Genomic DNA, 55,621 nt, shown 5'->3' with positions numbered 1-55,621 from the left:
CATCGGCAGGTTGACCATGTTCGGCGCCTGGTGATCGACGCCGGAGAACGGGTACAGCGGATGCTGGAAGAAGCTGCACATCAGCACGCGCTCGTCGTTCGCGAATGCGGCCTCGGTGCCGTTGCCATGGTGCACGTCGAAGTCGATGATCGCGACACGCTCGAGACCGTGTACGTCGAGCGCATGCCGCGCGGCGATCGCGACGTTGTTGAAGAAGCAGAAACCCATCGCACGCGCGGGCTCCGCATGGTGGCCGGGCGGACGGACGCCGCAGAACGCATTCGCATAGCGGCCTTCGATCACCGCGTCGGTCGCCGCGATCGCGGCACCGGCCGCGCGCAGCGCCGCGCGCCACGTATCGCGGTTCATCAGTGTATCGGGATCGATCTCGACGTAGCCGTCGACCGGCGTCATGCTCCGGATATAGTCGATGTGCGCCTGCGTATGCACCCGGCCCAGCGCCACCTCGCTCGCGAACGGTGCGGTTTCGTGCACGATCAGGTCGTCGATGCGGCTCGCGATCAGTTGATCCTGGATCGCCGACAGGCGGGCCGGGCATTCCGGATGCCATTCCCCCATCTCGTGCAGCATGCAGTCGGGGTGCGTATAGAAAGCGGTTGCCATAAGCTGTCATCCACGGCGCACGGTGCGCCGCAGGTCTCCATCAATGATGTCCATCGTCTGCCGCGAATTCGCCGCTAACTTACCACAACGGGGGCCCGCCACGCCCCGGCGCGCCGGATCCGTCGGGTATACTGCGCCGAACCCAATCGCCCTGTCCGCCCGCTTCGACATGAATTCCAGCAAGCCTGCCGCCCTTCTCTCCGCGCTGTTCCGTGTGCGCGTCCCGCTCGTTGCGGCCGCGGTGGTCGCGGCCCTCGGCACCGCACCTGCCGGCGCGCAGACGCAGCCCGCGAAGTCCGCGGGCAAGCTCGTCGCACAGGCCCAGCCGCAGCAGCCGACGCCGCAAGGCCAGACCTTCGAAGAGGAAATCGTTCCGCAGCGTTACGCGAACAACGCGAAGGTCGACGCATTCATCGACGAGATGGTGAGCCGCAACGGCTTCGACTCCACCAGCCTGCACGCGCTGTTCTCGCGCATCAGCTATTCGGCGACGGCCGTCAAGCTGGTGAGGCCGGCCCCGTCGCCGACGGTCAAGAACTGGCGCGTCTATCGCTCGCGCTTCATCGAGCCGATCCGCATCAACGCGGGCGTGAAATTCTGGAAGGCGAACCAGGCAACGCTGCAGCGTGCATCCGAGCAGTTCGGCGTGCCGCCCGAGGTGGTCGTCGGCATCATCGGCGTCGAGACGATCTACGGCCGCTACATGGGCAATTTCCGCGTGCTCGACGCGCTGACGACGCTCACGTTCGACTACCCGGACACGCCGAATCGCGACAGCCGCCAGGCGACGTTCCGCAAGAACCTCGAGGACTTCCTGGTCTGGACTCGCGACAACCAGCTCGACCCGACCACCGTGCTCGGCTCGTATACGGGCGCGATCGGGATCCCGCAGTTCCTGCCGAGCAGCATCCGCGAATACGCGGTCGACTTCGACGGCACGGGCCATGTCGACCTGCGCAGCAGTCCTGTCGATGCGATCGGCAGCGTCGCGAACTACCTGAAGCAGCACGGCTGGGAAACCGACCGCCCGGTGGTCTGGCAGATCACGCCCGATACGGGCAGCCTGGGAATCGCACAGGCCGCCGCCGACGGCCAGCCCGAACCGCACTGGGCGCTGTCGCAACTGATGCGCGCGGGCATGACGCTGAACGAGCCGACGGTCAACATCACCACCGAAGCCGGTACGCCCGTGACGGTAGTCGACCTGCCGTCGCCGGGTCGCGCGACCGAATACATGCTCGGGCTCAAGAATTTTTACGTGCTGACGCGCTACAACCGCAGCTTCTTCTACGCACTCACCGTGTACCAGCTCGGCGAGGCCGTGAAAGCACAGATGGAAGCGAGCGGCGCGCTTCAGCCGGCCACCACCGACACCGAATCGCAGTAAGCACCGACTGCCCAAAGAAAAAGCGCCGCACAAGCGGCGCTTTTTTTTCGCACGCGCTCGACGCGCGCCTGCCCGCGTTCAGGCGGGAAACACGCCCGTGGACAGGTAGCGGTCGCCGCGATCGCAGACGATGAACACGATCGTCGCATTCTCGACCTGACGCGCGATGCGCATCGCGACTTCGCATGCGCCGCCCGACGAAATGCCCGCGAAGATGCCTTCGACCGACGCGAGCCGGCGCGCCATCGTTTCCGCCGCGGCCTGGCTCACATTCTCGACACGGTCGACGCGGCTGCGATCGAAGATGGTCGGCATGTACGCTTCCGGCCACTTGCGGATGCCCGGAATGCGCGAACCTTCCTCCGGCTGCGCACCGACGATCTCGATCGCCGGATTCTGCTCCTTCAGATAGTGCGACGTGCCCATGATCGTGCCCGTCGTACCCATTGCCGACACGAAATGCGTGATGCGCCCTTCGGTATCGCGCCAGATTTCCGGGCCCGTCGCTTCGTAGTGTGCAATCGGATTGTCGGGGTTCGCGAACTGGTCGAGGATCACGCCCTTGCCTTCGCGCTGCATCTCGTCCGCGAGATCACGCGCCAGCTCCATCCCGCCCTTCACCGGCGTCAGGATGATTTCGGCGCCGTAGGCGGCCATGCTCTGGCGGCGCTCGACCGACAGGTCCTCCGGCATGATCAGCACCATCTTGTAGCCGCGGATCGCCGCTGCCATCGCGAGTGCGATACCCGTGTTGCCGCTCGTCGCCTCGATCAGCGTGTCGCCCGGCTTGATGCGCCCGCGCGCCTCGGCCTTGCTGATCATCGACAGTGCGGGACGATCCTTCACGGAACCGGCCGGATTGTTGCCTTCGAGCTTCGCGAGCACGACGTTGTTGCGCGCGCGAATCTCGTCGTCCGGCAAGCGGACCAGTTGGACGAGCGGCGTATTGCCGATCGTGTCTTCGATAGTTTTGTAAGCCATGGATATACCGTAAGTACGAGGCCGATCAATCAATCGATTGTAAACCAGCACCGCTGCTCGCGCCGGCAACCCCATTGCGACGATGGAATACGCGTGCCGTGCAACGCGTGGCCGCCACATACGCCGTGCCCACGCAAAAAACCCGCGGCATGCCGCGGGAAGCCGTCGCAACGACGGCGACTGAAGGAGCTCGTTGTCGGCCGCGCGCGGCGCGCTACTTCTGTGCGGTGCGAGCGGGTGCGGCGGCAGGCTTGGCTGCCGTCGGCTTGCCCGCGGCCGGCAACGTGCCGGCCGCACCTATCGTCAGCCCTTCCTGCTGAAGCCGCTCGACGGTATGACCGCCCATGCCTTTCACGCGTGATGCGAGATCTTCCGCATTCCTGAACGGACCGCGTGCGCCGCGCTCGTCGAGAATTGCCTTCGCCCGTGCCGGGCCGATGCCCTTGATGCCGACGAGCGCATCCTCGTTCGCGGTGTTGACGTCGACGGCCGCCCAGGCCGACGCGATCGTGCCGAGCATTGCCGCTGCGGCCAACCATTTCCTGATCATGTGCTGGATCTCCGATGAATACGGCCGGCGGCTGCCGACCGTGAGACCCAGTCTATCGATGCAACGCTTCCGCTTAAACCTGGCCGGATAGCCAACGCACGTAGCGGTCGACACCTTCCTGCACGGTCAGGAACGGCGCGTCGTAACCGGCCGCGCGCAGCTTCGACTGGTCGGCCTGCGTGAAGCACTGGTACTTGCCGCGCAATGCATCGGGGAACGGCACGTATTCGATCAGCCCCTGCTCGACCTGCTGCGCGAGCGTCAGCGGCGGCAGGTTGTCGAGCGCGCGCAGCGTATTCACGACCGTCGACGCGATATCGTTGAACGGCTGCGCACGGCCCGTGCCGAGGTTGAAGATGCCCGACTTCTCCGGATGATCGAAGAAGAACAGGTTCACCTTCGTCACGTCCTCGACCGACACGAAGTCACGCGTCTGCTCGCCCGGTGCATAGCCGTTGTATTCGCCGAACAGCTTCACCTTGCCTTCCGCGCGGAACTGGTTGAAGTTGTGGAACGCGACCGACGCCATGCGCCCCTTGTGCGTCTCGCGCGGGCCGTACACGTTGAAATAGCGGAAGCCGGCGATCTGGCTCTTCGCGGTCGGCAGCACGCGACGGATCACCTGGTCGAACAGGAACTTCGAATAACCGTAGACATTGAGCGGCGCCTCGACGTCACGCTCCTCGACGAAACGCGTCGAGCCGCCGTAGATCGCCGCCGACGACGCGTACAGGAACTGCGTACCCTGCGCGAGGCAGGTGTCGAGCACCGCGCGGCTGTAGCGGAAGTTGTTGTCCATCATGTAGCGGCCGTCGGTTTCCATCGTGTCCGAACAGGCGCCTTCGTGGAACACCGCGCGTACCTTGCCGAAATCGCCGCGTGCGAAGCGTTCGACGAATTCCGTCTTGTCCAGATAGTCGTCGATCTCGCAATCGACGAGATTCCGGAACTTGTCCGCGCGCGTCAGGTTGTCGACCGCGATGATGCGCGTCTCGCCGCGCTCGTTGAGCGCCTTGACGATGTTCGCGCCGATAAAACCGGCTGCGCCGGTGACGATGAGGGTCATGATCGTCCTGCCTGAAAAGTGCGAGCCATGCGTGCGGCGCGCTCGTCGCGCCGCACGCATGCGCTCAGTGAAACAGTTCGTCGTAGTCCACCGTGGCCGTGCCGAGCTTGCCGACCACGATGCCCGCCGCGCGATTCGCGAGCACGACGGCGTCGACGAGCGGCACGCCTGCGCCGAGCATCGTCGCGACCGTCGCGATCACGGTATCGCCCGCGCCCGACACGTCGAACACCTCGCGCGCGAGCGCCGGTGCGTGCAATTCGCCGTTGGCGGAAAAGAGCGTCATCCCTTCTTCCGAACGCGTGAGCAGCAGCGCGTCGATGTTGAGTTCCGCGCGCAGCTGCGCGACACGCGCACGCAGATCATCTTCCGATTTCCACTGCCCGACCACTTCACGCAATTCCGCGCGATTCGGCGTAATCAGCGACGCGCCGCGATAGCGCGCCCAGTCGTCGCCCTTCGGGTCGACGAGGACGGACTTGCCGGCCGCGCGCGCCTTCTCGATCATCGTCGTGACGTGCGTCAGGCCGCCTTTCGCGTAATCCGACATCAGCACGACGTCGTGCTGCGGCAGCAGCGCGTCGAAGCGCGCAAGCCCCGCGAGCAGCACCTCGTGCGTCGGCGTGGCCTCGAAATCGACGCGCAGCAGTTGCTGCTGGCGCGCGAGCACGCGCAGCTTGATCGTGGTCGGCAACGCCGGGTCGCGCTCGAGATGCGGCGTCACGCCGCTGCTGCCGAGCAACTCGACGATCCGCTCGCCGGGTTCGTCGCAACCGACGACGCACAGCAACCCGGCCTGGCCGCCGAGCGTCACGGCGTTGCGCGCGACGTTGGCTGCGCCGCCGAGGCGCTCTTCCTGGCGCTGCACGTGCACGACCGGCACCGGCGCTTCAGGCGAAATGCGATCGACGTTGCCGAACCAGTAGCGGTCGAGCATCACGTCGCCGACGACAAGCACGCGCGAGCGCGCGAGCTGCTCGCGCGGCACCGGAACGACTTCGCGGAGAGTATTCATCGTGTGGTCAGCCACGGGTGGACGACTTGGGATCGACATACGGCCGGCCGATCGCGTAGTAATCGATGCCCAGTTCGGCCATCGCGTCCGGCTCGTACAGGTTGCGACCGTCGAAGATCACCGGTGCCTTCAATTCGGCCTTCAGGCGCGTGAAATCGGGGCTCCGGAATTCCTTCCACTCGGTCACGATCACGAGCGCATCCGCGCCCGTCACGGCGATGTCCTGCGTCTCGACGAGATGCAGCCGCGCCAGCGTGTCCGGATCCGTGCCGAAATCGAGCGCAAACACCCGCCGTGCCTCGTCGACCGCGACCGGATCGTACGCACGCACGGTCGCGCCGCGTTCGAGCAGCGCGGCGATCAGGCGGCGGCTCGGCGCCTCGCGCATGTCGTCGGTGTTCGGCTTGAACGCCAGGCCCCAGACCGCGAACTCGCGGCCGGTCAGGTCGGCACCGAAGCGCTGCTCGATCTTGCCGATCAGCACGTCCTTCTGCGCATGGTTGGCCGCCTCGACCGCTTCCAGGATGCGCAGCGGCTGGCCGTTCTCGCCGGCCGTGCGAATCAGCGCCTGGACGTCCTTCGGGAAGCACGAGCCGCCGTAGCCGACGCCGGCGTACAGGAAGTGATAGCCGATGCGCGGATCGGAGCCGATCCCGCGGCGCACGGCCTCGATGTCCGCGCCGACCTTGTCGGCGAGATTCGACATCTCGTTCATGAACGAGATGCGCGTTGCAAGCATCGCGTTCGCCGCATATTTGGCAAACTCGGCCGATCGCACGTCCATGTAGATCGTGCGCTCGTGGTTGCGGTTGAACGGCGCGTACAGCTTCTTCATCTTCTCGCGCGCGATCGTGCCCGTCTCGTCGTCGTCGACGCCGATGATGATCCGGTCCGGACGCATGAAGTCTTCGACCGCGGCGCCTTCCTTCAGGAACTCCGGGTTCGACACGACCGAGAAGCGATGCGCGACGCTGCCTGCCAGCCCGCGGGCGGCAAGCGCCTCGTCGACCACGCCGTGCACACGCTGCGCGGTGCCGACCGGCACCGTCGACTTGTCGACGATCACCTTGAAGCCCGTCATGTGGCGGCCGATGTTGCGCGCGGCTTCGAGCACGTACTGCAGGTCGGCCGAGCCGTCCTCGTCGGGCGGTGTGCCGACGGCGATGAACTGGATCTCGCCGTGCGCGACGCTCGCCTCGATATCGGTCGAGAAGCGCAGGCGCCCGGCCGCGCGGTTGCGCGCGATGATGTCCAGCAGCCCCGGTTCGTGAATCGGCATCCCGCCGTTGTTCAGGATGTCGATCTTGCGCTGATCGACGTCGAGACAGAAGACGTCGTGACCGATCTCCGCGAGGCAGGCGCCCGTGACGAGACCGACATAGCCGGTGCCGATGATGGTGATTTTCATAGATGTTCCGGTACTTCCCGGTAATTGACTAACTTGGCCGCCGGGACGAACCCGGCGGCAACCGCAGCGCGTTGGCTCCGCGTGCCGGGATCAGCCCGGCATCGCAGGTTCGACGCGGCGCGGCGCATAGGTTTCCCAGCCGCTGCATCCGGGGCACTGCCAATAGAAAAGCCGTGCCCGGAAACCGCAATTCTGGCACGTATACCGTGGCAGATTCTTCGTGCGCTGCTTGATCAGCGCACGCATCATTTCAAGTTCCTTACGACGCGGTTCGTCGGCCGCGGCGATTTGCGCATCGAGCAGATGCAGCATCCCCGACAGGTTCGGCGACTTCTCCATCTGCGTGCGCGCGAGCGTGTGCGCCGCGTCCTGACCACGCAACCCCGCGATGTGCTGGTACGCGATGTCGAGCAGGTCGTTCGACGGATAGCGGTCGATGTACCCCATCAGCAGCTCGGCGCCTTCGGCGTTCTTGCCCAGCGCGACATACGCCTTCATCAGCTTGTCGGCGACGAGCGGCAGATACGCCGGATTCTGCGCTTCAACGCGCTTCCAGTGCTCGATCGCGGCTGCGTGGTTGCCCTCCGCTTCCGCCGCATCGCCGGACAGGACCGTCGCGCGAACGTTCTGCGGGTTCACGGTCAGCGCCAGGCGCAGCTGTTCGGCTGCCGCTGCCGCGTTCTTGCGCTGCAGCGCGTCCTGCGCGAGTTCGCAGTGAAACTGGGCAATTTCTACGCCGAGCGGTTTGTCGCTCATCGACTCGATGCGCTTCGCCGTATCGATCGACTTGTTCCAGTCCTTCTCGATCTCGTAGATCGTCAGCAGCGCCCGCTGCGCGCCGAGCGCGTAATCGCCATCGGCGAGCTTGTGAAACGCTTCCTCGGCACGATCGAGCAGGCCGGCTTTCAGGAAATCCTGGCCAAGCTCGTAGAGCGCGTGATCGCGCTCGTTGACCGGCAGGTCCGTGCGGCTCAGCAGGTTCTGGTGCACGCGGATCGCGCGGTCGGTCTCGCCGCGGCGGCGAAACAGGTTGCCGAGCGCAAAGTGCAGCTCGACCGTCTCGGGATCGAGCTTGGCGACCTCGATGAATGCGTCGATCGCCTTGTCGGGTTGTTCGTTCAACAGAAAATTCAGGCCGCGAAAATACGATCGCGGCAGGTTGGCACTCTCCGACAGGAGATTCTTCAGGTCATAGCGTGACGCCGCCCAACCAAGCGCGAACGCGACCGGAATCGCGAGCAACCACCAGAAATCCAGATCCATGCGAAATATCGAAGCAGAGACGAAAACCGCGCGATGATCGCGCGGCGTCCGTGTTAAATGACGGGCGGCATCGGCGGTTGGTCGATGACGGCCGGCGTTTCGCGCGCCGCGCGCAGGTCGCGCTTCAGGCGCCCGTTCTCGAGACGCAGGCGGAAGATCGAAGGCAGCGCAGACAGCAAGCCTGCCAGCAGCCCCACGGCGAAGAACGCCAAGCCGATCAGGATCAGCGGCGCTTGCCATGAATAGCCGGCAACGAAATTCAGCGTCGCGGTTTGCGTATTGGCCAGCGCAAGCACCAGCAGCAGCACGAACACCAATACCCGGATCAGCCAGACGATAAACTTCATGAAGCCCTCTCTTTGTTGAGGTTTGCCGCGGCGCGCGACTCCCCTTCGTCGCGCCGAATCGACCCGTATTGTAAAGGATGCGTTTCCGCGGCTGCGCAGATCCTGCGCGTGCCCGTTGCGCGGCGATCGCCGGAAATGAAAAAAGCGCCCGCAAGGGGCGCTTTTCTTTTCAGCCTTCGCCGGATGGGTTCCGGGCAAACCGGATGACGCTCAACGCTCGTCGTCCGGATCGTCAGCCTTCAGCGGTTCACCCGCGCGGCCGTCGACGCGTTCACGCAATTCCTTGCCGGGCTTGAAGTGCGGCACGAACTTCTCGGGCACCTGCACTTTCTCCCCCGACTTCGGGTTGCGTCCGACGCGCGCCGGGCGACGGTTGAGGCCAAAGCTGCCGAAACCCCGAATTTCAATGCGATGCCCTTTCGCCAGGGCGTCAGACATCGCATCGAGCATCGTTTTCACCGCGAAATCCGCATCCTTGAGGACAAGTTGCGGAAATCGCGATGCCAGCTGCGCGACCAACTCGGATTTGGTCATACTTCAGCAGACCTCGTAAGGCTTACTGGTTCTGGCCGTCGAGCTTCGCCTTCAGCAGCGCGCCGAGGTTGGTCGTACCGGTCGCAGCAGCGCTGGTGTCCGACTGCAGGCCGCGGATCGCTTCCTGTTGTTCAGCCGAATCCTTCGCCTTGATCGACAGGTTGATGCCGCGCGACTTGCGATCGATGTTGATCACCATCGCGTTGACCTTGTCGCCTTCCTTCAGCACGTTGCGTGCATCTTCGACGCGATCCTGTGCGATTTCCGATGCGCGCAGGTAGCCTTCGATGTCGCCCGTCAGCGTGATGACCGCACCCTTCGCATCGACCGACTTCACGACGCCGTCGACGATCGAGCCCTTGTCGTTCATTGCAACGTAGTTGCTGAACGGGTCGCCTTCGAGCTGCTTGATGCCGAGCGAAATACGCTCCTTCTCGACGTCGATACCGAGCACGATTGCTTCGACTTCGTCGCCCTTCTTGTACTTGCGAACAGCTTCTTCGCCGGTTTCGCTCCACGACAGGTCCGACAGGTGGACCAGGCCGTCGATACCGCCCGGCAGACCGATGAACACGCCGAAGTCGGTGATCGACTTGATTGCGCCCGTGATCTTGTCGCCCTTCTTGAAGTTGCGGCTGAAGTCATCCCACGGATTCGGCTTGCACTGCTTCATGCCGAGGCTGATACGACGACGGTCTTCGTCGATCTCGAGGACCATGACTTCGACTTCGTCGCCCAGCTGGACAACCTTCGACGGAGCAACGTTCTTGTTGGTCCAGTCCATTTCCGATACGTGGACAAGGCCTTCGATGCCCGATTCCACTTCGACGAATGCGCCGTAGTCGGTGATGTTCGTGACCTTGCCGAACAGGCGCGTGCCCGACGGGTAACGGCGCGAGATGCCTTCCCACGGATCGTCGCCCAGTTGCTTGATGCCCAGCGAGACGCGGTTCTTCTCTTGGTCGAACTTGAGGATCTTCGCGGTGACTTCCTGGCCAACCGACAGGACTTCGCTCGGGTGACGCACACGACGCCATGCGATGTCGGTGATGTGCAGCAGGCCGTCGATGCCGCCGAGGTCGACGAACGCGCCGTAGTCGGTGATGTTCTTGACCACGCCGTTGACGATCGCGCCTTCCTTCAGCGTCTCGAGCAGCTTCGCGCGCTCTTCGCCTTGGGTTGCTTCGATCACTGCACGACGCGACAGCACGACGTTGTTACGCTTGCGATCGAGCTTGATCACGCGGAACTCGAGCGTCTTGCCTTCGTACGGGGTCGTGTCCTTGACCGGACGCGTGTCGACCAGCGAACCCGGCAGGAACGCGCGGATGCCGTTGACCATCACGGTCATGCCGCCCTTCACCTTGCCGGTGATCGTGCCGGTGACGAGTTCGTTGTTGTCGAGAGCCTTTTCCAGCGACAGCCACGATGCAAGGCGCTTCGCCTTGTCGCGCGACAGGATCGTGTCGCCGTAGCCGTTTTCGAGTGCGTCGATCGCGACGGACACGAAATCGCCCGACTGCACCTCAACCTCGCCCTGATCGTTCAGGAATTCCTCGATCGGAATGTAAGCCTCGGACTTCAGGCCTGCATTGACGACCACGAAGTTGTGGTCGACGCGCACGACTTCGGCGGAAATCACTTCGCCGGCGCGCATGTCTTGGCGGGTCAGCGACTCTTCGAACAGAGCCGCGAAAGATTCAGTATTCGGGTTGGAGGTTTGCAGGTCGGACATAAAAATCTGATTGTGCATGGATCGCTGTGCCACGCCGGCCGGAATGGCAGGCTGAAAGGGCCAGATCGAGGTCCACACTGGGTTAAGGGTTCGAAACACGCTCCGCACTTACACGCGGAGCACCTACCGCTACCCGCCTTCTCAGGCGGGCTGGCCGAGCGCCCGGTACCACTGCAGCACCTGATCGACGGCTTCATCGACCGACAGTGCCGACGTATCGAGCAGCTTGGCATCTGCCGCGGGCTTCAGCGGCGCGGCCGCGCGATTGCTGTCGCGCGCGTCACGTTCACGAAGATCCCGGAGCAAGTCATCTATATTAGCAGAAAAACCTTTTTGCATCAATTGCTTATGCCGTCTGGTCGCGCGCGCCTCCGCGCTGGCCGTCAGGAACACCTTCAGCACGGCGTCCGGGAAGATCACGGTGCCCATGTCGCGCCCGTCCGCAACGAGGCCCGGCGTCTTGCGGAACGCCCGCTGGCGCGCGACGAGCGCGGTGCGCACGGGCCCGTGCACGGCGATCGCCGACGCGCGGTTGCCGACCGCTTCGGCGCGGATATCGTTCGACACATCGACGCCGTCGAGCTGTGCGCAGCCTTCGCGGAACGTGATGTGGAGATCGTCGATCAGCTTCACCAGCGCGTCGATGTCCTCCGCCTCGATGCCGTAGCGCACGCTCGCGAGCGCGGCGAGCCGGTACAGCGCGCCGCTGTCGAGCAGGTGGAAGCCAAGGTGCGCGGCGACGAGCGCGGCGACGGTGCCCTTGCCGGACGCAGTCGGGCCGTCGATCGTAATGACGGGAGTCGGGTGAAAGGGTCGGGTCGATTTCATCAGAACAGTGGGGTCAGGCTTTGGCGAGCGCGGCGAAGCGGTCGAAATAGTCGGGGAACGTCTTGCCGACGCACTTCGGATCGTTGATCCGCACGGGCACGCCGCCCAGGCTGACGAGCGAGAAGCACATCGCCATCCGGTGATCGTCGTACGTGTCGATCGCCGCGTTCGGCGTGAGCTTTTCCGGCGGCGTGACGACGAGGTAGTCCGGGCCTTCCTCGACGATCGCGCCGACCTTGCGCAGCTCGGTCGCCATCGCGGCGATGCGGTCGGTTTCCTTCACGCGCCAGCTCGCGATGTTGCGCAGCGTGCTCGTGCCGTTCGCGAACAGCGCCGCAACCGCGATGGTCATCGCCGCATCGGGAATCAGGTTGAAGTCCATGTCGATCGGCTCGAGCTTGCCGTGGTCGTGGCCGATGCCGCGCACGTCGATCCAGTCGTCGCCCATCGTCACGTTCGCGCCCATCTGCATCAGCGCGTTCGCGAAACCGACGTCACCCTGGATGCTCGCGCGCCCCACGCCCTCGACGCGCAGCGGCCCGCCGCCAAGCGCGCCGGCCGCGAGGAAGTACGATGCGGACGACGCATCGCCCTCGACCATGATCCGCCCCGGCGAGCGGTAGCGGACGCCGGCCGGCACGACGAAACGCTGCCAGCCGTCGCGCTCGACAGTCACGCCGAAGCGCTCCATCAGCCGGATCGTGATGTCGATGTACGGCTTCGAGATCAGCTCGCCGTCGACCTCGACGACAGTCTTGCCGTCCTTCGCCTTCACGAGCGGCAGCGTCATCAGCAGCGCCGTGAGGAACTGGCTCGACACGTCGCCGCGCACACGGATCGGCGCGTCGACGGAAATATTCGCGGGCTTGATCCGCAGCGGCGGGTAGCCCTCGTTCAACTCGTAGTCGATCTGCGCGCCGATCTGACGCAGGCCGTCGACGAGGTCGCCGATCGGCCGCTCGTGCATGCGCGGCACGCCGTGCACGCGATAGTCGCCGCCGTTCACCGCGAGCGCGGCGGTCAGCGGCCGCACGGCCGTGCCCGCATTGCCGAGGAACAGGTCGGCCGTCTTCGCGGTGAATGCGCCGCGCGTGCCCGCGACGACGCAAGTGTCGCCGTCGCGCGCGAGCTTCACGCCGAGCTTGCCGAGTGCGTCGAGCATCACGCGCGTGTCGTCGGAGTCGAGCAGGTTCGTGATCGTCGTTTCGCCTTCGGCAAGCGCCGCGAGCAGCAGCACGCGGTTCGAAATGCTCTTGGAGCCGGGCAGGCGCACGGTGCCCGATGCGCTGGAGTACGGGCCGAGATCGAGATAGTCCATGGGAATCGTCCTGTTATTTCTTGACCGGTTCGGCAGCGGGCGTGCCGCCACGCTCCTGCCATGCCTTGCGCGCGGCGCGCGAGCGCGTGAACACCGCTTCGAGCGCCGCGCCGTCGCCGGCGTCGATCGCCGCGCGCAGCCGCGTGAGCACGCGCGTGTAGCCGTCGAGTTCATCGAGCAGCGCCGCGCGGTTCGCGACGCACACGTCGCGCCACATCTCCGGGCTCGACGCCGCGATGCGCGTGAAATCGCGGAAGCCGCCCGCCGCGTACGAGAATTTCAGTTCCGCGTCGGCCTCGCCGAGAATCTGCTCGACGAGCGCGAACGACAGCACGTGCGGCAGGTGACTGATCGACGCAAACACGCGATCGTGCTGTTCGGTGCTCATCATGCGCACGTCGGCGCCGGTCGCGCGCCACATCGCGTCGATCCGCGCAACGGATTCGGGTGCGTTCTCCGGCAGCGGGCACAGCACGACGTTGCGGCCGACGTACAGATCCGGCAACGCGGCCTCGACGCCGCTCGATTCCCGACCGGCGATCGGATGGCCCGGCACGAACTGCGCGATACGTTCACCGAGCGCTGCGCGCGCGGCCGCGACGACATCGGACTTGGTGCTGCCGGCATCGGTGACGATCGTCGCCGCTTCAAGCCACGGCGCGATGCGCGCGAGCAACGGGCCCGTTTGCGCGACGGGCGCGGCCAGCAGCACGAGATCAGCGCCTGCCAGCGCGTCGCGCAATTGAGCATCGTCGTCGAGCGCCGCCGTGCGGTCGATCACGCCGAGCGCGAGCGCCCGCTCGACCGACGCACGAGAACGGCCCACGCCGACGATCTCGCCCGCGCCGCCCGGCGCGCGCTCGCGCAGCGCGCGGGCCAGCGATCCGCCAATCAGGCCGACGCCGAAGATGACCAGTTTGTTGAATGCAAAGCCTGACACGACAAGAGCCAAGTTACGCGCGCGGGACGACGCCCCGCACACGGAATTCCAGATTCCGGGCAACGGGCCCGCATCCGGCACAACCTGCACCGGACACCGCCCGAACCCGCCTTCGGCAGCACCGACCGGCCTGCCCTGCCCGCCTGGCCGCTACGCCTGCTCGAACAGGCGACGGGCCGCCGCGCCTCAGCGTGCGCGCGGATACGAACCGAGTATCTTCAGGAACGCGGCCTTCTGGCCGAGTTCCGCGAGCGCGGCCGCAACTGCCGCGTCGTCCCGGTGCCCTTCGATGTCGATGTAGAAGTAATACTCCCACGTGCCGACGCGCGCCGGACGCGACTCGAAGCGCGTCATGGACACGCCGTGCCGCGCGAGCGGCTCGAGCAGCTTGAACACGGCGCCCGGCTCGTTCTTCACCGACACGATCAGCGAAGTCTGGTCGTGACCGCTTTGACCGGCCGGCTGCTTGCCGACGATGACGAAACGCGTGCGGTTGTGCGGATCGTCCTGGATCAGCGAAAACGCGATCTGCAAGCCGTAATGCGCGGCCGCGCGGTCGCCCGCGATCGCCGCGACGGTCGGATCGGCCGCCGCGAGACGCGCGGCCTCCGCGTTGCTCGCCACGGCCTGTCGCTCGAGCTGCGGCGCATTCGCCGCGAGCCACTGCTGGCATTGCGCAAGCGCCTGCGCATGCGCGCAGACGCGCTTCACGCCATCGAGCGTGCCGCTCTGCGTCAGCAGGTTGTGATGGATCGGCAGTGCAAGCTCGCCACTGATCAGCAGTTGCGTCTGCAGCAGCAGGTCGAGCGTGCGCGACACGGCGCCTTCGGTCGAGTTCTCGACCGGCGCGATGCCGAACGCGGACGCACCGGCCTCGACCGAGCGGAACACCTCGTCGATCGACGGGCACGGCAGCCCTTCGATCGACTGGCCGAAATACTCGAGCATCGCCTGTTCGCTGTACGTGCCGACCGGCCCGAGGAACGCGACGTGGATCGTCTGCTCGAGCGCGCGGCTTGCTGCCATGATCTCGCGCCAGATGGCGCTGATGTGCTCGCTCGCGAGCGGCCCCGCGCTCATGTCCTGCAGCCGCGCGATCACCTGCAGCTCGCGCTCCGGCCGGAACACCGGCGCGTTGAAATGCTTCTTGACCTCGCCCACTTCCAGCGCCACTGCGGCGCGCTGGTTCAGGAGCGCGATCAGCTGCGCGTCGATCGCATCGATGCGATCACGCAGCGGTTTCAAGCGGGAATTCAGTTCGTCGTCCATGCGTTTTGCCGTGCTGTTTGAACAGCGCCGCCGTCAGGCGCCGCGCTGCTCGAAGTCCTTCATGTACTCGACGAGCGTTTTCACGCCCTCGAGCGGCACCGCGTTGTAGATCGACGCCCGCATGCCGCCGACGGACTTGTGGCCCTTCAGCTGCAGCAGCCCGCGCGCCTTTGCGCCGGCAAGGAAGTCTTCGTTGCGCGTTTCGTCGGCCAGGAAAAACGGCACGTTCATCCGCGAACGTACTGCCGGCTCGACCTTGTTCAGATAGAAACTGCTCGCATCGATCGTGTCGTAGAGCAGCTTCGCTTTTTCGATATTGCGGGCCTCGATCGCCTCGAGGCCACCCTGCCGCTTCAGCCACTGGAATACCAGGCCCGCGATGTAGATCGCGTAGGTGGGCGGCGTGTTGTACAGCGAGTTGTTCGCGGCGATGGTCTTCCATTCGAACGCGGACGGGCAGATCGACAGCGCGCGGTCGAGCAGATCCTCGCGCACGATCACGAGCGTCACGCCGGCCATCCCGATGTTCTTCTGCGCACCGCCGAACATCACGCCGTACTTCGCGACGTCCATCGGACGCGACAGGATGTGCGACGAGACATCCGCGACCAGCGGCACGTCACCGAGATCGGGAATCTCGAACGTCTCAACGCCGTCGATCGTCTCGTTGGTGCACAGATGCACGTAGGCCGGATCGTCCGACAGCTGCCATTCGGCGCGCGCGGGCGCACGCGTGAAGCCCTCTTCCGTCTTGCCGTTTGCGGCGAGATGCGGCGTGCCGTATTTCTTCGCTTCGCTGAACGACTTCTGCGACCACGAGCCCGTCACGACGAAGTCGGCCGTCTTGCGCGACCCGAGCAGGTTCATTGGCACGATCGCGTTTTCAGCGATACCGCCGCCCTGCAGGAACAGGATCCGGTGACTGGCCGGCACGCCGAGCAGGTCGCGCAGGTCGGTCAGTGCGGCCTCGTGGATCGACATGAATTCCTTGCCGCGATGGCTCATCTCCATCACGCTCATGCCGCTGCCGTGCCAGTCGAGCATTTCGTCGGCAGCTTGCCGCAGCACTTCCTCGGGCATCGCCGCAGGGCCGGCAGAGAAATTAAAGACGCGCATCGTGAAAACCTCGGAGGGACGCGACCGGCTCGCCGCCGGCAGAACGCGCCAGAAAAGAAATGGCCGCTTGCGCTCGCGCGCAAACGGCCATTATCGCACTGTCGTCAGGCTCCCGCCAAACCCGGCCGAACGGCCGGGGGCATGCCCGGACGGCTTTACTTGCCCGGCTTGACTGCTGCGACTTCCTTGTCAGCCTGCGTGCGCGTTGCCTGGATAGCTTGCGGCATGTACTTCTGCATCAGGCCGTTGACCACGTCGCGACCGACCTGATCCTGAACCTGGATGAACTTGCGGCCCGTCGGGCTCTTGTAGAACGTCGTCAGATCCTTGATCTCCGACGTGCTGTAGTACTTCGCGTATGCGTCGTACTGAGCCGACATCGCGTCGTTCTGGAACTGTTGCGTACCGAACACCTTGCCTGCGCCGTCGACCAGCTTCGGCACCGCGTTCTTCTGCAGCGTCGGAACGGCAGCCTGCTTCTGCTTGTCGTTCAGCGTCTTGTTTTCCGACAGCGCGTCCGACAGGATCGCCGGGACGAGTTGCTTCGCCTGCATTTCGGCGCTGTTGCCGATTGCCGACACGAGCTTCGGCGCGTCGATCGCGTCGAGCAGATCCTTGATCGCAGCCTTCTTGTCGGCGTCGATCGGCGCAGCTGCCGCCGGAGCTGCCGGTGCGGAATTCGACAGCGCTTGCGCCATCGCGAACGTCGGCACCAGTGCAGCCAGCAGAACCAGTTGCTTGAATTGCTTTTGCATCATCACTCCCTTTTGGAAATATGAATGGTTGCTCGCCGGCCGCGGCGCTTCGCGCCCGCGGCGGCTAGAGTCTCATCCGTTCTTCAGGCTTCGCCGTCCGACGCCTCGTCGGCTTCGCCATCACCCTCCTCGGCCTCCGCGATCTGCTGCAGGCCAGAGAGCTTGGTACCCTCATCGAGACTGATGAGTGTAACACCTTGCGTGGCACGCCCCATCTCGCGAATCTCCGAGACACGGGTGCGAATCAGCACGCCGGCCGTCGTGATCAGCATGATCTGATCCTCGGCGTCGACGAGCGTCGCAGCCACGACCTTGCCGTTACGCTCGGACGTCTGGATCGCGATCATACCCTTCGTGCCGCGGCCGTGACGCGTGTACTCGGTGATCGGCGTGCGCTTGCCGTAGCCGTTCTCGGTCGCGGTGAGCACCGTCTGCTCCTCGCTGCCGGCAACCAGCAGCGCGATGACCTGCTGCCCGTCCTCGAGCTGCATGCCGCGCACGCCGCGCGCCTCGCGCCCCATCGGACGCACGTCGTTCTCGTCGAAGCGCACGGCCTTGCCGGAGTCGGAGAACAGCATCACGTCGTGCGCGCCGTCGGTAATCGACGCACCGATCAGGTAGTCGCCATCGTCGAGGCCGACCGCGATGATGCCCTTCTTCATCGGACGGCTGAATGCCTCGAGCGGTGTCTTCTTCACGGTGCCGAGCGACGTTGCCATGAAGATGAACTTGTCGGCCGAGAATTCCTTGACCGGCAGCACGACGTTGATCTTCTCGCCATCCTGCAGCGGGAACATGTTGACGATCGGGCGGCCGCGCGAGTTGCGCGAGCCCTGCGGCACTTCATAGACCTTGACCCAGTACACGCGGCCGCGGTTCGAGAAGCACAGGATGTAATCGTGCGTGTTCGCGATGAACAGCGTCTCGATCCAGTCGTCTTCCTTCATTTGCGTCGCCTGCTTGCCGCGACCGCCGCGCTTCTGCGCACGGTACTCCGACAGCGGCTGCGACTTCACGTAGCCCGCATGCGACATCGTGACGACCATGTCCTGCGGCGTGATCAGATCTTCGGTGTTCAGCTCGGTCGCGTTCAGCTCGATTTTCGAGCGGCGCGCGTCGCCGAACTCGGCCTTCACCGAAACCAGCTCCTCGCCGATCATCGTCGTGATCCGCTCGGGGCGCGCGAGGATGTCCAGCAGATCGGCGATCTGCGCCATCACTTCGCGGTACTCGCCGATGATCTTGTCCTGCTCGAGGCCGGTCAGGCGCTGCAGGCGCATCTGCAAGATTTCCTGGGCCTGCGTGTCGGACAGGCGGTACAGCCCGTCGTTCTGCATGCCGAACGACGGGTTCAGGCCTTCCGGGCGGTACGCGGAACGGCCGCCGGCCGCCGCGTTCTCGCTCTCGGCGCGCGTGAGCATCTCGCGCACGAGCGACGAATCCCACGGCTTCGCCATCAATTCCGCCTTCGCGATCGGCGGCGTCGGCGCGGCCTTGATGATCGCGATGAACTCGTCGATGTTCGCGAGCGCGACCGCGAGACCTTCGAGCACATGGCCGCGTTCGCGGGCCTTGCGCAGTTCGTAGATCGTGCGGCGCGTCAGCACTTCGCGTCGATGCGACAGGAAGCACTGCAGGATTTCCTTCAGGTTCAGCAGCTTCGGCTGGCCGTCGACGAGCGCGACCATGTTCATGCCGAACGTATCCTGGAGCTGCGTCGCCTTGTACAGGTTGTTCAGCACCACTTCCGGCACTTCACCGCGCTTGAGCTCGATCACGACACGCATGCCGCTCTTGTCGGACTCGTCGCGGATGTCGGAGATGCCTTCGAGCTTCTTCTCGTTGACGAGTTCGGCGATCCGTTCGAGCAGCGAACGTTTGTTCACCTGGTACGGCAGTTCGTCGACGATGATCGCCATCCGCTGGCCGCGGTCGATCTCCTCGAAGTGCGTGGCCGCACGCATCACGACGCGCCCGCGCCCGGTGCGGTAGCCGTCGCGCACGCCGGCGACACCGTAGATGATGCCGGCCGTCGGGAAATCCGGCGCCGGGATGATCTCGATCAGCTCGTCGATCGTCGCTTCCGGGTTGCCCAGCAGGTGCTGGCACGCGTCGACGACTTCGTTCAGGTTGTGCGGCGGGATGTTGGTCGCCATGCCGACCGCAATACCCGACGAGCCGTTGATCAGCAGGTTCGGGATGCGCGACGGCAGGACCGACGGCTGCATTTCGTTACCGTCGTAGTTCGGCTCGAAATCGACCGTTTCCTTGTCGATGTCGGCGAGCAACTCGTGACCGATCTTCGCCATGCGAATTTCGGTGTAACGCATCGCCGCGGCATTGTCGCCGTCGATCGAGCCGAAGTTGCCCTGCCCGTCGATCAGCATGTAGCGCAGCGAGAAGTCCTGCGCCATCCGCACGATCGTGTCGTAGACCGCGGTATCGCCGTGAGGGTGGTACTTACCGATCACGTCACCGACGATACGCGCCGATTTCTTGTACGCGCGGTTCCAGTCGTTGTTCAGTTCGTGCATCGCGAACAACACGCGCCGGTGCACGGGTTTCAGGCCATCGCGGACATCCGGGAGGGCACGTCCGACGATCACGCTCATCGCGTAATCGAGATACGAACGGCGCATTTCCTCCTCTAGGGAGGTGGGCAGGGTCTCTTTGGCGAATTGATCCATGTATCCGTATCGTTTCGGAGCGAAGACGGCGAACGCCTTTCGCGTGGGCGCTGCATGCGCAACGCAACGCGAGATTCTAACATGCGCCCATCAGCCTCCAATTCGCCTCCCCCTCTATATATAAATAGCGAAAATCGCAGAGGCGGCGAACCAACCGGAATTGCACGCCGCCATGGCACGCAATTCGGCACCAACGGCGATCGCATCGCACTTGTTTCCCGCGCACGAGTAAACAAATGCATTCATGGGCGCAATTTCTCCGCCACACTCTTGACAATCTCTAAAAGTTACGGCAGGCCGGTGTTGCGCATGCACCACAAACTTGAAGCGATCTTAGGGTGGGGAGGATTTTTTTTCGTAGGAAGGGAACGATATGGCAAAATGCCAACGCACTGAAAGTTAGACGCTGCTCGAAGTCTACACAGGAGCGGCGCCGCGTTTTTTGTGCCGCACCAATGTTATACTTCGAGCAATGTATGACTTGTCACCGTCAACAGGCTCGCAGTAAACCTGCGGTAATCTCAATTTCGAGAGGAGAAATATGAATAAACTTTCAAAGCTCGCGTTCATTGCAGCTACCGCAGTTATGGCTGCATCCGCTTCGGCACAGTCGGTGCCGGCGTCGCGTCAAGCCGTCAATGACAACTGGGTGAACGGCACGGGCGAATGGGTGTGGATGAACGGCACGAACGAGCTCTGCTGGCGTGATGCTTTCTGGACGCCGGCCACCGCCAACGCGAAGTGCGATGGCGCACTGGTCGCCCAGGCACCGCAGCCGCCGGTTGCTCCGGTCGTTGCTCCGGCCATCTCGAGCCAGAAGATCACGTATCAAGCCGACGCACTGTTCGACTTCGACAAGGCAACGCTCAAGCCGCTGGGCAAGCAAAAGCTGGACGAACTGGCTTCGAAGATCCAAGGCATGAACACGGAAGTGGTCGTCGCAACGGGCTACACGGACCGCATCGGTTCGGACAAGTACAACGACCGTCTGTCGCTGCGCCGTGCGCAAGCCGTGAAGTCGTACCTGGTCAGCAAGGGTGTGCCGGCCAACAAGATCTACACGGAAGGCAAGGGCAAGCGCAACCCGGTTACGACTGGCTGCAACCAGAAGAACCGCAAGCAACTCATCGCCTGCCTCGCACCGGATCGCCGCGTGGAAGTCGAAGTTGTTGGTACGCAAGAAGTCCAGAAGACGACCGTTCCGGCAAACTAAGCCGCGGTTTTCGACTGCTTCAAAGCCCCGCTCCGGCGGGGCTTTTTCTTTGACGCCCGCCCAGGCGCTCGCCGCTTCGCCGCTCGTCCGCTTCTTATATACTCGGGGCTGACGAACCGCAGTACCGCCCTCCTCCCGTAGCCCGTTTGCCGACATGACCAACGCCGATCCGCACGAACTCCAGAAATTCAGCGACCTCGCCCATCGGTGGTGGGATCCGAATGCCGAATTCAAGCCGCTGCACGACCTGAACCCGGTCCGGCTCGGCTGGATCGATGCGCATGCGCACCTCGCCGGCAAGCGCGCACTCGACATCGGCTGCGGCGGCGGCATCCTGTCCGAATCGATGGCCGGCCTCGGCGCGCAGGTGAAAGGTATCGACCTGTCGACCGAAGCGCTCGGCGTCGCCGACCTGCACAGCCTCGAAAGCGGCATCACGGTCGACTACGAAGCCATCGCCGCCGAAACGATCGCCGCACGCGAACCGGGCACCTACGATGTCGTCACGTGCATGGAGATGCTCGAGCACGTGCCGTCGCCCGGCGATATCGTCGCCGCGTGCGCGACGCTCGTGAAGCCGGGTGGCTGGGTGTTCTTCTCGACGCTGAACCGCAACCTGAAGGCTTACCTGTTCGCCGTGATCGGCGCGGAGTACATCGCGCAAATGCTGCCGAAGGGCACGCACGACTACGCGCGCTTCATCCGTCCGTCGGAACTGGCCGGCTTCGTGCGTGCGACCGATCTGCACATCGTGGAGATCAAGGGCATCACGTATCACCCGATCGGCAAGCGCTTTGCGCTGTCGAACGACACCGACATCAACTACCTCGTTGCGTGCCGCCGCGGCGCGTGACCTTCCAACCGGCATGACGACTCCCCTCTCGACCGCGCGGGCTGCACTCGACGAACCGCGTTTGCTGCACTGCGATGCCGTGCTGTTCGACCTGGACGGCACGCTCGCCGACACGGCCCCCGATCTCGCGGCGGCCGTCAACAAGATGCAACGCGTGCGCGACCTGCCCGAAACCCCGCTCGACGTGCTGCGGCCGCTGGCCTCGGCCGGCGCGCGCGGCCTGCTCGGCGGCGCGTTCGGCATCGATCCGCACACGCCCGGCTACGAAGCGATGCGCGACGAGTTCCTGGCCAACTACGCGACGGATCTGTGCGTGCATACGACGCTGTTCCCCGGCATCGGCGACGTGCTCGACGAACTCGATACGCGCGGCGTGCGCTGGGGCATCGTCACGAACAAGGCGATGCGGCTCACGGCACCGCTCGTCGACCTGCTCGGTCTTGCGCCGCGCGCCGCCTGCATCGTCGGTGGCGACACAACGCCGCACCCGAAGCCGCACCCGGCGCCGCTGCTGCATGCGGCAGACCAGTTGACGCTCGCGCCCGCGCGCATCGTCTACGTCGGCGACGACTTGCGCGACATTCAGGCCGGCAGCGCCGCCGGCATGGCGACGGTCGCGGCCGCGTACGGCTACTGTGGCGACGGCGCAGCGCCGGCCGACTGGCAAGCGCAGCATCTTGTCGACACGACGCAGCAACTGCGCGAACTGCTGCGCGATGTTGGGCTATAATGTTTGATCTTATCCGCGGGGGCGACCTGGTTTCGACAGGGGTTGTGAAGCGGCTAGGGCATGTCGAGGACCCGTCACCTCGTTAATCAATGGGAAAATCGTAACTGCAAACGACGATACGTTCGCACTGGCAGCCTAACGGCCGCCGTCCTCTGCCTAGTTCACTGACGGGCTAGTGTCGCAAGACCGGTAGCAATACCGCCAGAGGTCATTTACGTCAGTTAAGCCCTGTCGGCGTCGCGACGCCAGGGTCGAAAACCTAGCGAATCGCCGTAGTGCAGCGTGTTCGTCCGCGTCGCTGCGGTTAAATCAAATGACTGAACTAAACATGTAGAACTAGTCGTGGAGCGCTTCTGGACGCGGGTTCGATTCCCGCCGCCTCCACCAAACACCCGCCAAACGTTCACCACGTTTGACCAGAAAACCCCGCCGGGCTTGGCTCCGCGGGGTTTTTTGTTGCCACCGTCGCCAAAGTTTGCCCATCGACAGCCAGGGGTATTTGGGGGTATTTTCGGGGGTATTGGACATACCCCCGCGCACTGATACCCCCATGCCGCTTACCGACACGACCATTCGTAACACGAAGCCGACCGAGAAGCCCATCAAGCTGTTCGACGGTGGCGGCCTGTTTCTCCTCGTCACGCCAGCCGGGCAGCGCTACTGGCGGCTCAAGTACCGCGCCGATGGCAAAGAGAAGCTGTTAGCGCTCGGTGTGTACCCCGAGGTCACGCTCGCTACGGCGCGCCGGAAGCGAGACGAGGCCCGGGAAAAGCTGGCAGCCGGGATCGACCCGGGCGCCGCAAAGAAGGCTGAGAAGCGCACGCAGCGTCTCAGCGCCGAGAACTCTTTCGAGGCCGTGGCGCGCGAGTGGCATGCCAAATACGCGGCGAGCTGGTCGGAAAGCCACGGAGCGCGGATCCTCCGCCGACTCGAAGTAGACGCCTTCCCGTGGATCGGGGGCGCCCCGATCGCCGATATCGAGCCGCCTGACGTATTAGACGCGCTCCGGCGCGTCGAGAAGCGCGGCGCGCTCGAGACAGCGCACCGGCTGCAGGCTAACATCAGCCAGGTGTGCCGCTACGCCGTGGCGACCAGCCGCGCGAAGCGGGACGTAACAGCGGATCTCCGCGGCGCTCTGCCGCCGGTACAGACCGAGCACATGGCGGCGATCACCGACCCGAAGCAGGTCGCCGAGCTGTTACGCGCGATCGACGGGTATCACGGCACCTTCCCCGTGCAATGCGCCCTTCGCCTCGCCCCGCTGCTGTTCCAGCGCCCGGGGGAACTGCGCGCGGCTGAATGGAGCGAGTTCGATCTCGACGACGCTACGTGGGAGATCCCGAGCGAACGCATGAAGCGGACGAAGCAGGGGAAGGCGTCCGGCTCGGCGCACATCGTTCCTTTACCGGCACAGGCGATATTGATCCTGCGCGAGCTGCACGCGCTGACCGGCAACGGCCGGTTCCTGTTTCCGAGCGTGCGCACGAAGGACCGGCCCATGTCCGACAACACGATCAACGGCGCGCTGCGCCGGCTCGGGTACGACGGCGACACGATGACCGGACACGGCTTCCGCGCTATGGCCCGGACGATTCTCGACGAGGTGCTCGGCGTGGCGCCCGCAGTCGTTGAAGCGCAGCTCGCGCATGCCGTCAAGGATCCGCTCGGCCGAGCGTACAACCGCACGGCCCACCTGCCGCACCGGCGCGAAATGATGCAGCAGTGGGCAGACTACCTCGACCAGCTCAAAACCGGCGCAGTCGTCGTTCCGCTCGCCGCTGCGGCGGGCTGACACCGTACGTCTATCCACCTGTACAAAACACCAGTATTCCAATCTACAATGCCCCTTCCGGGCGGCCTGTTAAAGCCCCCGATCTGTCAAACCGCGCCTAGCTCGACGGGGCGAAAACCGGGCACCCTTACCCGGCTGGCGCGATCCCCTCATAAGGGCCTGCGTGGAAGGGACGCAATGAATACGCGAGTGTTCTGGAGATCGGTCATGGCTGCCTTCGCGGTCATGGCTGGAAGTGGCCCCTTGCTTATCCCTCTCCTCTCGACGGCTCGGCCGGGCAAATACATCGCAACTGCTTTGTGTTTAACCCTCATCGTCCTCGGTTCGTTCGAGCTTGGAAGGGTTCTCGAAGGCATTCCGAAATCCCCACCAGAGAGCACCGAAACCGATACTTCTAACACTCGCCCCACCGAAATCGGAGAAAAGCCGACCGGTAGTGGCCGAGAATGGATCGAAGCGGAACTCCTAGAGCTCCTGGCAGAGTACGAAAAGGGAGGCATTACGCAAGATGCGCTCGGTGACCGTTACGGCATCACCGGACGCAGAGTCGGCCAACTGATTGCTCGCGCACGTGAAGTTCGTGAACCCTCAGCAACATCAATTGCGGCAAAGTGGCCACCAACAGTCACACGACGATAACCCTCTGCGAAATCCTTCGGAACATTCCGAATACGTCACGTACAACCTCTCGCTCGGCTTCGGTAGCGGCCCGAAGCCTTGCCCCATAAGGCGGAAGCCATTCCGAAGGGCTTCCGAACTTCATTCGGAGGCATTCGCAGGCATAAATTTCGTAGCCATGTTCAACGTTCCGACAGGGAAAACATGGCTGACCACACACCGACGAGCGCCACCGCTCCCAACCTCCGTCCGTCCGACACCGTAGTCGAACGAAGCAGCACACCGGATCGCGAACCGCTCCTCAAAATTGCTGCGGCAATCGTCGCCCGTCATCGCCTACCTTTCGGCCCCGTCTACATCGCACTGAATTTGTTCGTCGGTGTCGCGCACGCCCGAGAAATGTCTCGAGGACAGGTCGTCACGGCCGCCGATTTCGGTGAACGCTTGCTCGATGGCTGTGCGACGGCGGACGACTTCGCCACGATCGAGCGCAACCGCACCCTGCGGGGCAGTTCGCAGGCTCAGTTGCCGCTGTTCAACGCGTAGGACTTCGGCAGGGCTGCGGCAAACCGCCACGCCCCGCCCCCACCCACGCGGCGACAGAACGTGTTCGATTCTCAAAACAAAAAACTTCTTCACAAATTTGCGAAGGCGTGTACAATTTTGAGATGTAACCATAGGGTACGTCACCCACCGAGGAGCCGCGATGAAACTCACACCATTTGGCGAAACAGTTCGCCACCTTCGGATGCGCCACGACGCATCGCTGAAGTCCATGGCGGAGGCGATGTCCATCAGTTCTTCGTATCTGAGCGGGATTGAGTACGGGGAGCGGCGCCTGTCGGAAAAGCATATTGAGGGCGCGCTGGCATTCTTCAGCGGCAAAGCGACGGCTGAAGAGTTGATCAAGCTGCGTGAAGCGGCCGAGCAGTCGAAGGATTACATCGCCCTCGAAAGCTTGTCGCCTGATGCGCGCGGCCTAGTTGCCGCCTTTGCACGTCGACTTCAAGAAGGCGATGCACCGACTCCGGAAATCCAAGATTGGATCGCAAAAAAGGCGAAGCGCAAATGACGACACTCGGAACCGCAGCGCGCGGCGCGCGCACCCCATCGGGGATGAAAGTAGCCCCGACGAGTTACGAAAAACTGGAACGCGTTGCTGATGGCCTGCGTCCGCTGCTCCCCAAGTTCAATGGCCTGGGGCGATCGAGCGACGCGATTGATTGCCTCCGCGTGCTCGAGCAGACGCTACCCAAAGCTGGGTTCAATTACATGTATGAGGATGTCGACGCGCTTCAGGACTGCGCGGCCTTCACTATTCCGGAACGCAATATCGTTGTGCTGCGTGAGGATGTCTACGACGGATTGTTCGATGACTCGCCGTTTTCACGCAGCACGGTGATTCACGAACTGTCCCATATCGTGCTGCAGCACGCAGTGACACTGCATCGCGGTGCGACGCTGGGTCAACACAAATTCTTCGAGGACTCGGAGTGGCAGGCGAAAGCACTGACAGCGGCGATCATGATGCCCGTTGATGCATGTGTCGCCGCACGCTCGGCACACGAACTCGCTCAGATGTGCGGGACGAGCGCTCAATCTGCTGGATACCGACTCGAAAATTTGATCAATCGCGGCCTTGTCGCCCCCAAACCACAAAAGGGACTCTTCGACTAAGGATTCTCATCGCGAAAAAGACAAGGGTCTAAAGCGCTGCGAACGCTTGTGACCCTTCTGGGAAAATGCGGAGCTCAACAGATCCCATGAGCGGCGCATCTTGACTTGCTTGGTTATGGCGACCTGCATGATAGTCGTGCTTCACATGGCTGTCAAATGTCAAGTTGGATGTTGGGGTCGTCCTTAGGAGCATTCATATGCCCAAAAGCGACAACGACGAACAGGTCATCTATCGGATGACCATCACGGTCAAAGGGAAGGTGATTCGCCGCCCCAATGGCCAGCCGTTCCGCATCGTTCTTCGCAAGAAGAAAGAAAAGTAAGCGGCCGCGCTCCTCATCCTTTTATGAGAGAGGATGAGGAGCGTCTCCCGCAAAGCGCGAACTTCCAACCTTCTAGCAGGATGATAGCAATGACAAACTATTTTTCGTTTGGAATCCTCACCTTCATCGTACCGCTTGCGCTTGTCGCGCTGTACTTTCTCAGTCTTGCCTTGCGTCACGCTGTCGCGTGGCTGCATCGTGATGCCCCGCCGCGCGAGCGAGTAATTCCCATGGCAGCAATCCTCGTCGCTATCGGGGTGATTTTCGGGTCTGCATTGCAACCGATGTTTGAGCGTGCCAGCGACTGTCGAGCCGCCGGCCAGGCGCCCGTTCCGTGCGTCCTGTTTGCTACGCCAAACAAGACTCTGTAGGCCTAGGCATAAGGACGCCGCGGCGTTAGCGGCGTCCTCCCCTTTCAGTCGAGGTGCGTGCAATTTCGCTCGATCAATACGATCAGGCTCTTGCCGGTCACTCCGCTCGCTCGCCTACCGAACTTAACAAGTTCAAGCCGACCATCGCGTGCCAGGTTATAGACGGTCGCCTTCGAGACGCCCAATCGCTGCATCACATCAGCCACGCGATATAACCGGTCGGCCCGCAGCTCTGCCGCCGCCGGCGCGGGGGAAGCTGCCCACTCCTGCCGACGCGCCGGTGCCGGCAGCCGCTCGCGCAGCCTCGCGGCGACGCGGCTCGCGATTCGATCCGCAAGCAGATCCAGCAATTCCTCGCTCAGCACCACGTCGCGCCCGGCGGCCGCGGCCACTCCCGCCTTGAAGGTCTTCGATACGTAGGGCATGCCCCCTCCTTCAGTGTGGACAGCCGCCCACATCCCACTGCTGCAGGACGCGGGCGTTAGGACTTACAACCCCGCAATGCGCTCAACGAGCAGTTCAATGTCGGCGAGCCGCGGGAGCACCGCGTCGGACACTTCAGACCCACGCGAGCGGATCAGCTCACGCGCTGCATCGATGGCGGAGAACAGTTCCGCGATGTCGCACGACGACACCGCCACTTGATCAGGAATACTACCGATATGGAAAGCAAGAGATTGAACGTTGGCGTTCATGGTGAGCTCCGTATGCGATCGCACCGCCCCGCTGTCAAACGGGGTGGGCGGCAACGAGCGAAGTTGACAGACCGGGGCATACGGAACCCGGCAGGCCGAAGCCTCTCCACTCGCGCCACCCATAGAAGATGCGCGTTCTCAAACGAAGAAAAGCCGCCATCGCGGCGGTTGTCCGCCGCATGCATTCGGGCTGTCAAACCCGGTCAACGTTGTGTACGTCGACGGGCTCAGCATAGAGCAGACACGAATTAAAATGCAATAAAATCCGTATGTTAGGCAATTCTGTGCGCGATGTACAGCTACGCTTGACACAACTGAAGCACGCCTCGTCGACAGGCACGCCGCGCGCTAGAATGCGCCCACCCACAACAACGAAACGGGGGCGCTGTGAATTCAACTGGACGATTTGCATTCGCCGCGTGCGTCAGCGCGGCTCTCATCTTCTCGGCGGTGGCGGCCGAGGCGCAGTCATTCAACGCGCATGCGCGCCTTGTCACGACGTGGCAAGCGAAGGATCTCACCGGCAACTCGGCGGCCGCGGAACGCCTGGTTGCGCTGGAGGAAATGGACGACGTCCACGATCGACCGGGCGACAACTGCACGCAGTTCACGGGGCCCGTCACTGTCGAAGGCATCCAGTTCACACCGAGCGGCGGTACGCTCGAAACCTTCCGGTTCACCGACAAGAACGGAACCCAATGGTCCGTGCCGACGAACATCGGACGGCTGTCGAATGTCGATCGCCAGCACGCGAACAGCTTCATCCGTGTCGGCAAACGCTACTTCGTGCACGCGCAGGTATGTGGCAGCGGTGGGAACGCGAGCCTGGTCAGCATGTACGATGCGGCCGTAAATTTCGGCCCGGTTCGCTGACGGTGTTCAGCAAACCACCCGCTATCGCGAAGGCTGATCTCGCGATAGCGGGCGCCTATCATGGCATCGTGAACAGCAGCGGATTGCCGGCGGCCGTGGTGCCATAGGGCTTCAGCGAAGCCGTGAGCCCAAGCGGATTGTTTTTTGCATAATTCCCAAAACCCCCGAGCACGGACGCGGCCGCCGAGATCCCGCCGGCGAGCATGCCGTTGCGCGCACTGGCCCGTGCCGTGCGCGCGGTGTATCGATCCTGCTGCGCCTGGTCTTCGAGCGTCCCGCCCTGCAAGATGCTTTGGTAGCGGGTCTGCAGCGCGTCGAGCTCGGCATTGCGCACGCTCTGCACCTGCGTGTCGAGTGCCGACCCTGCGTTCGGATTGAAGCCCGATTCAGCGATGGCTGCGCGCTGCTCGCCAAGCTGCTGCCCGGCCTGCGCGCGCTGCGCCGTCTCGCGGTTGACGCCCTGCGCGTAGACCTGCCCGGCCTGCTGGTCGGAAAGCGCGGCATTGCGGTCGAGTGCGGCGGCCTGCTGGTTCGCCTGCGCCGACTTCGCGGCGCCCGACGCCAGCGCGCCGGCTGCGCTAACGCCGGTCGCGATCAAACTCATCGTGCTGCCAGCGCCGAGCGCCGAACCCGCCATTGCGGCCAATGGAAGCATTGCCATTATTTCGTCCTCGCAAAAAGCAACATGTCTCGCCCTGCGGCGGTGTACTTACGACGAACGCATTCGCGTTCAAACCCGAGGTGTTCGGCCCAGGCGATGCCGGCCGCGTGCGACGCGTCGACGTCCATTTCGATACGGCGCCACGGCGCGTCGTCAAGCACGCGTCGCACCATCCGGTGAACCAGCCTGAATCGACGCGGATCCAGCAACGCCGACGAGATCAGTGCCCACGTCTGTGCGCGGCTTTCCCAGCACTCCACCAGGCCGCCGCACCCGAGCACCTTTCCGTCTTCGACGATCGCCCACCCTACGCGCGTCGCCGCACAGAGCTTTTCGGCATATTCCCGGGTCAACGCGTCAGCAGTCGCGGCCTGCGTCGGCTGCAGTTCGACGGCGAGGATGTGCTCGGGCGTGAGGCGTTCCGACATCAAGAGCGAGCGCGGCCGGCGTCCGGAAATTGAATCTCGGGCGCGTCGGCGGACGCCTTTCAGAAAATTGATAGGCATGTAGGTCCTGTTCAGAATCAGATGCGCTCGCGCGGACGGCGCGGTACATCTTCGCGCCGCTTACCGGTTGTCTCGCACCAGAGATTGAGGATCAGCTCACCGCGCACGTGCGACGGCTCGGTCGTGTTTTCGATGTACTTGCGCACGGCTGCCTCGCTCACCGCGCCGTGCAGTTCCCGCGCCACGTCTTTCGGCTTCGGGTAGAAGTGCTGCAGGTCGAGCAGCACCTCGTGCCAGTTGATCGCCAATATCAGCATCGCGGCGGCTACTTCAACTTCCCGGCGACGCGCTGCCGGAGCGCTTCCTGCGCGAACTTGATGACCGTCTTGCGATCAGCGCCGAGGCCCGTCTCACGGAGCACCTTCGCGACGCGCGGATCGCGCTTCGCGAGCGCGTTCGCCGCATCCCAGGCTTTCTCCCAATCGCTGCCGAACGTCTCTTTCATGCCCTGCACAGCGTCGGCAAGATGGGCCTGCTTGTCGGCCTCGGACAGCGCCGGCCAGCCCTGCGCAAATAGCCGGGCATCGTCGAGAAATTCGCGCACGTCGGTTTGGTCGCCGCCGTGGTCTGCGACGATCGCGGCGAACTCCTTGCGATCGATTGTGCCCCCCAGGCCGTCGTCGATCGAAGCGACAACTTCCTTACCCCACTGCCCGGAACCGGTCAGTTCGTCGTACAGCACCCCATGCGCGACCTCATCGCCGTAGAACTTGCGCTCTCGGTCATTGCGAACGAGCGCCAACGCGTCCGGGTCTGCGGCTTGCGGTGTGTGCTGCTCGTCGTTGAGCCGCAGATTCTCCGCGGCGTACCATGCCTTCGGCTGCTCGACCGGCGCGCGCGGCGTCTCGGCCGCGCCCGGAAACTTCGTGTTCGAGTAGAACGCCGCGGCACGTTCCTCGGGCGTCTTCTCGACGGGTGCGGATTGCTGTTCGCCGTCCATCACGCCTCCTCGCCAGCTTCGGTCACCGAGCGCAGCGCAGACTCGCTGTCGATGATGTGCGGCGGTTGATTAGCCGGCTTGCGGTACTCGGCCGCCAATTCGAGGCGCACGATCGTTTGCTGCATGTGCTTCGCCGCAACGCCCGCGATGCTGTCGGGTCGCAGATCTTCATCGAACATCGACCTGACATACGTCCGAACGGCCCGGTCTGAAATCCACGCGCGGGCGCCCTCGATACGCAACCCAGACGCATGTGGTTCGGGCAGCTCGGGGTTCATGCAGACCGCGCGGATTGCCTCGTGCAATTCAGCATCGACCTGCAGAAACTCACTGCGCGCGATAGCGACCGCTTCGAGCGCAGCTTCGAGCGCCTTCGCGGCGTTGACGTACCGGCGCTCCAGAGCGCGGGCCACGCGCACGCCGCTCCGCGACTCCTGGTGCCGCGCTTCGATCGCGGCGGCGGTGTTGGCGCGCTGCGCAGCGGAGTGCACACGGACGAGCGACGCTTCGCGCGACCGGTGCAGATCAGCGACGGCACGCAGCGAGGCCGTTTCCTTATCCTCAGCGCCGTTGTTCTCAAGCAGTCGATCCTCGAGTTGCAGCTGCGCGGTGGCGGTCTGCTGGCGCGCTTCCGCGAGCTGCGCTTCGATCAGTTTGATGTCGGCCATCGATCAGTCCTCCACGAGCTCGACATCCCACGCGAGCACGCGCGCCGCTTCTGCCTGCTCGGCCGTCGCGCGGCCCCACGCATGATCCGCGTTCGGGCGGATCCGCCACTCGCCGCCCTTCAGCAGCCCGTGACGTTCGATGAATTCGGCCAGGGCGTCCGCGACGACACGCGACATCGAGGCCCCTCGCAACAGCGCGCAGGTCTGCAGCGCCATCCGCGTACGTGGGGCTAGGTAGAGGTTCGTTGCTGCCATTTTCGGCTCCTGTGTAGGCATTCGATCAGCGTCGCATCAGTGCGGCGTGGAATCTCGCGTTTGTGCGCATATCACTATGCGCACATCGTCATGCAGGATCGTGCGTCGTTTGGCGCGGCGAATTGTCCGTCTGTCAGTCCGTGATGGGGCGCATGTGGGTAGCCAACCGGGTAGCTAGACGAAGTTTTCACGCGGCGAGCGCTGCGCATCCCCGCCGGGCAGAGCGCTACGCCCGAAATTGAAATCGCCAATCGGTATTTCAATCGCCCTTCACGCGCGGTTTTCGGCCAGTCTGGTCGACCACACGCACGCGCGGCCGCTTCGAGATCTCGAGCTTGTCGTTCAGCATGCCGAGGTGGCGCATCGCCAGCGTGAGCGCCGTCGTCTTGTCGAAGACCTTGGCCTTCTTCGTGAGCGTCGGCGTGGCCGTCAGTTCGCCGTCGCCGTCCGCGCTGTACGTCATCTGCTCGACCACGTCGACACCGGCCAGGCCCGCCGCGGCCTCATCGTCGAGCTGGTCCGGGCGCTTCAGCGTGCCGTCGGCGTTGTACAGACGCCGGATGTCGAAGAACGCGATGCGCGCGAGCTCGCGCAGCACGCGATCCTGCGTGATGCGCGTGCGATCACCACGTGCTTTCATCGCCGCCGTGATCGCATTCGCTACGTTAGGTTTTGTCAGGTTCTCGGCGGCGATGGCGGCGGCGGTCTTCGCGCTGTACCCGGCACGGCGTGCGGCCGCACTAGCGTTCAGGTCGCACAGATACTCGTCGACAAATCGCTGCTGCTTTGCGGTCAGTTTCTTCATATTCGGCCCTTCCTTCATTGTTGACCGGAGCATTGTTCATCGCTCCGGTAAAGTCAAACTCGTAAATAAGTACAACTTAAGAGGTAATTTTCAGCACGTTTGCCGTGAGGCGTTTGAGGCATCATTTAGCCGTTTTTCCCTATCTTTTTTATCTCTATATAGCGAGAAAAAGATAAGAAAAATGGGGGTGAAAACGCCTCAAACGCCTCACCCCCGCCCTGCGCCCACCAACAACGTGCAAATTTCTGCGCGTTCACTCACGCGAGATCGCTTTCCCCGAGTTCACGCTCGACAGCAACACGAATTCCGGCGAAACCACGCTGCGCGCGCAGCGGGCCCAGGTTCTTAACCTGCGAAAAGCCGCGCGCAACGAGCCGACGCGCCAACGCCCGCGAATTCGCAATAAATCGCAGTTCACCACGGCGTTCCGCGAAATGCTTCCACGACAACCACAATTCTTCGCTCGCCTCGGTATGCGCCGGCCCGAGTTCGCAACACTCCGATAACCAGTCCGAAAGCAGATCCATGTCTGCCTTGTACGCATCGCGCGCCGCGGCGACGGTCTTCGGCGGCTTCAATCCGTGCTGCTGATAGGCCAGCGCGCCGCGCACGCACCACGCGAGCACGCCGGCCAACTCGGCGGCGATGCGCTGCGCGCGGCCGGGATCCTTCACGATGTCTGGGTCGCGGTCGAAATTTCGGGTGAACGGCACGAGCATCAGCCGCCGCCAGATCGCGTGGTCATCGCCCTTCACGATCGGCTTGTGGTTGGTCGGCATGAACGCGACCCACGTCGGCACAACCTCGATCGTCGTTTTCGCCCATAGGCCGCGCGCCGGGATCGGATCGCCGCCCGTCATCGCCTTGATCAGCCCCTCGCGCAGCTCGCTCCCCTCGTCCGGCTCGCCAACGTAGACAAAACGTGCGCCGCGCAGGCGCAGCAGATCCTCGCGCGCCGCGCCGGCCGCCGCGCCCTGGCCGCCGCTGGCCGACAGGAACGTCTCCGGCCCCGCAGCCTTCGCATGCGCGCCGAGCGCGTCGCGGATCTTGCCGAGCACCGTCGACTTCCCATTCGAGCCGTCGCCATGCGGGATCACGATGATGTCCTCTTCCGGCTCGCCGCGGATTGCGTACCCCACGAGGCGCTGAAAGAATTCGACCTGCTCGTCGTCATCGAAAAACACGTCGCGCACGGTCTGCTCGAACAGCGGCCCTGCGGCGCGCGGATCGTAGTCGACCGGCGTCACGACCGTGATGCGGTGTTCCTTGTCGGGCGCCAGCAGCTCACCCGTGCGCAGGTCGACGGCGCCGTTGCCGACGCCGAGCAGGTGTGTGTGCTTGTCGAGCTCGGTGACGGGCACGACGACGCGCGGGTCGGACGCGGCCAGCCGGATCATGTTCGACACCATCGCAGCTTTCTGGCACGCGGCGCAGAACTTGAAGAACTCGATCCGTTCCTCGGCCGTCTGCAGATCCTCGGCCTCGTCCACGAGCGCGCGGATCGTCTCCTTCGCCATGTTCTCGAGCTCGACCTGCACGGCGCGGCGCCAATACACGCCCGTCCACGCGTACCAGGCTTCGAGCTCGGGCACGTACATCAGGCCCGCACCAAAGCGATCGAGCATGCGCTCGGCGTTGCCGAACTCGGTGCGCGCGCGGTAGCCCTTCGGCGGCTCGTCATCACGCGGCTTCTTCGGTGCGCGCGGCGGCTTCTCCCCGGTGTCAGCTGGCACCGGCGCTTGCGGCGTGCGGACCTCGACTGCCGGCTCTGCAGCACGCGGCACGCCGACGGCGATCGCCTCGACGCGCGCGGCGGCTTCGAAATCGTCTTCGATCGGTTCCTGCCACCCGTGTGCGCGCGCCAGCTGCAACACCGTGCGGCCAGTGATCGGCGCGCGCTCGTCGCTCGACGTCTTGCCGATGTGCGGCCACACGCGCTCGTCGAGGAACCGCGGGTCGTACTTGCTCGACCGCGCCGAGAACTTGTGCGCGAGCGCCAAGCCATCGTCGCTCCCGCGCGCCGCATGGTGGATCCCGAACACGACGTTGCGCCACTCCTCGTAATCCAGCTCGTCGTCGCCAGCGTTCGGGATCATGTCGAGCGCCGACTTCATCAGCTCCAGCTCGACCGGCACGTCGACCGCGCCGGGCATTACGATTTCCTCGCGCGCGACGTGCGGCACGTCGGCGCTCACCGGCCAATCCATTTCCGCCGCGAAGCCCTTCGGCATGTCGTCGAGCTCGAACGAATCGAGCGGCACCGACTTGCCGGCCAGCGGCAGCACGAACATGTTGCCGAACCCGTCCGGCGGCACGCTGTTCTGCTTCGGGAAAACTTCGACCTGGCCGGCGGCCACGCCCTTGACGCCGTCGCGCAGCTCGCACGCGGCGAGCGCGTCGCGCAGCAGGCATCGCACGCTGTACGCGTCCTGCGGCTCGTCCCACAGCATGTAGATGTGCAGCCCTGCCCCGCCGGACGATCGGAACGGGATCGGCCGCATGCCCCGAGTCTCGAGCTGCGCCATCACACGCAGCGCCGCGGCCTGCATGTCGTACCAAGAGGTTTCGCCCTTGTGCGAATCCAGGTCGAGGCACGCGACGCGTGTCGTCGACGCGCCGGGCTCGATCTGCGCCGCGCCGTAGGCCGGCCCACCGTTCACGTGATGCGCGAGCCGGTCAGCAGTCAACGGCCGATTGATGTGCGATGGCGGCCCGTCGCGCTTTATCCAGCAGTGCGAAGTGACGACGCGCGAAACGATCGGCGCGAGCGCCGCGACCAGATTGGCGTTTGTATGGTTTGGCTTGACAGCATTTTCTGTAGGTGTACTATTCATCGTGTTTACCGAGCTTTGAAATTTTTGGGCCCGCATTTATTGCGGGCTTTTTCTTTTCACGAACTGCATGTCGGCGAGCCGCGGCGCTACGTTCTTCAGCATCCGCCGCCCCTCGGCCGGCGTCAGCCGCTTCGATCGTCGGAAGTGCGCGCGCAGGACTTCGAACGTCGTGGCATTGGCCTGGATCTCTGTCATCGCGAGCGCGAACGCACGCGCGAAATGACTCCCGGGCGTCTCACCCGTGAATGCATCGAGTGCGGCGCACGCGGCCCCGGCGTTTTTGATCTCGAAATGGCTGGATGCAGGATGGCACAGGCCGGCGATCTCCTCGCCCGCAATGCCGCCCAGGTCCATCACCGCTTCAGCAAAGAAGACGTCGGCCGCTTCGTCAAGGGTGTACGGGCGCCCGGTCAGCCGGTGCTCGTAGTGCGTCGAGCCTGTCCAAGCCAGATCCTGCGATCGAATGTGAGCACCGAGAAAGCGCCAGCCGAACGCCACGGCGATGATCGTATGCCCGACTTCATGCGCGGCGGTCTGCTCGCGCGAACACGGGTCGTCTCCGTGAATGGCGCGGATCCGGAGCAGGTGCTCGGCTGCAGCCTGCTTCGCGGCGGGGCTCAGATAGCGTGCGTTGTCGATGGAATTCATGCGGCGGTCGCCTGCTCGGGAACTCGGTAGCCGGCAGGATCCGCGAGCCACCGATGAATCTCGCGATTCGGCCACGCAGCAGAGCGCGACGAACCGAGTTGCATGCGTTTCGGAAAGCGGCCGGCGATCTCGCGCAGCCGGATGGTTTCTCGGCTCAGCGGAACGAGGTGCTTTAAATCCGCCCATCGGGTGAATCCATCAAGTGGCAGGGCTTGAGGATTGTTGCGTTCGCCGGTACGCAAGGGGTGGTGAAAGGTGGTGGTCATTGGCCGTCCCTAGCGGTAGATTGGACACAGCCACATTTCAACGCACACACTCCGTCACGTATAGCCGCGAAGCAAAAATGATGCTTCGCGTACCTGCACGGCTACGCGATACTGAAAACGCAATGGGATTAGGTCAAATCGAATCCCGCGTCTCGAAGCCAGTCGGCAATAGTCTGACTGCCTCGATCCGCGCTGAAATCCACTTTCAACTCTTCAGCGAGTGCGCGAACGTTCGATTCAATAGCATCGCCCGCGGCTTTCGCATTTGGGTACCCTCCTGCAATCGCCAATTCCAGCGCCAAAGCGCGCAGCGGAGCGTACTTCCTTCCTCGAGCCTTGCCACCAGAGCGACCGCTTTCCGCCTTCGATTTTTTAATCGAGGAAAAATCGTTCAGCGTATCCAATAGCGCCTCCCGCGTCGCGGCCGCGTCTTCACGCACAAGCGCAAGGAGACATTCCAGCACACAGGCATCGATCGGCCGGGCGCGCAAGTCTTCGTTGATCTTGCCCATGCGCGCGGCATATTCACTTCCCACAGTTTCCCAATCAAATAGGCGATACAGTTCCTCAGCACGCGTCTGAGCCGCTGTGCGTTCGTCGTTTGTCATTTCGCGTAATCCTTCCACGCAGTCCCTCAAGATAGAACCACGCCAGCCGGGTAAGGGCGCCCGGTTTTCGCCCCGTCGAGCTAGGCACGGTTGTAGGGGTATGCCAGCTGCTGCAGTCGATCAGCCGGTTTGGTGCATCGTATGCCCCCGTTCGATCAATGCACGGAGGCTTTCGCCTGTCACCCGGCTTATGTGACCAATCTTTACGAGCTCGAGATCGCCCCTCCGCGCGATGCGGTACACAGTCCCTCTCGAAACGCTCAATCGCTGCATAACGTATCGGATGGTATACAACGCGCCGACCCGCACCTCCGGTGCCTGCGGCAAAATCGGAGCAGTCCAGCCTTGTGGACGAGCTACTACCGCTGGCACCGGGTAAAGCTCACGCAACGTTTCAGCCATTCGGCCTGCTAGCCGGTCGGCTAGCCGGTCCACGAGCGAGTCGAGCAGTTCAACACATAACGCCAGTTCGCGGTCGGTACGCTGATTCGTCTCCGCTTTGGGCTTCCGGGGTGTATGGGCCATATTCACTCCTTCGTTGTCAATCGACACGAACAGCGGCAGCGCCCACCCACCCTATCAGGCTGGCTACGCTCCGTTGTTCAATCCAAACCGATGGCCTTATTTATTGCAGCGTCGAGTTCATCGGCGGCTATTTCGGCACGTTGCCAAAACCATTCTGCACCAGGAACCGTATCAATTTGGATATGGCGACCGAGCGCGCCGCGCAACGCGTAAATGCACGTGCGGATCTCACCCTGCAATGCATGAAATGCAGCAATATCGCGCGACGATACGGTTACCTGATCCGGGATTTGACCGATCGGGAAAGCATTGTCCGGAATATGAAACGCCATGATGGACTCCGTATGTGGTTGCATCGAACTGCCGTCAGGCAGACGTGGTTAGCGTTTCTGCGCGTGAACGCAGCGCATATTCGGCCTCGCTGCCAATTTCGTTCATGCAGCCGATCGTTTCGAGTTCACGAGCGATTTCCGCCAGGTGGCGCAGCGCATCGCCGGTGACGTCGAGGGCATCCTGATAGGTCGGTGCGAGCGCGGCAGCGCGCAGGGCGCCCCGGATAATTTCGAGTGGGGATTGCGGTTGCTCGGGACGAGCGGGAGCTTGGCGCATGGTGCGGCCTCCTTGGGTGTTGATGGAGACCCGCCGCTCATTTCCACATGAGGGGTGGCGGGCCCGACAGCAAGGGGTGGAAAACCGGTACCCAAGGAAACCGGCCCAGCCGAAGCTGGCCCTCGCTCGGCCCGCCATAGAAACCGGCGTGCAAAAGCGCACGGACGTAAAAATAGCCGCACAGCTGGCGGCTCATCCGCCTTGGGGTATCTCGGGTTTCCACGCCCGGCCGCTGTTGTCTCAGCGGCGACTGCAGATTATTCCCGTCCGACGTCAGGTGTCAACAGGGAATTTGTAAACTTGTCCTCGCTAGAAGAACCGCGCTAGCGACACCCGACAGAGCTGCGAAACAACCACCGCAACGGGAGGCAGCGCCACCGATCCGGGGGTATTTATGGGGGTACATTTCAAATTCTAAATACTATATGCCTTTACTGACACGTCTTACACGCTGAAATTCGAGTGACGCCGCCCCACCAAATTCCGCGCTCGCCGCACGAACCCCGCATGACGCAAGTCTGCGGGGTTTTTTGTTACCGGCGAAACGCATGCGCCCCTCTCGCTCCGAAAAAGCGCCCAGCCACGGGTGGGCCGGGCGGAATGCCACCGGTGTTCCGGCGACAGGAGGTGACGGATGTCCTGCCGCGCCCGCGCAATCATCGATCGCGCCAGGCAGCGGCCAGCCCGGGAGCCGCAGTGCCGGGCGCGACGTGTCGTCGCACCCGGCGTTCGCGCACACCGGGCGATGCGCGGCTTAGCTGCCGCGATACAGCGACTTCATTTCTTCAGCGGTGGCCGGACGCACGCCCATTGCACGCGAACCCGATGCCGATGCGCCCTGTGCCTGTGCGCCGTAACCGCTGGCGTCGGCGCCTTGCGCTTGCGCCAGCGCAGCGCGCTGCTGCTCTGCAACACGCGCCGTTGCTGCCTGGATCGCTTCCGGATAATGCGGATCTTCGCCGCGAGCGGAGTTGTAACCTGCCTGCTGCAGCTGGACCAGTTCGGCGCGAACCTGCGCACGGGTGATCGTCGAACCCGACTGGGCAAACGACACGACCGGGGCAACGAGAGCGGCAGCAACGACAACAGCTTGAACGAGCGACTTCATGATGACCTACCTCCAGATTTGTCTGTGTTCGCGGTGAACACCTTGTTCATCGCTGACAACCCGAAGTTTATGTAGGCGGATGCTTAAGAATAAGGCAGGTTTCTGGAAGACATCCTTCCTCATTTAAGGGTTAACCCTGAATCACCCGCCAGGCCAGCGATGCGCATACCCCAGCGTCGCCCTGCATCGAATCGCATGAAGATTCGCCGGAAAGCAAAAGCCCCGCGAAGCGGCAACGCTCCACGGGGCTCGGACAGAATCGGAATTGCACGGGACGCCGGCCGTCGCCGGTCGGCCAGCCGGGTCGGCGCGCGAGCGCAACACCCGCCAGTCGAATCGGGGCCGCGTGCCCCTCGTGCGAACGCGCCCGTCAGCCAGGTTATCGGCTATCCATCGGACACTTCAGGTTGCAGCCGTTCGGATCGCCCAAGTCGCCCTTGCGGCGCAAGGCCGACTTCTTGCCGCTCTGGTATTTCTGCGACGGCGAGGACGCCGCAAACGGCATCTGCGGATGCTCGTTCAAGCGAAACTGTTCACTCAGGATACCGCCGGGCACACCGGGGGAATTCTGCGCGAGCGCAAACGGCGAAACAGCGGTCAGCAGCCCCGCGGTCAACGCTGCCGCGGCGAGGGGAACGGAAAATTTCATGGCGGGATGACGCTTGAACGGCGTGCTTGTTGGAACGTTGATCAAGCGGCAAGCGTAGCGCAAATCCCCCGCTGCTGCATCGCGGTTCGATTGCGCCCGCGTTACCGGGAATTGCCGTCCGGCACGCTCGCGCCGTCGCCGCCGGCCAGCCCCGTCGCGATGCTCGTCAGCGTTCCGCACGCAGCCGGATCGTAGCCGTCGAGATGCGCGACGCGCTCGACGAAGCGCGCGTCGCGCAGCAGCGCCAGTACGCCGGCCAGCGGCCGCGCGTCGAGCCGCGCGCGTTCGCACGCGAAGTAATAGTCTTCGTCGACGACCGGGATGAAATCGAGCCCGAAATGATGGGCGGCAGGCTCGACGCCGAAGCCGAGATCGGCCATCCCGCTTGCGACGAACGCCGCGATCGCCGAATGCGTGAGCTCGGCCGACGCGTAGCCGTCGATGCGTTCCGGATCGATGCCGATCGCGCGCAACGCGAGATCCAGCAGCATGCGCGTGCCCGACCCCGGCTGGCGGTTGACGAAGCGAATGTCATTGCGCGCGAGATCCGCGAGCCCGCGAACCTGCTTCGGGTTGCCGCGCGGCACGAACAGCCCCTGCTGGCGCCGTGTCAGGTGGATCAGCACATGGCGCGTATCGTCGAGCCACGGCCGGTAGATCTGCGCGCACTGCGCGCGAAACGCGCCGCGCGGCAGATGGAAGCCGGCCAGGTCGCACTCGCCGCGGGCAAGCGCCTGCACGGCCTCGACGCTCTCGCGATACTTGATGTCGACAGCCGCCTGCGCATCGACGAGCGCGGAGACGAGCGTCGCGACCGCGTAGCCGTGCGACGCGTGGATGCGCACGGCGCCGTCGCGCTGGGCGAGCCGCCGGTTCAGGTCGCTCGCCACTTCGGCCGCCAGCGTGCGCAGGTTCCCGTCGAGCCGGCTGCGCGCGAGGCGCTGCGCATCGACGACCGCCTGCCCGAGCGCCGACAACGTCGAGCCCTTGCCGCGGGCGGTTTCGATCAGTTCCCCGCCGATGCACGCCTCCAGCGCGCGCAACATGCCCCACGCGTGCCGGTAGGACAGCCCTTTCGCTTGTGCGGCCTGCGCAATGCTGCCCGTGTCGGCCACGAGTTCCAGCAACGGCGCGACGTCCGACAGGTTGGCCGCACGGCCTTCCGTGTCGCGTACGGTCAGAAACGCGTCGCATTCGATTCGAATCAATTATGCACTCCGATTTCCTATTGCGACGGCCAAATCTTCCGCTTATCGTTGGTCAAAATCAATCAGATCGAAGTCACGATGTGCACTATATGAATTTCGAGCGCATATGAGACTTTGGAGGAGCACAAGATGTCCCCGAATTCCCAAGCGCCCGACGCGCTCGTCGAGCGCCATGCACGCGCCGGCCGGTCGCTCGTGGCGATCCTGCACGCGATCCAGGACGACGCGGGTTACGTGCCGCCGGGCTGCGTCGCGCCGCTCGCCAGGGCACTCAACCTGTCGCGCGCGGAAGTGCACGGCGTACTGACTTACTACCACCACTTCCGCACCGCGCCGCCTGCGCGCGTGACGATCCAGATGTGCCGCGCCGAAGCATGTCGCAGCATGGGCTGCGAAGCGCTGGCCGCGCATGCGGAAGCCCGCACGGGCTGCCGGTTCGACGCCGCGCACGGCGATGCCGCGGATACGCATGCACCCGGTGACGTCGCGCTCGAATCGGTCTACTGCCTCGGACTGTGTGCGCAGTCGCCATCGCTGACGGTCAACGGCGTGCTGCATGCCAGGGTCACGCCGGAGAAATTCGACGCGCTGCTTGCCGACGCGGTCGCCCACACACCGGAGGCCGCATGACGACCCGCATCTACGTCCCGCGCGATTCGTCCGCGCTGGCCCTCGGCGCCGACGCGCTCGCCGCCGCGATCGCGACGGAAGCCGAACGGCGCGGCGTCGCGATCGAACTGGTCCGCAACGGTTCGCGCGGGCTGCTGTGGCTCGAGCCGCTCGTCGAAGTCGGCACGTCCGCCGGCCGTGTCGGCTATGCGAACCTGTCGGCCGCCGACGTGCCCGCCCTGTTCGACGCGAACTGGCTCGATGGCGGCACGCATCCGAGCGGCGTCGGCCTCGTCGACGCACTGCCCTATCTCGCACGCCAGCAACGCCTCACGTTCGCACGCATCGGCCTGACCGATCCGCTGTCGATCGACGATTACCTGCAATACGAAGGCCTCGCCGGCCTGAAGAACGTACTCGCACTCGACGGCGATGCCGTATGCGAATCGCTGATCGAATCTGGGTTGCGCGGCCGCGGTGGCGCGGCGTTCCCGGCCGGCATCAAGTGGCGCACGGTCCGGCAAGCGAGCGCCACTCAGAAATACATCGTCTGCAACGCAGACGAAGGCGATTCGGGCACCTTCTCCGACCGCCTGATCATGGAATGCGATCCGTACTGCCTGATCGAAGGGATGATCATCGCGGGCGTCGCGACCGGCGCGACGGTCGGCTACATCTACGTGCGCAGCGAATACCCGCATGCGATCGCCACGCTCGAAGCCGCGATCGTCCGTGCACGCGAAGCCGGCTGGCTCGGCGAGCACGTGCTCGGCTCCGCGCATGCGTTCGAGCTGCACGTCGCGAAAGGCGCGGGCTCGTACGTGTGCGGCGAGGAAACGGCGCTGCTCGAATCGCTCGAAGGCAAGCGCGGCGTCGTGCGTGCGAAACCGCCGCTGCCCGCGCTCGCCGGCCTGTACGGCCAGCCGACCGTCATCAACAACGTGATCACGCTCGCCACGGCGCCCGTGATCTTCGCGCGCGGCGCCGCGTTCTATCGCGACTACGGGATGGGCCGCTCGCGCGGCACGCTGCCGTTCCAGCTCGCGGGCAACATCCGCTACGGCGGCCTCGTCGAGCTCGCGTTCGGCGTCACGCTGCGCGAACTGCTGTTCGACTTCGGCGGCGGCACGGCAAGCGGCCGGCCGGCGCGCACCGCGCAGGTCGGCGGCCCGCTCGGCACCTACCTGCCCGACCACCAGTGGGACGTGCCGCTCGACTACGAGGCTTATACGGCGATCGGCGCGGTCGTCGGCCACGGCGGCATCGTGCTGCACGACGACACATCGAACCTCGCCGAGCTGGCCGAATACGCGATGAAGTTCTGCGCGATCGAGTCGTGCGGCAAGTGCACGCCATGCCGGATCGGTTCGACGCGCGGCGTCGAGACGATCGCGCGCATCCGCCACGGCGATACGTCGGAGCGGCAGGTCACGCTGCTGCGCGACCTGTGCGACACGATGCTGGCCGGTTCGCTGTGCGCAATGGGCGGCATGACACCCTACCCGGTGCTGTCCGCGCTCGACCATTTCCCCGAAGATTTCGGGCTCGCTGCCGGCAAACATGCCGCGTCGGGTCCGGTCAAGGCTGCGGCCTGACCCAGAAGGAGCCCTGCATGTCCCTCGACACGAACAACGTCCGCCAAGGCGGTTGCGGCTCTGGCCAATGCGCGTGCAAGAGCGCCGCTCAGGCGCGTGCCCGCGATCCGTTCGACGATACCGACTACGGCACGCCGCAACGGTATGCCGATACCGACGTCACGCTCGAAATCGACGGCCAGCCGGTCACGGTGCCGGCCGGCACGTCGGTGATGCGCGCGGCGATCGAAGCCGGCGTCAACGTCCCGAAGCTCTGTGCGACCGATTCGCTCGAACCGTTCGGCTCGTGCCGGCTGTGCCTCGTCGAGATCGAAGGCCGGCGCGGTTATCCGGCGTCGTGCACGACGCCTGCCGAAGCGGGCATGAAGGTGCGCACGCAGTCGGACCGGCTGCAGTCGCTGCGTCGCAACGTGATGGAGCTGTACATCTCCGACCATCCGCTCGACTGCCTCACCTGCCCCGCCAACGGCGACTGCGAACTGCAGGACATGGCGGGCGTCGTCGGGCTGCGCGAAGTGCGTTACGGCTTCGATGGCGCGAATCATCTGCGTGACAAGAAGGACGAGTCGAATCCGTACTTCACGTACGACCCGTCGAAGTGCATCGTCTGCAACCGCTGCGTGCGCGCCTGCGAGGAAACGCAGGGCACGTTCGCGCTGACGATCGCCTCACGCGGTTTCGAATCGCGCGTCGCCGCAGGCGAAAGCGAATCGTTCATGGCGTCGGAATGCGTGTCGTGCGGCGCGTGCGTCGCCGCCTGCCCGACCGCCACGCTGCAGGAAAAATCCGTCGTGCAACTCGGGCAGGCCGAACACTCGGTCGTCACGACCTGCGCGTACTGCGGCGTGGGCTGCTCGTTCAAGGCCGAGATGAAGGGCACGCAGGTCGTGCGCATGACGCCGCACAAGAACGGCCTCGCGAACGAGGGCCACGCGTGCGTGAAGGGGCGCTTCGCGTGGGGCTATGCCACGCACAAGGACCGCATCACGAAGCCGATGATCCGCGAGAAGATCACCGACCCGTGGCGCGAAGTCAGCTGGGACGAAGCACTCACCTACGCGGCAACGCAATTCCGCAAGCTGCAGGACAAGTACGGCCGCGATTCCATCGGCGGCATTACGTCGTCGCGCTGCACGAACGAGGAAACCTACCTCGTACAGAAACTGGTGCGCGCCGCGTTCGGCAACAACAATGTCGACACCTGCGCACGCGTGTGCCACTCGCCGACGGGCTATGGTCTCAAGACGACGCTCGGCGAATCGGCCGGCACGCAGACGTTCGCGTCGGTCAGCCAGGCCGACGTGATCGTCGTGATGGGCGCGAACCCGACCGACGGCCACCCGGTGTTCGGCTCGCGGCTGAAGCGGCGCGTACGTGAAGGCGCGAAGCTGATCGTGATCGACCCGCGCCGCATCGACGTCGTCGACGGCCCGCACGTGAAGGCGACCCACCACCTGCAGTTGCGCCCCGGCACCAACGTCGCGATCGTCAACGCGCTCGCGCACGTGATCGTCACCGAAGGGCTCGTCGCCGACGCGTTCGTCGCCGAGCGCTGCGACACGCGCGCATTCGAGCAATGGCGCGACTTCGTCTCGCGTGCCGACAACTCGCCCGAGGCGACCGCCGAAGTAACCGGCGTGCCGGCCGAGTTGGTGCGCGAAGCCGCGCGCCTCTATGCGACGGGCGGCAATGCCGCGATCTATTACGGGCTGGGCGTGACCGAACACGCGCAGGGCTCGACGACGGTGATGGGCATCGCGAACCTCGCGATGGCGACCGGCAACATCGGCCGCGAAGGCGTCGGCGTCAATCCGCTGCGCGGCCAGAACAACGTGCAGGGCTCGTGCGACATGGGCTCGTTCCCGCACGAGCTGCCCGGCTACCGGCACATCGGCGACGAGATCGTGCGCACGCAGTTCGAGGCAGCGTGGTCGGCAAAGCTGCAGCCGGAACCGGGGCTGCGCATTCCGAACATGTTCGACGCAGCGCTCGACGGCAGCTTCAAGGGGCTTTACTGCCAGGGCGAGGACATCGTCCAGTCGGACCCGAATACGCAGCACGTCGCGGCCGCGCTGTCGGCAATGGAATGCATCGTCGTGCAGGACATCTTCCTGAACGAGACCGCGAAGTACGCGCACGTGCTGCTGCCCGGCTCGTCGTTCCTCGAGAAGGACGGCACGTTCACGAACGCGGAACGCCGCATCTCGCGCGTGCGCAAGGTGATGCCGCCGCTCGCGGGCTACGCGGACTGGGAAGTCACGTTGATGCTGTCGCGCGCGCTCGGCTACGAGATGGACTATGCGCATCCGTCGGAAATCATGGACGAGATCGCGCGGCTCACGCCGACCTTCTCGGGCGTGTCGTACGCTAAGCTCGACGCGCTCGGCAGCATCCAGTGGCCGTGCAACGAGCAGGCACCGGAAGGCACGCCGACGATGCACATCGACGCATTCGTACGCGGCAAGGGCAAGTTCGTGATCACGCAGTTCATTGCGTCGCCGGAGAAGGTCACGCAACGCTATCCGCTGATCCTGACGACGGGCCGCATCCTGTCGCAGTACAACGTCGGCGCGCAGACCCGCCGCACCGAGAATGTCCGCTGGCACGAAGAGGATCGCCTCGAGATCCATCCGCACGACGCCGAGGATCGCGGGATCCGCAGCGGCGACTGGGTGGGTATCGAATCGCGCGCGGGGCAGACGGTGCTGCGCGCGCTCGTGACCGAACGCATGCAGCCTGGCGTCGTGTACACGACGTTCCACTTCCCCGAATCGGGTGCGAACGTGATCACGACGGACAGCTCGGACTGGGCGACGAACTGCCCCGAGTACAAGGTGACGGCCGTGCAGGTGCTGCCCGTCGCGCAGCCGTCCGACTGGCAGCAAGCCTACGCGCGCTTCAACGCGGAGCAGCTCGATCTGCTCGAACGGCGCGCAGCCGCGGCCGCCGGCGTGACGTCAGGCAAGTGAGGAAGCGATGGACAACGGACACCTGATCGACATGGCCAACCAGATCGGCGCATTCTTCGAATCGATGCCCGATCGCGACGAAGCGCTGGCCGGCATCGCCGACCATATCCGGCGCTTCTGGGAGCCGCGGATGCGCCGCGCGTTGCTCGCGGCGCTCGACGATCCGTCGAGCGAGGCCGGGCAACGTGCGGCGCCGATCGTGCGCGACGCGATCGCCGTGCACCGTGCGTCGCTCGTGCCCGCCGCGGCGACTGCCTGACCACCCCGTCAAGCGGACCGCGACATGCCCGCGAACCAGCTTTCGCAGTGGCGCAGCAGCCCGTTCGCGTCGGTTGCCGTGCGCCCGCGCGCGGCAACGTAACCATCCGGACGCAGCAGGTAAAACGACGGCCGCGAGCGGCCGTATTCCTGCGCAAGCCCGGCATCACCGCCTTCGGCATCGGTGACGCGCCAGACGCGCACCGCGTCCGGCATGATCCGTTCGAGCCCCTGCACGAGCGCCTGCGCATCGGCCGGCATCGGCGCCACGGCCCCAGCGTCGGCATTCGCCGGCTCTTCCAGCAGCAGCAGCGTGAAGCTCGCCGGATCGTGCAGGTCGTATAGCCGCGCCGTTCCGGGTGCCTGACCGAGCGGCCCGTCGAGCACGCGCACGTGCGCGTCGGGTGCCCGTTCGCCTGCGCGCGGCCCGCCGTCGAGCACGCGCTCCAGCGTGAGCGGACTCTTCCGGTACTGCACGCCGAGCTCGCTGACCGAGCGCCGCACCGCGTCGCGCATCGGCCCGAACGACGCCAGCAGCGGCACGACATGATCGCGCAGCAGCTTCATCGCGCCACGCTCGGCTTCGACGATCTGCGTGACGAAGCCGGTCTGCCGCAACACGTCGCGCTCGATCGGATGGCGCTCCGCGTGATACGTGTCGAGCAGCCGCTCGGGCGTGCCCGCGCCGAGCACGCGCGCGAGCTTCCAGCCGAGATTGAACGCTTCCTGGATGCCGGTGTTCATGCCCTGCGCGCCGGCCGGGCTGTGGACGTGCGCGGCGTCGCCCGCGAAGAACACGCGACCGTGACGCAGCCGGTCGATCATCCGGCTGTGCAGGTGAAAATAGGACGACCACGCGAGATCGCTCGGCGAGATCGACGCACCGGCACGGGCACGCACGATCGCGTCGCATTCCGCCAGCGACGGAGTCGGCGCATCGGGCGACGCGTCGCTGCCGGGCGGCCGGTCGGCCACGAGCCGGTAACGGCCGCCTCCCATCGGAAACAGGCCGGCGATGCCTTCGGGCGCCGTGAACAGGTGGATCTCTTCGTCCGGCCAGTCGGGTATCGCCGCGAAATCGGCAAGCAGGAATGTCTGTTCGAACGCCTGCCCGGTGAAGCCCAGGCCGAGCAGATGCCTGACCGTGCTGTGCGCGCCGTCGGCCGCGATCAGGTACGACGGTGCGAACGATTCGTCGCGACCGTCGGCGCGGCGGATCGACACATCGAGCGACGCGCCGCCCGCATCGCACGCGGTCAGCGTCGCACCGCGCTCGACCGTCACGCCGAGCCGGGCCAGATGCTCGGCCAGCAAGCGCTCGGTGACGGTCTGATCGAGGAACAGCAGATATGGATAGCGCGTTTGCAGCGGATCGAAATCGAGCCGCGCGATCACGCGGCCGTCGGCATGCAGCGCGGCCGCATGCGCCCGATGGCCGAGCGCGAGAAACGGTTCGACCGCGCGATGTTGCTCCAGCAGTTCGAGCGTGCGCGCCTGGATGCCGATCGCGCGCGAATGCGGTGCGGGCGCAGCGAGCCGATCGATGATGCGCACCGGCACGCGGGCCCGCGCGAGGCTCATCGCCGCGGCAAGGCCGGTCGGCCCCGCGCCGACAATCAGCACGGGCGGGATATCGGGCAGTGTGTCAGCCATGAGAACCTCGATGACACGCGGTCTAGGGGGCTGTTTGCCTATGGAACGCGCATGCGTTGCCACGAGAACGGCCGCTCGCGAGGCGCGCGCCGCCGCGAATACTGACGTATTCGCAAGAAGCGCAACGCGGCGAGCGGCCGTTCTCGTGGCAACCCCAAATTAAAAAAATCCATGTCACGGGAAGGCCCGAAATCGCCCACATGGCGGCGTCGCTCGTCGCTTGTTTGGCGAGGCCAAACGGCGCTCCTCGCTTCTTGCCCTGCGAGCGATTTCGGGCCTTCGCATGCGCGTTCCATAGGTAAACAGCCCCCAGTCTACGCCGCTCCGCGTGACGGGGCCATATGCCGATCGGCCGATTCGCGGCACCGCCGCGCGGTGTGGGAAAATACGCGCTTTCCGTCAGTTTTCGCGTTATGGATTCCGCATTCGACCGGGCGTATGCCGCACACCGCGCGGGCCGCCTCGCCGAGGCCGAGCACGGCTATCGCAACGCGCTCGCCTCCAACCCCGCCGACGCCGACGCGCTGCATCTGTTCGGCGTGCTGCGGCACCAGCAGGGCCAGCACGCCGAGGCGGCCGATCTCGTCGGCCGCGCCGTCGCGCTGCGGCCGGACGATGCCGCGCTGCAGCTCAATCTCGGCAACGCGCTGAAGGCGCTCGGCCGGCTCGACGAAGCGGTCGACCGTTTTCGCAACGCGCTGACGCTCGCGCCCGAATTTCCGCTCGCGCACTACAACCTCGGCAACGCGTATGCGGCACTGCAGCGCCACGACGATGCGATCGATGCATTTGGCCGCGCGCTCCGGCTCACGCCCGACGATGCGTCGATCCACAACAATCTCGGCAATGCGCTGAACGCACTCGGCCGCCACGACGACGCGCTCGCCGCGTTTCATCGCGCGCTCGAGCTGCGGCCCGGGCATGCGGGGGCGCACAACAACCTCGCGATGGCGCTGAACGCGATGGGCCGCGCCAGCGACGCGATCGCGCACTTCCAGGCCGCGATCGCCGCGCAGCCGCGCTTCGTCGCCGCGCATTTCAATCTTGGCAACACGTTCGATGCGGTCGGCCGGCATGCCGAGGCGGCCGACGCGTTCGAAGCCGCGCTCGCACTGCATCCGCCGTTTCCGCTCGCGCTGTTCGGGCTGGCGAACGCACTGAGCGCGCAGTCACGCCACCGCGACGCGCTGCCCTACTACGAGCGCGCCGTCGGCCTCGATCCGTCGTTCAGCCTGGCCTGGCTGAACCTCGGCAACGCACATCATGCGCTCGGTGCGCACGAGATGGCGCTACGCGCATTCGACCAGGCACTGCGCGTCGCGCCCGATCTCACGCTGGCGCGGCTGCACCGCGCGGTCACGCTGCTCACACTGGGCGACTTCACGCGCGGCTTGCCCGCGTATGAAGCGCGCCACGACACGCCGGGCGCGACGCCGCTCGGCACGCTGCCGCGCTGGCAAGGCGAGCCGATTGCGTCGCGCACGCTGCTGATCCGCGCGGAACAGGGCTTCGGCGACACGCTGCAGTTCGTCCGCTTCGTGCCGCTCGCCCGCGCACGCTGCGCGCGCGTCGTGCTCGAAGTCCAGCCGGAACTCGTTTCGCTGCTGGCGCCGGCCGCGTCGCGCTGGCGCGTGACGCTCGTTGCACAGGGCGCCGCGAAACCGCCTGCCGCGGATGTCGCGTGCACGCTGATGAGCCTGCCGTTCCTGCTCGGGCTTCAGACGGAGGACATCGTCGCAGGCTCGCGCTACCTCGACACCCCCGACGGCGCCGCCCGGCGCTTTCGCGGCTCGCTCGGCGGGCAATCGAAGCGCAAGTTCGGCCTCGCGTGGTCGGGGCGCCGGCAGGCGCAGGAAAACCGCTCGATGCCGTTCGACGCGCTCGCGCCGCTGCTGGCGCTTCCGGATATCGACTGGATCGTGCTGCAGCCGGCACTCGACGACGACGAGCGCGCACGCGTCGATGCGCATCCGCGCCTGCATCGGCTCGACGGCCGGCTGAACGACTTCGCCGACACGGCCGCGCTGATCGAGCGGCTCGATGGCGTCGTCACGATCGATACGGCAGTCGCGCACCTTGCCGGCGCGCTCGGCAAGCCGCAATGGGTCATGCTGCCGTTCGCGCCCGACTGGCGCTGGTTCACCGGCAACGACTGCCCGTGGTATCCGCAGGCCAGACTCGCCCGCCAGCCCGCGCCGGGAGAATGGCTCGACGTGGCGGCCGCGGTCGCCGGCATGCTGCGCGAAGCCTGAACGCAGACGAAAAAAGGGAGCGCGCGCTCCCTTTTTCAATGCGATGCGTGCGGCCGGCGCCGCGCGACAAACGGGTGGCGCTCAGGCCGCCTTGTACTGGTTGCGCGCCTCGGACGTGCGATACAGCACGAGCGTCGCGATCAGTCCGCAAATCGCAGCAACGCTCAGCCACAGCCCCGGCGCCGCCTTGTTTCCGGTCTGATGAATCAGCAGCGTCGAGATCGCGGGCGTGAAGCCGCCGATCGTCGTCGCCAGGCTGTATGCGAGCGAGAAACCGGCCGTGCGCACGTCGGACGGCATGACTTCGGTCAGCGCGACGACCATCGCCCCGTTGTACGACGCATACAGGAATGACAGCCACAGCTCGACCGCGAGCAGCCGCAGGAACGACGGATCGCCGACGAGCCACAGCACGGCCGGGTAGGCCGTCAGCAGCGTCAGCACGGTGAACGTGATCAGCACCGGGCGGCGACCGATGCGGTCCGACAACGCACCGGACAGCGGCAGCCACACGAGATTGGAGATCCCCACGCAGACGGTCACGACGAGCGCGTCGAGCGACGACAGGTGCAGCACTTCCTTGCCGAACGTCGGCGTATAGGCGGTGATCATGTAGAACGACACCGTCGTCATGATCACCATCCCCATGCCCGCCACCACGACGCGCCAGTTGTCGAGCATCGAACGCATGATCTCGCCCATCGTCGGACGATGACGCTTCGCGAGGAACTCGTCGGTCTCCTTCAGCGAACGACGGATCAGGAACAGGAACGGCACGATCAGGCAGCCGATCAGGAACGGAATGCGCCAACCCCACGCGGTCATCTCCTCGACCGGCAGCGCGCGGTTCAGCAGCACGCCGACGAACGCGGCGAACACGACGGCCACCTGCTGGCTGCCCGATTGCCACGACGTATAGAACCCCTTGTGCCCCTTCGTCGCGATCTCCGACAGGTAGACCGACACGCCGCCGAGCTCGACACCTGCCGAAAAACCCTGCAGCAGCCGGCCGAGCAGCACGAGCACCGGCGCGAGGACGCCGATCGTTGCATAGCCGGGTATCGCGGCCACCGTGAGCGTGCCGAGCGCCATCAGCCCGAGCGTCAGGATCAGCCCCTTGCGCCGGCCGTGATGGTCGATGTACGCACCGAGCACGATCGCGCCGACCGGCCGCATCAGGAAGCCCGCACCGAACACCGACAGCGACAGCATCAGCGACGCGAATGCGTCGCCGCTCGGAAAGTAGGTTTTCGCGATGGCCGACGCGTAATAGCCGTAGACCATGAAGTCGTACATTTCCAGGAAGTTGCCGCTGACGACGCGGAACACGGTGCGGAATTTCGATTCCTGCGCGATGGCGTGTGACGCTGTGGACATGTTTTTCTCGCTCAACTCGGATGGCGCGAATCCGCGCCGCGTGAATCCGACGACGCACGCGGCGCCGGGCCGGCGCGCACGGGCATCGCTGCCCGCCGGCGGCGCGCCGCGCAACGACGCGCGCACCGGCGTAGTTGGCGCATCATGCCACGCCAACCCGACATTTGCCTTGTGCTGCTCCTGCCGCTGCGGTCGCGGCGTTCGCCTCGTACGGGTCGTCCCGAACGCGACACGCTCGACGATCCGCTCACGCTGATCGCGATGGAAAGCGCACTGCGCGCTACCCGGCCTGCCCGCGCAACGCACGCGCCCGCCGCCGGTTTCGACTGGACGGCGCAACTGTCCCGCCGCCGCCTGGCCGATACGCCAAGCGCGTTCGCGCGCTGACGGCCGCCCCATGAAAAAACCCGGCGAAGCGCGCTTCGCCGGGTTTTGCTCGTCTCTCTCCGTCCGTCCAACGAATCGTTACTTGTGCGCGGGCAGCCCCGTCTCGGTCTGCTTCTCGAGTTGTCGCACCTGTTCCTGCAAATCACGCAGTTGTATCTGCGCGGCCCGCTTCTCGACCTGCAGCGCCTGTGCCTGCTCCTGCGCCGAACGCTGCCGCTGCGCGACTTCAGCCTGCTGGCTACGTGCAACGCTCAGGTCGGCCTGCAACTGCTGCGCACGATTCGCCTGCAGCGCGATCACGCGCTCGAGAAACGCCTTCTGCGCCTCCAGCTCGGTACGGCGGATTTCGATATCGGCAAGTTGTATGGTCTGCTGAACGAAGTTCGCGTACACCATCTCCGCGCGGCTCTTCTCCTGCGACCGGATCACGCGCCACAGGTGCTTGTCCTGGAACAGCGCGACGTAATACGTCATCTCGCGCGGATCGAACATCAGGCTCGCGCCGTAGCTGCCGTTGTACGTCGTGCGCATCTCGACGATCCGGCCATCGTGCAGCATCCGCGTCAGCTCGGCGACGTTGCCTTGCGCGGATGCGTCCGACGCGGCCGCGCCGGATGCCGCCGCGTCGCCGCGCAGGCTCGTGACCGCCGGACGCGTACCGGCGGCGGGCGCGGTCGCGTCGGCCGACCAGGCCGTGCCCGCTTGCGCGCAGGCAGCCAGCGCAATGATCCACGTGGCGCGTCGTGCAGGGGAGAAGTTTCGGAAAGCCAACGTCAGACTCCGGCGAACGGATCGGAACTCGCGATTATCGTTCAAAACGAAACGGCCGCATTCTCGAATTTATCGGGATGCGGCCGGCCTTCATACGATGCGAATAATGCGGCTTGCTACAGGCGGGTTTCGCGCGCCGCGCGCAGGAACGCATCGAGCAGCGGCGTGCAGTCGAGCAGCTCCGAGCCGCCGGCACGATGGAACTCGGGGTGCCACTGCACGCCGACGACGAACGGCGAACGGCGATGACGAATGCCTTCGATGATCCCGTCGCCCGCCGACACGGCCTCGATGTTCAGATCGCGGCCGAGATCACGGATCGCCTGATGGTGAATCGAGTTGACGATCGCTTCGCTGCGCCCGGGGAACATGCTCGCGAGCGTCGAGGAATCCGGAAAGCGGATCGCATGACGATGCTGGTCGTAATGCTCGCTCACGTGCGCGTTCGCGGTCGGCACATCGGTGGCAATGTCCTGGTACAGCGAGCCGCCGAACGCGACGTTGATCAGCTGGCAGCCGCGGCACACGCCGAGAACGGGTTTGCCGGACTCGACGAACTCGTGCAGCAGTTCGAGTTCATACATGTCGCGCACACGATCGCCCGGCCATTCGGGGCGGGCGTCAGATGCTGCGTAGGTTTGCGGCGATACGTCTGCGCCACCCTGCAGCAGCAGGCCGTCGAGATGCTTCGCGTAGTCGCGCAGACGGATGTTGCTCGGATGAATCATCCCCTGGTGACCGACGGTCGGGATCATGAACACGAGCACGTCGCGCGACATGACCCAGTGGGCGATCGATTCCTCGAGATACTGCAGCGTCTTGCCCCGCAGCCCCTTCGCGCCCGGCTCCGGATGGAAGATCCGCGCCGACACGCCAATGCGCAGCGTGCGCTGCGTGATGCGCTGGCCCGCACGATCGAACAGCCGGCGCGCGCGCGCGGCGATGATCCGGCCGAACACCGACCACGGCGTGTCGCTCTGCTTCAGGTAGGCCGGTGGCGCATTCTGCGCGCTCGCGGGCGGCGGGCGCGGCGTGTCGAAGTCGGGTTGCGCGCCGAACCCCGGCGGCGGTGCGCCATGCTTCGGCGGCGCGGCAGCGGCAGCGCCATCGATGGCTGCCCCCGTTGCACCGGGCGCACCCGGCTCGGACGCAGCCGTGACCGGCGACGCACCGTCCGCGGCGACGTTCTGCGCGGCGGCCTGGGCTGCCGGCGCATCGGGCACCTTCGCCGGTGCGGGACGGGGGGAATCGGAAGAAACGGAGGAGGTGCCGGGCAGACCGGCCGGGGAAGGCGTGTTTTCGCTCATGACGATGGTCTGGTACGTCGCTCACGCGTATGGATAAACGAGGAATCATTATGCTTCAGTGCGCGATCGAGCGGCAAACCTGCAACATCCTGTCGATATTGTTGCAAGTCGGCGGCAAACTGCGTCGGGGAGCGTTCCTGCCCGCGCGCTGGCAACGCCGATGCGTCGCGACCGGTACTGGACACCAGTGATATATCACAATAATATCCAGGCATCGTCCACGCTTCCCGATCGCCCGCGCCATGATCGCGCCCCGCCCGGCCGCCGCACCGCCCTCCGCATGAATGCCCTGACCGACGTCACCTCCGACCGCCCCGCCGCGCCGGCGGCCAGCCTCGCCGACCGCGCGTACGCGCTGATCCAGCGAGACATCACCACGATGCGGCTGAAGCCCGGCGCCGCGCTCAACGAAGCCGACCTCGTCGCGCGCACCGGTATCGGCCGCACGCCGGTGCACCAGGCCGTGCATCGGCTCGTGCTCGAAGGGCTGCTGTCCGTGATGCCGCGCAAGGGATTGATGGTGCAACCGCTGTCGCTCGACGACATCGTCGCGGTGATCGACGTGCGGCGCATCAACGAAGCGTACTGCGCGGAACTCGCCGCGCGCCATGCGACGCCCGACGATCTCGCACGCCTGGCCGCGCTGCTCGACGAAGGACAGGCCTGCGTCGACACGCACGACGTCGAAGGCATGATGGAACTCGACCGTGCGTTCCACCAGGCGATCGCCGCGGCCGCGCGCAATGCGGTCCTCGCCGAGATCCTGCGCGCGCTGCACGAGCGCTCGCTGCGCTTCTGGTTCGTCACGCTGTCCGAACCTCACCATCTCGCCGACGTCCAGCACGAGCATCGCGCACTGTTCGACCGGCTGTCGGCACGCGACGCCGCCGGCGCGCGCGTGGCCGTCGAGAGCCATATCGATTCGTTCCGCTCCACGCTTCTTCAACATCTTCGCCCCTGAGCCGCCATGACCACTTTCACGCCCTTCCCCCCGCTCGCCCAGCTCGCCGCCGACCTCGCCGCCGGCCGGACCACGAGCCGCGCGCTCGTCGACACCGCGCGTCAATTACCTCCCCCGCACGCCGCACCCAATCAAGGGCCGGAAGCAGATAGAAATTCTCGATGCCCCGGATTGAAACAAGCAATTTCACAAACTCAGGGTGAACCCGGATACTGGGAACACTT

At 64.9% G+C, this 55,621-nt stretch carries 60 protein-coding genes and 1 other RNA gene (1 of these 61 cut by a window edge); 21 read left to right on the top strand and 40 right to left on the bottom strand.

Features of this window, described 5'->3' with window-relative positions; genetic code table 11:
• Positions 1–624 carry the 5' portion of a histone deacetylase family protein gene (locus G3O06_RS20140; protein WP_011351344.1) on the bottom strand. The gene continues 300 nt to the left of window position 1, outside the view, so 624 of the gene's 924 nt are visible here — the first part of the coding sequence; it begins with the start codon at positions 622–624; the stop codon falls past the left edge of the window.
• 43 nt (positions 625–667) lie between these two features.
• On the opposite strand from G3O06_RS20140, the gene mltB reads away from it, so the two are divergent.
• The gene (gene mltB / locus G3O06_RS20135; RefSeq protein WP_205817244.1) at positions 668–2,011 is read left to right on the top strand and encodes a lytic murein transglycosylase B; all 1,344 of its coding nucleotides are present in this window, start codon (positions 668–670) and stop codon (positions 2,009–2,011) included.
• A gap of 78 nt (positions 2,012–2,089) precedes the next feature.
• On the opposite strand, the gene cysM is transcribed toward mltB, so the two are convergent.
• The 16 genes from cysM to gyrA form a co-directional block, all read right to left on the bottom strand.
• Positions 2,090–2,992: a cysteine synthase CysM gene (gene cysM, locus G3O06_RS20130; protein ID WP_174918101.1), complete on the bottom strand. Its 903-nt coding sequence runs from the start codon at positions 2,990–2,992 to the stop codon at positions 2,090–2,092.
• A gap of 214 nt (positions 2,993–3,206) precedes the next feature.
• Entirely contained in the window at positions 3,207–3,542 is a 336-nt protein-coding gene (locus G3O06_RS20125; RefSeq protein ID WP_174988943.1) for a helix-hairpin-helix domain-containing protein, read from the bottom strand.
• A 73-nt stretch (positions 3,543–3,615) separates the two neighbouring features.
• Positions 3,616–4,608 (bottom strand): ADP-glyceromanno-heptose 6-epimerase, encoded by a 993-nt coding sequence (gene rfaD / locus G3O06_RS20120; protein ID WP_174988941.1) that lies wholly within the window; start codon positions 4,606–4,608, stop codon positions 3,616–3,618.
• Positions 4,609–4,672: 64 nt separating this feature from the next.
• Positions 4,673–5,623 (bottom strand): D-glycero-beta-D-manno-heptose-7-phosphate kinase, encoded by a 951-nt coding sequence (gene rfaE1 / locus G3O06_RS20115; protein ID WP_174918098.1) that lies wholly within the window; start codon positions 5,621–5,623, stop codon positions 4,673–4,675.
• A 7-nt stretch (positions 5,624–5,630) separates the two neighbouring features.
• Positions 5,631–7,031, bottom strand: coding sequence for a UDP-glucose/GDP-mannose dehydrogenase family protein (locus G3O06_RS20110; RefSeq protein WP_205817243.1), 1,401 nt, complete (start codon positions 7,029–7,031; stop codon positions 5,631–5,633).
• Positions 7,032–7,121: 90 nt separating this feature from the next.
• Entirely contained in the window at positions 7,122–8,294 is a 1,173-nt protein-coding gene (gene lapB, locus G3O06_RS20105) for a lipopolysaccharide assembly protein LapB (protein WP_011351337.1), read from the bottom strand.
• Between the two features lie 53 nt (positions 8,295–8,347).
• Positions 8,348–8,641, bottom strand: a complete 294-nt coding sequence (locus G3O06_RS20100; RefSeq protein ID WP_021157458.1) for a LapA family protein — start codon at positions 8,639–8,641, stop codon at positions 8,348–8,350.
• Between the two features lie 210 nt (positions 8,642–8,851).
• Positions 8,852–9,175 (bottom strand): integration host factor subunit beta, encoded by a 324-nt coding sequence (locus G3O06_RS20095; protein WP_006486894.1) that lies wholly within the window; start codon positions 9,173–9,175, stop codon positions 8,852–8,854.
• Between the two features lie 22 nt (positions 9,176–9,197).
• Positions 9,198–10,928 carry a 30S ribosomal protein S1 gene (rpsA, locus tag G3O06_RS20090; RefSeq protein ID WP_346779540.1) on the bottom strand — a complete coding sequence of 577 codons (1,731 nt, stop codon included), beginning with the start codon at positions 10,926–10,928 and terminating at the stop codon, positions 9,198–9,200.
• 123 nt (positions 10,929–11,051) lie between these two features.
• Positions 11,052–11,738 (bottom strand): (d)CMP kinase, encoded by a 687-nt coding sequence (gene cmk, locus G3O06_RS20085; protein ID WP_039343267.1) that lies wholly within the window; start codon positions 11,736–11,738, stop codon positions 11,052–11,054.
• Between the two features lie 13 nt (positions 11,739–11,751).
• A complete protein-coding gene (aroA, locus tag G3O06_RS20080; RefSeq protein WP_174970256.1) occupies positions 11,752–13,056 on the bottom strand; it encodes a 3-phosphoshikimate 1-carboxyvinyltransferase in 1,305 nt (434 codons plus the stop codon).
• A gap of 13 nt (positions 13,057–13,069) precedes the next feature.
• Positions 13,070–13,996: a prephenate dehydrogenase/arogenate dehydrogenase family protein gene (locus tag G3O06_RS20075; protein WP_205817242.1), complete on the bottom strand. Its 927-nt coding sequence runs from the start codon at positions 13,994–13,996 to the stop codon at positions 13,070–13,072.
• Positions 13,997–14,182: 186 nt separating this feature from the next.
• The gene (pheA, locus tag G3O06_RS20070; protein ID WP_166957487.1) at positions 14,183–15,265 is read right to left on the bottom strand and encodes a prephenate dehydratase; all 1,083 of its coding nucleotides are present in this window, start codon (positions 15,263–15,265) and stop codon (positions 14,183–14,185) included.
• A gap of 33 nt (positions 15,266–15,298) precedes the next feature.
• Entirely contained in the window at positions 15,299–16,381 is a 1,083-nt protein-coding gene (gene serC, locus G3O06_RS20065; protein ID WP_205817241.1) for a 3-phosphoserine/phosphohydroxythreonine transaminase, read from the bottom strand.
• A 155-nt stretch (positions 16,382–16,536) separates the two neighbouring features.
• Positions 16,537–17,136 (bottom strand): DUF2059 domain-containing protein, encoded by a 600-nt coding sequence (locus tag G3O06_RS20060; protein WP_011351329.1) that lies wholly within the window; start codon positions 17,134–17,136, stop codon positions 16,537–16,539.
• Between the two features lie 83 nt (positions 17,137–17,219).
• Complete coding sequence (gyrA, locus tag G3O06_RS20055) at positions 17,220–19,823, bottom strand: DNA gyrase subunit A (protein WP_174918091.1); 2,604 nt, start codon at positions 19,821–19,823, stop codon at positions 17,220–17,222.
• Positions 19,824–20,364: 541 nt separating this feature from the next.
• On the opposite strand from gyrA, the gene ompA reads away from it, so the two are divergent.
• The 11 genes from ompA to G3O06_RS20005 all read left to right on the top strand — a co-directional run bounded on the left by ompA (position 20,365) and on the right by G3O06_RS20005 (position 27,400).
• A complete protein-coding gene (gene ompA, locus G3O06_RS20050) occupies positions 20,365–21,036 on the top strand; it encodes an outer membrane protein OmpA (RefSeq protein WP_174918090.1) in 672 nt (223 codons plus the stop codon).
• Positions 21,037–21,190: 154 nt separating this feature from the next.
• Positions 21,191–21,889: a bifunctional 2-polyprenyl-6-hydroxyphenol methylase/3-demethylubiquinol 3-O-methyltransferase UbiG gene (gene ubiG, locus G3O06_RS20045; protein WP_174918089.1), complete on the top strand. Its 699-nt coding sequence runs from the start codon at positions 21,191–21,193 to the stop codon at positions 21,887–21,889.
• A gap of 13 nt (positions 21,890–21,902) precedes the next feature.
• Positions 21,903–22,619 (top strand): phosphoglycolate phosphatase, encoded by a 717-nt coding sequence (gene gph / locus G3O06_RS20040; protein WP_174918088.1) that lies wholly within the window; start codon positions 21,903–21,905, stop codon positions 22,617–22,619.
• A 17-nt stretch (positions 22,620–22,636) separates the two neighbouring features.
• Positions 22,637–23,006, top strand: a transfer-messenger RNA (tmRNA) gene (gene ssrA / locus G3O06_RS20035).
• A 163-nt stretch (positions 23,007–23,169) separates the two neighbouring features.
• The gene (locus G3O06_RS20030; protein ID WP_205817240.1) at positions 23,170–24,411 is read left to right on the top strand and encodes an integrase arm-type DNA-binding domain-containing protein; all 1,242 of its coding nucleotides are present in this window, start codon (positions 23,170–23,172) and stop codon (positions 24,409–24,411) included.
• A 207-nt stretch (positions 24,412–24,618) separates the two neighbouring features.
• Complete coding sequence (locus G3O06_RS20025; protein ID WP_205817239.1) at positions 24,619–25,050, top strand: hypothetical protein; 432 nt, start codon at positions 24,619–24,621, stop codon at positions 25,048–25,050.
• 183 nt (positions 25,051–25,233) lie between these two features.
• Complete coding sequence (locus tag G3O06_RS20020) at positions 25,234–25,575, top strand: hypothetical protein (protein WP_241020148.1); 342 nt, start codon at positions 25,234–25,236, stop codon at positions 25,573–25,575.
• Between the two features lie 160 nt (positions 25,576–25,735).
• Positions 25,736–26,101 (top strand): helix-turn-helix transcriptional regulator, encoded by a 366-nt coding sequence (locus tag G3O06_RS20015; protein ID WP_205817238.1) that lies wholly within the window; start codon positions 25,736–25,738, stop codon positions 26,099–26,101.
• On the top strand, positions 26,071–26,706 hold the full coding sequence (locus G3O06_RS20010; protein WP_241020147.1) for an ImmA/IrrE family metallo-endopeptidase: 636 nt from the start codon (positions 26,071–26,073) through the stop codon (positions 26,704–26,706). The genes G3O06_RS20015 and G3O06_RS20010 overlap by 31 nt, the downstream gene beginning before the upstream one ends.
• A 197-nt stretch (positions 26,707–26,903) precedes the next feature.
• On the top strand, positions 26,904–27,029 hold the full coding sequence (locus tag G3O06_RS49765; RefSeq protein WP_258170392.1) for a hypothetical protein: 126 nt from the start codon (positions 26,904–26,906) through the stop codon (positions 27,027–27,029).
• Between the two features lie 89 nt (positions 27,030–27,118).
• Positions 27,119–27,400, top strand: a complete 282-nt coding sequence (locus G3O06_RS20005; protein WP_205817237.1) for a hypothetical protein — start codon at positions 27,119–27,121, stop codon at positions 27,398–27,400.
• A 44-nt stretch (positions 27,401–27,444) separates the two neighbouring features.
• Here the strand turns inward: G3O06_RS20005 and G3O06_RS20000 are convergent, their stop codons facing one another.
• Positions 27,445–27,825, bottom strand: coding sequence for a helix-turn-helix domain-containing protein (locus G3O06_RS20000; RefSeq protein ID WP_205817236.1), 381 nt, complete (start codon positions 27,823–27,825; stop codon positions 27,445–27,447).
• A 63-nt stretch (positions 27,826–27,888) separates the two neighbouring features.
• A complete protein-coding gene (locus tag G3O06_RS19995; RefSeq protein ID WP_205817235.1) occupies positions 27,889–28,095 on the bottom strand; it encodes a hypothetical protein in 207 nt (68 codons plus the stop codon).
• Positions 28,096–28,482: 387 nt separating this feature from the next.
• Here G3O06_RS19995 and G3O06_RS19990 point away from each other — a divergent pair, with 387 nt between their 5' ends.
• On the top strand, positions 28,483–28,968 hold the full coding sequence (locus G3O06_RS19990) for a hypothetical protein (protein WP_205817234.1): 486 nt from the start codon (positions 28,483–28,485) through the stop codon (positions 28,966–28,968).
• A gap of 58 nt (positions 28,969–29,026) precedes the next feature.
• On the opposite strand, the gene G3O06_RS19985 is transcribed toward G3O06_RS19990, so the two are convergent.
• The 17 genes from G3O06_RS19985 to G3O06_RS19905 form a co-directional block, all read right to left on the bottom strand.
• Entirely contained in the window at positions 29,027–29,623 is a 597-nt protein-coding gene (locus tag G3O06_RS19985) for a hypothetical protein (RefSeq protein WP_205817233.1), read from the bottom strand.
• Positions 29,624–29,628: 5 nt separating this feature from the next.
• Positions 29,629–30,135: a GNAT family N-acetyltransferase gene (locus G3O06_RS19980; protein ID WP_241020146.1), complete on the bottom strand. Its 507-nt coding sequence runs from the start codon at positions 30,133–30,135 to the stop codon at positions 29,629–29,631.
• A gap of 17 nt (positions 30,136–30,152) precedes the next feature.
• On the bottom strand, positions 30,153–30,392 hold the full coding sequence (locus G3O06_RS19975) for a hypothetical protein (protein ID WP_241020145.1): 240 nt from the start codon (positions 30,390–30,392) through the stop codon (positions 30,153–30,155).
• 8 nt (positions 30,393–30,400) lie between these two features.
• Positions 30,401–31,075: a hypothetical protein gene (locus G3O06_RS19970; protein ID WP_205817232.1), complete on the bottom strand. Its 675-nt coding sequence runs from the start codon at positions 31,073–31,075 to the stop codon at positions 30,401–30,403.
• Complete coding sequence (locus tag G3O06_RS19965; protein ID WP_205817231.1) at positions 31,075–31,743, bottom strand: hypothetical protein; 669 nt, start codon at positions 31,741–31,743, stop codon at positions 31,075–31,077. The genes G3O06_RS19970 and G3O06_RS19965 overlap by 1 nt, the downstream gene beginning before the upstream one ends.
• Before the next feature lie 3 nt (positions 31,744–31,746).
• On the bottom strand, positions 31,747–31,998 hold the full coding sequence (locus tag G3O06_RS19960) for a hypothetical protein (RefSeq protein WP_205817230.1): 252 nt from the start codon (positions 31,996–31,998) through the stop codon (positions 31,747–31,749).
• 259 nt (positions 31,999–32,257) lie between these two features.
• Complete coding sequence (locus tag G3O06_RS19955; RefSeq protein ID WP_205817229.1) at positions 32,258–32,803, bottom strand: terminase small subunit; 546 nt, start codon at positions 32,801–32,803, stop codon at positions 32,258–32,260.
• A gap of 257 nt (positions 32,804–33,060) precedes the next feature.
• Positions 33,061–35,490 (bottom strand): phage/plasmid primase, P4 family, encoded by a 2,430-nt coding sequence (locus tag G3O06_RS19950; protein ID WP_205817228.1) that lies wholly within the window; start codon positions 35,488–35,490, stop codon positions 33,061–33,063.
• Between the two features lie 183 nt (positions 35,491–35,673).
• A complete protein-coding gene (locus G3O06_RS19945) occupies positions 35,674–36,285 on the bottom strand; it encodes a hypothetical protein (protein WP_205817227.1) in 612 nt (203 codons plus the stop codon).
• Positions 36,282–36,551, bottom strand: a complete 270-nt coding sequence (locus G3O06_RS19940) for an AlpA family phage regulatory protein (protein ID WP_205817226.1) — start codon at positions 36,549–36,551, stop codon at positions 36,282–36,284. The genes G3O06_RS19945 and G3O06_RS19940 overlap by 4 nt, the downstream gene beginning before the upstream one ends.
• 128 nt (positions 36,552–36,679) lie before the next feature.
• The gene (locus tag G3O06_RS19935) at positions 36,680–37,159 is read right to left on the bottom strand and encodes a hypothetical protein (RefSeq protein ID WP_205817225.1); all 480 of its coding nucleotides are present in this window, start codon (positions 37,157–37,159) and stop codon (positions 36,680–36,682) included.
• 120 nt (positions 37,160–37,279) lie between these two features.
• The gene (locus G3O06_RS49760) at positions 37,280–37,561 is read right to left on the bottom strand and encodes a helix-turn-helix domain-containing protein (RefSeq protein WP_205817248.1); all 282 of its coding nucleotides are present in this window, start codon (positions 37,559–37,561) and stop codon (positions 37,280–37,282) included.
• A gap of 200 nt (positions 37,562–37,761) precedes the next feature.
• Positions 37,762–38,016 (bottom strand): hypothetical protein, encoded by a 255-nt coding sequence (locus G3O06_RS19925; protein WP_205817224.1) that lies wholly within the window; start codon positions 38,014–38,016, stop codon positions 37,762–37,764.
• A gap of 34 nt (positions 38,017–38,050) precedes the next feature.
• On the bottom strand, positions 38,051–38,293 hold the full coding sequence (locus tag G3O06_RS19920; RefSeq protein ID WP_205817254.1) for a hypothetical protein: 243 nt from the start codon (positions 38,291–38,293) through the stop codon (positions 38,051–38,053).
• Between the two features lie 754 nt (positions 38,294–39,047).
• The gene (locus G3O06_RS19915) at positions 39,048–39,401 is read right to left on the bottom strand and encodes a DUF4148 domain-containing protein (protein WP_069247423.1); all 354 of its coding nucleotides are present in this window, start codon (positions 39,399–39,401) and stop codon (positions 39,048–39,050) included.
• Between the two features lie 379 nt (positions 39,402–39,780).
• Positions 39,781–40,050: a hypothetical protein gene (locus G3O06_RS19910; protein WP_205817247.1), complete on the bottom strand. Its 270-nt coding sequence runs from the start codon at positions 40,048–40,050 to the stop codon at positions 39,781–39,783.
• A gap of 101 nt (positions 40,051–40,151) precedes the next feature.
• Positions 40,152–41,258 (bottom strand): substrate-binding domain-containing protein, encoded by a 1,107-nt coding sequence (locus tag G3O06_RS19905; protein WP_205817223.1) that lies wholly within the window; start codon positions 41,256–41,258, stop codon positions 40,152–40,154.
• A 129-nt stretch (positions 41,259–41,387) separates the two neighbouring features.
• Between G3O06_RS19905 and G3O06_RS19900 the strand changes: the two genes are divergently transcribed.
• The 4 genes from G3O06_RS19900 to G3O06_RS19885 are packed head-to-tail and all read left to right on the top strand — an operon-like array spanning position 41,388 to position 46,690.
• Positions 41,388–41,888, top strand: a complete 501-nt coding sequence (locus G3O06_RS19900; protein WP_174988921.1) for an NAD(P)H-dependent oxidoreductase subunit E — start codon at positions 41,388–41,390, stop codon at positions 41,886–41,888.
• Complete coding sequence (locus G3O06_RS19895; protein ID WP_205817222.1) at positions 41,885–43,462, top strand: formate dehydrogenase beta subunit; 1,578 nt, start codon at positions 41,885–41,887, stop codon at positions 43,460–43,462. The genes G3O06_RS19900 and G3O06_RS19895 overlap by 4 nt, the downstream gene beginning before the upstream one ends.
• A gap of 17 nt (positions 43,463–43,479) precedes the next feature.
• Positions 43,480–46,431, top strand: a complete 2,952-nt coding sequence (gene fdhF, locus G3O06_RS19890; RefSeq protein WP_205817221.1) for a formate dehydrogenase subunit alpha — start codon at positions 43,480–43,482, stop codon at positions 46,429–46,431.
• Between the two features lie 7 nt (positions 46,432–46,438).
• Complete coding sequence (locus G3O06_RS19885) at positions 46,439–46,690, top strand: formate dehydrogenase subunit delta (RefSeq protein WP_174918084.1); 252 nt, start codon at positions 46,439–46,441, stop codon at positions 46,688–46,690.
• An 8-nt stretch (positions 46,691–46,698) separates the two neighbouring features.
• On the opposite strand, the gene G3O06_RS19880 is transcribed toward G3O06_RS19885, so the two are convergent.
• Positions 46,699–48,342, bottom strand: coding sequence for an FAD-dependent monooxygenase (locus tag G3O06_RS19880; RefSeq protein ID WP_174970248.1), 1,644 nt, complete (start codon positions 48,340–48,342; stop codon positions 46,699–46,701).
• Positions 48,343–48,683: 341 nt separating this feature from the next.
• On the opposite strand from G3O06_RS19880, the gene G3O06_RS19875 reads away from it, so the two are divergent.
• On the top strand, positions 48,684–50,594 hold the full coding sequence (locus tag G3O06_RS19875; RefSeq protein WP_205817220.1) for a tetratricopeptide repeat protein: 1,911 nt from the start codon (positions 48,684–48,686) through the stop codon (positions 50,592–50,594).
• A gap of 81 nt (positions 50,595–50,675) precedes the next feature.
• Here G3O06_RS19875 and G3O06_RS19870 read toward each other — a convergent pair whose 3' ends face one another.
• On the bottom strand, positions 50,676–51,971 hold the full coding sequence (locus G3O06_RS19870) for an MFS transporter (RefSeq protein ID WP_205817219.1): 1,296 nt from the start codon (positions 51,969–51,971) through the stop codon (positions 50,676–50,678).
• Between the two features lie 144 nt (positions 51,972–52,115).
• Between G3O06_RS19870 and G3O06_RS19865 the strand changes: the two genes are divergently transcribed.
• On the top strand, positions 52,116–52,358 hold the full coding sequence (locus tag G3O06_RS19865) for a hypothetical protein (RefSeq protein ID WP_205817253.1): 243 nt from the start codon (positions 52,116–52,118) through the stop codon (positions 52,356–52,358).
• A 78-nt stretch (positions 52,359–52,436) separates the two neighbouring features.
• Here the strand turns inward: G3O06_RS19865 and G3O06_RS19860 are convergent, their stop codons facing one another.
• The gene (locus tag G3O06_RS19860; RefSeq protein ID WP_205817218.1) at positions 52,437–53,129 is read right to left on the bottom strand and encodes a DUF2968 domain-containing protein; all 693 of its coding nucleotides are present in this window, start codon (positions 53,127–53,129) and stop codon (positions 52,437–52,439) included.
• Positions 53,130–53,245: 116 nt separating this feature from the next.
• The gene (locus tag G3O06_RS19855; protein WP_174918078.1) at positions 53,246–54,436 is read right to left on the bottom strand and encodes a type 1 glutamine amidotransferase; all 1,191 of its coding nucleotides are present in this window, start codon (positions 54,434–54,436) and stop codon (positions 53,246–53,248) included.
• 280 nt (positions 54,437–54,716) lie between these two features.
• Between G3O06_RS19855 and G3O06_RS19850 the strand changes: the two genes are divergently transcribed.
• Together G3O06_RS19850 and G3O06_RS19845 are read left to right on the top strand one after the other, a co-directional pair.
• On the top strand, positions 54,717–55,397 hold the full coding sequence (locus G3O06_RS19850; RefSeq protein ID WP_205817217.1) for a GntR family transcriptional regulator: 681 nt from the start codon (positions 54,717–54,719) through the stop codon (positions 55,395–55,397).
• Between the two features lie 6 nt (positions 55,398–55,403).
• Positions 55,404–55,621: hypothetical protein (locus G3O06_RS19845; RefSeq protein ID WP_205817252.1), on the top strand; the 218-nt coding region annotated here is incomplete at its 3' end.

The organism is Burkholderia sp. Ac-20345 (genome assembly GCF_017104825.1).
Classification (GTDB): Bacteria; Pseudomonadota; Gammaproteobacteria; order Burkholderiales; family Burkholderiaceae; genus Burkholderia; species Burkholderia lata_B.
The sequence above is the reverse complement of the archived record's forward strand: the minus strand, read 5'-3'. Positions and strand labels throughout refer to the sequence as shown.

Bases quoted from the DNA above. Each gene is read 5' to 3' on its own strand.
- mltB (WP_205817244.1), top strand. From the start codon at position 668: ATGATGTCCATCGTCTGCCGCGAATTCGCCGCTAACTTACCACAACGG.
- cysM (WP_174918101.1), bottom strand. From the start codon at position 2,992: ATGGCTTACAAAACTATCGAAGACACGATCGGCAATACGCCGCTCGTC.
- G3O06_RS20125 (WP_174988943.1), bottom strand. From the start codon at position 3,542: ATGATCAGGAAATGGTTGGCCGCAGCGGCAATGCTCGGCACGATCGCG.
- rfaD (WP_174988941.1), bottom strand. From the start codon at position 4,608: ATGACCCTCATCGTCACCGGCGCAGCCGGTTTTATCGGCGCGAACATC.
- rfaE1 (WP_174918098.1), bottom strand. From the start codon at position 5,623: ATGAATACTCTCCGCGAAGTCGTTCCGGTGCCGCGCGAGCAGCTCGCG.
- G3O06_RS20110 (WP_205817243.1), bottom strand. From the start codon at position 7,031: ATGAAAATCACCATCATCGGCACCGGCTATGTCGGTCTCGTCACGGGC.
- lapB (WP_011351337.1), bottom strand. From the start codon at position 8,294: ATGGATCTGGATTTCTGGTGGTTGCTCGCGATTCCGGTCGCGTTCGCG.
- G3O06_RS20100 (WP_021157458.1), bottom strand. From the start codon at position 8,641: ATGAAGTTTATCGTCTGGCTGATCCGGGTATTGGTGTTCGTGCTGCTG.
- G3O06_RS20095 (WP_006486894.1), bottom strand. From the start codon at position 9,175: ATGACCAAATCCGAGTTGGTCGCGCAGCTGGCATCGCGATTTCCGCAA.
- rpsA (WP_346779540.1), bottom strand. From the start codon at position 10,928: ATGCACAATCAGATTTTTATGTCCGACCTGCAAACCTCCAACCCGAAT.
- cmk (WP_039343267.1), bottom strand. From the start codon at position 11,738: ATGAAATCGACCCGACCCTTTCACCCGACTCCCGTCATTACGATCGAC.
- aroA (WP_174970256.1), bottom strand. From the start codon at position 13,056: ATGGACTATCTCGATCTCGGCCCGTACTCCAGCGCATCGGGCACCGTG.
- pheA (WP_166957487.1), bottom strand. From the start codon at position 15,265: ATGGACGACGAACTGAATTCCCGCTTGAAACCGCTGCGTGATCGCATC.
- serC (WP_205817241.1), bottom strand. From the start codon at position 16,381: ATGCGCGTCTTTAATTTCTCTGCCGGCCCTGCGGCGATGCCCGAGGAA.
- G3O06_RS20060 (WP_011351329.1), bottom strand. From the start codon at position 17,136: ATGCAAAAGCAATTCAAGCAACTGGTTCTGCTGGCTGCACTGGTGCCG.
- gyrA (WP_174918091.1), bottom strand. From the start codon at position 19,823: ATGGATCAATTCGCCAAAGAGACCCTGCCCACCTCCCTAGAGGAGGAA.
- ompA (WP_174918090.1), top strand. From the start codon at position 20,365: ATGAATAAACTTTCAAAGCTCGCGTTCATTGCAGCTACCGCAGTTATG.
- ubiG (WP_174918089.1), top strand. From the start codon at position 21,191: ATGACCAACGCCGATCCGCACGAACTCCAGAAATTCAGCGACCTCGCC.
- gph (WP_174918088.1), top strand. From the start codon at position 21,903: ATGACGACTCCCCTCTCGACCGCGCGGGCTGCACTCGACGAACCGCGT.
- G3O06_RS20030 (WP_205817240.1), top strand. From the start codon at position 23,170: ATGCCGCTTACCGACACGACCATTCGTAACACGAAGCCGACCGAGAAG.
- G3O06_RS20025 (WP_205817239.1), top strand. From the start codon at position 24,619: ATGGCTGCCTTCGCGGTCATGGCTGGAAGTGGCCCCTTGCTTATCCCT.
- G3O06_RS20020 (WP_241020148.1), top strand. From the start codon at position 25,234: ATGGCTGACCACACACCGACGAGCGCCACCGCTCCCAACCTCCGTCCG.
- G3O06_RS20015 (WP_205817238.1), top strand. From the start codon at position 25,736: ATGAAACTCACACCATTTGGCGAAACAGTTCGCCACCTTCGGATGCGC.
- G3O06_RS49765 (WP_258170392.1), top strand. From the start codon at position 26,904: ATGCCCAAAAGCGACAACGACGAACAGGTCATCTATCGGATGACCATC.
- G3O06_RS20005 (WP_205817237.1), top strand. From the start codon at position 27,119: ATGACAAACTATTTTTCGTTTGGAATCCTCACCTTCATCGTACCGCTT.
- G3O06_RS20000 (WP_205817236.1), bottom strand. From the start codon at position 27,825: ATGCCCTACGTATCGAAGACCTTCAAGGCGGGAGTGGCCGCGGCCGCC.
- G3O06_RS19995 (WP_205817235.1), bottom strand. From the start codon at position 28,095: ATGAACGCCAACGTTCAATCTCTTGCTTTCCATATCGGTAGTATTCCT.
- G3O06_RS19985 (WP_205817233.1), bottom strand. From the start codon at position 29,623: ATGCTTCCATTGGCCGCAATGGCGGGTTCGGCGCTCGGCGCTGGCAGC.
- G3O06_RS19980 (WP_241020146.1), bottom strand. From the start codon at position 30,135: ATGCCTATCAATTTTCTGAAAGGCGTCCGCCGACGCGCCCGAGATTCA.
- G3O06_RS19975 (WP_241020145.1), bottom strand. From the start codon at position 30,392: ATGCTGATATTGGCGATCAACTGGCACGAGGTGCTGCTCGACCTGCAG.
- G3O06_RS19970 (WP_205817232.1), bottom strand. From the start codon at position 31,075: ATGGACGGCGAACAGCAATCCGCACCCGTCGAGAAGACGCCCGAGGAA.
- G3O06_RS19965 (WP_205817231.1), bottom strand. From the start codon at position 31,743: ATGGCCGACATCAAACTGATCGAAGCGCAGCTCGCGGAAGCGCGCCAG.
- G3O06_RS19960 (WP_205817230.1), bottom strand. From the start codon at position 31,998: ATGGCAGCAACGAACCTCTACCTAGCCCCACGTACGCGGATGGCGCTG.
- G3O06_RS19955 (WP_205817229.1), bottom strand. From the start codon at position 32,803: ATGAAGAAACTGACCGCAAAGCAGCAGCGATTTGTCGACGAGTATCTG.
- G3O06_RS19945 (WP_205817227.1), bottom strand. From the start codon at position 36,285: ATGAATTCCATCGACAACGCACGCTATCTGAGCCCCGCCGCGAAGCAG.
- G3O06_RS19940 (WP_205817226.1), bottom strand. From the start codon at position 36,551: ATGACCACCACCTTTCACCACCCCTTGCGTACCGGCGAACGCAACAAT.
- G3O06_RS19935 (WP_205817225.1), bottom strand. From the start codon at position 37,159: ATGACAAACGACGAACGCACAGCGGCTCAGACGCGTGCTGAGGAACTG.
- G3O06_RS49760 (WP_205817248.1), bottom strand. From the start codon at position 37,561: ATGGCTGAAACGTTGCGTGAGCTTTACCCGGTGCCAGCGGTAGTAGCT.
- G3O06_RS19925 (WP_205817224.1), bottom strand. From the start codon at position 38,016: ATGGCGTTTCATATTCCGGACAATGCTTTCCCGATCGGTCAAATCCCG.
- G3O06_RS19920 (WP_205817254.1), bottom strand. From the start codon at position 38,293: ATGCGCCAAGCTCCCGCTCGTCCCGAGCAACCGCAATCCCCACTCGAA.
- G3O06_RS19915 (WP_069247423.1), bottom strand. From the start codon at position 39,401: ATGAAGTCGCTCGTTCAAGCTGTTGTCGTTGCTGCCGCTCTCGTTGCC.
- G3O06_RS19910 (WP_205817247.1), bottom strand. From the start codon at position 40,050: ATGAAATTTTCCGTTCCCCTCGCCGCGGCAGCGTTGACCGCGGGGCTG.
- G3O06_RS19900 (WP_174988921.1), top strand. From the start codon at position 41,388: ATGTCCCCGAATTCCCAAGCGCCCGACGCGCTCGTCGAGCGCCATGCA.
- G3O06_RS19895 (WP_205817222.1), top strand. From the start codon at position 41,885: ATGACGACCCGCATCTACGTCCCGCGCGATTCGTCCGCGCTGGCCCTC.
- fdhF (WP_205817221.1), top strand. From the start codon at position 43,480: ATGTCCCTCGACACGAACAACGTCCGCCAAGGCGGTTGCGGCTCTGGC.
- G3O06_RS19885 (WP_174918084.1), top strand. From the start codon at position 46,439: ATGGACAACGGACACCTGATCGACATGGCCAACCAGATCGGCGCATTC.
- G3O06_RS19880 (WP_174970248.1), bottom strand. From the start codon at position 48,342: ATGGCTGACACACTGCCCGATATCCCGCCCGTGCTGATTGTCGGCGCG.
- G3O06_RS19875 (WP_205817220.1), top strand. From the start codon at position 48,684: ATGCCGATCGGCCGATTCGCGGCACCGCCGCGCGGTGTGGGAAAATAC.
- G3O06_RS19870 (WP_205817219.1), bottom strand. From the start codon at position 51,971: ATGTCCACAGCGTCACACGCCATCGCGCAGGAATCGAAATTCCGCACC.
- G3O06_RS19865 (WP_205817253.1), top strand. From the start codon at position 52,116: ATGCCACGCCAACCCGACATTTGCCTTGTGCTGCTCCTGCCGCTGCGG.
- G3O06_RS19855 (WP_174918078.1), bottom strand. From the start codon at position 54,436: ATGAGCGAAAACACGCCTTCCCCGGCCGGTCTGCCCGGCACCTCCTCC.
- G3O06_RS19850 (WP_205817217.1), top strand. From the start codon at position 54,717: ATGAATGCCCTGACCGACGTCACCTCCGACCGCCCCGCCGCGCCGGCG.